Below are 57671 nucleotides of genomic sequence, written 5' to 3' on the forward strand. Positions count from 1 at the left end.
GGTCATCTGCTTATCGCCCCAGCCGCTGCCCCCGATAATGAACTTCTTATTTAGTTCCAGTGCGGCAGGCTTGAGGAAAAACTCATCCACCCGCGCCTCACGGTCTGGCAGGCGGTTGCCCAAGAAGGCTAAATCACAGGCGAAGCGTGGGTCAGGTTCCACGGGAAAGTGGGTGGCAGTATCCAGTGCATTATAGATGGGCACGCACTTTTTAGCTCCAAGCGCTTCATAGGCAGTTACTACAGGGTCTCCGCCGCCATAGGTCAGCACCATATCATACTGCGGGATCAACTGCAGGAACTCATCATCCGGGTTATGGTGTACACGATCCAGGGTAGCCGGGGCATCTACATCCCAAAACACCACCAGGCGTTCTTCGGTCTGAAGCTTGAGCACCTCGCGCTCCAGCAGTTCATCAAACACACCCACGCCGCTGGCTTTTACCACCATGTCAGCACTGGCAGCCGCTTCCAGACATTTATAAGCAGCCTCCTCAGTGGCCTCATATACGACTACTGTTGCCCAATCCGGGTCTTCCATGTCACGGTTTTGCTGGCGGTCGTAGGCATCAGGCTCATAGAACGTAACATGGTGACCACGCTCACTCAGGGCCCGCACAATACCTCTGTAGTAGGTAGCGGCACCATTCCAGTAGGCAGAAACAAGGCTAGAGCCGAAAAAGGCGATGTTTAACTTCTTATTCTTCATTCAGGATTTGCTCTTTTTGGGTGAGATAGATTTTTGACTCGGTTATACCCAACTCCTGGCACACTTTCTCCAGCTCATTTACCCGGTGGGCACAGGTATGGCGGTTGCGAATGGTTTCGAGGCCTCGCGCGGCCACTTCTTTTGCTTTTTCGGGTTGATTGATGATCGTTTGCAGGTGTGCCTTCATTTCCTCGCCGTTGCGGGCCACCAGGAAGTCTTCTCCCGGTGTGAACAAGTTTTCGGCATCATCCCAAGGAGAAGAAATTAGCGGTATGCCACATGCCATAGCCTCAAACGGGCGGATGGTTGGGATACCCGGCAGTGCCTCTACGTAAGGCCTGCGTGGCACATGCACGGTTACTTTATACTTTGCAAACTCCCCCGCGGCTTTATAGTTTGGCAGCCAGCCGCCATACTCGATGCCAGCATCGGCCAGGGCTTTGCGGGCATGTTCCGGGTAGCGGACGCCGTAGATTTTAGCTTTCAGGCCCAGCTCCTTTACCGGATTGATCAGGAACTCATGCAGTTCAGCAGTACGCTCCTCATCTCCCCAGTTTCCAATCCAAACCAGGTCACCTTCAAAATCCTTTCGCTCGTGGGGATAGAAAACAGATGTGTCCGCGGCTTCGTGCCAGGTCCAGGCTTTCCGGGTCCAGCCTTCCTGCAAGTACAAATCACGGATCTTCTGCCCGAACGCCAGCACACCATCATAATGTGTCAGCTCATACTTGGCCATGCTTTCACGCTCTGTTACGGCACGGTGATGCGTATCGTGGAACAGTAGTTTATACTTACCGCCATTGGCACGATGCGCACCAATGCGCTTCACCAGTTCGTGCTCGTTCCACTCATGTACCAGCACAAGGTCAGCATTGGCCAGCACCTCATCCAGGTTTATACTTTTCAAAGTGTAAAAATTAGTGCTGATGCCCGGGTAGTAAGCTTGTAGCTCGTCTAGTTTCTCCTTGCCATAACCTTCTACCAGGTTCTGGAGGCTCCAACCGTTTTCCGGCTCGAATACCTGTACCTGATGTCCCCGCTCCTCAAGCTCACGCACAATGCCACGCAGAAAGTGTGCGTTGCCGTGGTTCCAGTCAGAAAGTATGGAGTGGTAGAAAAGGGTGATGTTCATAGTGTGATCTGTGAGTGGGTTTATGTGTTTAAGGTCTTGGTGCCGTGACTAGGCAGTAACCACTTGCTTTAGCAGCAGACGGTACACGTGGTCATAGTCCTGGCCCATCGGATCAGCCGTATAGCCATGAGAACGTTTGATAGCACGCATGGCCATGATGTTTCGTCCGAACTCGTCGTCTATTAAATGGTTAATGGTGTCGCGCAGGTCATCGGCATCGTTAGGGCTCACGTATTTGGCAGCGTTGCCCCAAATTTCAGCCTGGCTATCTGTTTTACCCACTACCAGCGCACAACCCGACATAGCAGCTTCCAGAATGGTAAGCCCGAAAGGCTCATACTTGGCAGGCAGCGCGTAGATGGAGGCTCTCGACAGCCAGTCAGACACTTCTTTCTCTGTAAGCTGGCCCAGGAAATGTACATTTTCCAGCTCTACTTCCTTGCCTGTAGCAGGGTGTCTGGCATCTCCGGCAATGTATACTGGCCAGGCCAGGTCAGAGGCAATGTGCGCAAGCGTAGAGATGTTTTTAGCTTCATCCCACACACGGCCCATGCTAAACACGAAAGGCTCCTTCTTTCCAAACTGGAAGGTGTGCTGCCCACGGCCATTATATACCACGGAGCTGTTCTGGAACGGCCCGTACAACACTTCTGCCTGATGTAGCATAGCCTGTGTTGGCGCAACTACCATATGGGCATTTTGCAGGCCTCTGGTCACCAGCTCTTTATACTTGTTCCACTCCTGAGGAGCTTCTTCATCCTTCACAGCTCTCCACCAGGACAGCACGCATGAGTGCACTACTACCAGCGTAGGCACACCAAAATCGAGCGCTCCATGAACCAGGCCGTTCAGGTGTACCAGGTCAGGCTGCACTTCTTCTTTTAGTTTCAGTAGCCACTCTCCTGCCTTTTCCACCTCCTCCCATGGGTCGTCCATCCACTCGAGCTTATAGCTGCTCTCATGGAGGGTCAGGTTGTCGATGTCTTCTACCTGCCGACGCTGCTCCTCTGTTAAAGGGGCCCCCATAGTAGCCAAGGCTACATGTGTTTTAAACGGCGCCAGTGCCCTGATCAGCTCCAGTGCGTACGTCCAGACACCGCCAACGGTATCTGCTGTCATCAATATCTTTGAAGGATGATGTGCTTCCATATTCTTATCTACCGTAAATTTTGTCTAATACCTCTGCTACTTTTACATACTCTTCGGCTTCTTCGTTAAAGCCTTCACCCTTGGCTACGCGCGCTGCCCATGCTACCCCGGCACGGCCCATCCACTCATCCGGTGGGGAACACAACTGCTCGGTTTTGGTACCATAGTAGCGCTCTGCTACAAAATCATAGAAAGAACCGTTTACGTTCTTGAAGGCTACACCTCCATTTGTACCGTAGAAGGTGGCGCTAATAATGGCTTCCTGGCCAGCAGGCAGGTTCCAGGAGCAGCTTAGCTGCATGTGCGTGCTACCTTCCAGCTCAATGTTAGCAGCAGCATAGTCCTCTACTTTTCCTTGGCAGATATCTATGGGCTTTCCTTTGGCAAACAGCTGGCTGTGCACTTGCTTAACTTTCGGAAAATTCATGCTCCAAAGCGCCAGGTCCACCAGGTGTACTCCCAGGTCAATCACGCAGCCACCGCCGGACAGCTTTGGCTCATAGAACCACGCCTTATCAGGGCCATAAGCATTATGAAATACCAACTCGATAGCGTAAACCTGTCCCAGCTCACCGCTCTGCACTACTTTGTAAACCTCTTGCATTGCCTTGGTGAAACGGTACGACAGGTCTACTCCCAGCAGCTTGTTATTGCTGCGGGCTGCGGCTACCACACGTCTTGTCTCTTCCACATTTCGGCCGAGCGGCTTTTGGCAGAACACAGACTTACCTGCTTCCAGGGCCAGGGTACTTTGCTCTGCGTGGAAGGCACTTGGGGTGGCAATTACAATACCGTCGAGTTCAGGCTTGCGCAGCATAGCCTCCAGGGAGGATACCTGTTTTGCTTCCGGGGCACTTTTCAGGGCCTCGGAAGCATTTTGAGCAGCTGTGTCGGATATATAGGCTACTTCTCCGGCCTTATGTTTCGCGATGACCTCCATTCTGTTGCGGCCAATCCAACCAACACCCAAAAAGCCAAATTTTGGTTTGGCTCCGGAGGTCTTAGAAGAAGAAGATGCTGAAAGGGCTTCCGCCTGATCAAGTATAGTTTCCTGCATGTTTTAGTAGGTTATAAGGGCTTTAACAAATCCGTCGGGGCGGTTTGTGAGATTCTCGAATGCTTTGTCTATATTATTTAAAGTATACGTGTGCGTGTACAGCCTGTCGGGGTCAATTTTACCTTCCTCTACGGCAGACACGGCGGCTTTTATACCGTTAATGTACTCTTTAGGATCGCGTTCGTGGGCATTGATAACGTCTAAACCTCGCCAGTTCCAAAGTTGGATATTTACCTGACGCATGCCATCCTGATGGAAACCGGCGATAATCAGCCTGCCGCGTTCAGCGGTGAGTTCACCTGCCAGGTTGAGCGGCCACTCCTTTCCGGTGCACTCTATTACGCGTTCGCAGAAGGTTCCGTTTGTCAGTCCTTTAACTTTTTCTATAATTTTATAGTGATCATCCATTTTGATTACCTCGTCCGCGCCACACTCTTTTGCAACATTTAAAGAGAACTCTCTCTGTGACACGGCGATAACCCGGGCACCGGCATTTTTAGCCAGCTGCACCAGCAGCGCACCAAGGAAACCAATACCCAGTATAGCCACTGTCTGCCCCTGTCTAATATCGCTGCGCCCAAAGATGTTCATGGCACAGCCTAGCGGTTCACCCGGGAAAGGCTTGCTAACCAAAGACTCCGGCAGCTTCACCACCTTGTCGGCGTCAGCCAGGTCGTACTCTGCATAAGCGTTGTAAGAAAGGGCGGCTACACGGTCGCCAGGCTTCACGGTGGTTACCCCCTCGCCTACGGCATCAATCCTCCCCCATCCTTCATGGCCCGGGTTACCAGCCGCTATAGGATAGCTGAACCACTCGCGTCCTTCCCAAACAGGAATGTTGGAGGCACAAAGGCCGCAGCCCTCCAGCCGGATACGCACCTGCCCGGCTTTTGGCTCGGGCAGGGCAGTTTCCTCTATTTTTACACTTTTGGGTGCCGCAACAACGGCGGCTTTCATGGTGGTGGCCCGGGTGTTGGCCACAACCTTCTGGTCAGTTGTAAGCGTGTCTTGCATGAATTAAGCTACTGCTACTTTTTTGACAGGTTCTTCATCTTTTTCTAAAATCGAGCTAAGGATCATCGGCACTTTGTAGCCACGGTTCTCACATAGCCACTGGTAAAGCTTGGCTACCCCTTCCTGCACGTTATGCTTCGGATACCATCCGGTAGCTTCCTGGAACTTGCGGGTATCAGACACATAATAATGCTGGTCACCTGGGCGCCAGTCACCGAACTTGAGCGGAATTTCATCGCCACGGTACTTGCCAATGGTTTTGAGCAGCTCCAGCAGGCTCACAGTGTTAGCCGGGCCACCACCAATGTTGAAAGCTTGTCCGCTGATGGTTGCCATGTTCTCCTGTGCCAGCAGGAAAGCATCCACCAGGTCCTCTACAAAGAGGATGTCACGCACCTGCTTGCCATCCCCATAGATGTTTACAGGTTGCCCTTCAATGGCTTTGATGGCAAAGTGTGCCACCCATCCCTGGTCTTCGTTTCCGTACTGGTGTGGGCCGTAGATGCAGCTCATGCGGAACACTGCCATCGGCAGGTTGTAAGTGCGGGCATAGTCTATCACGTACTGATCGGCGGCACCCTTAGAGCAACCGTATGGACTGTGGAAGTCCAGGTGGCGCTGCTCTGAGATACCGTACTTCTTGATGTTGGCATCAGCCGGATAATAGCGCGACCCGTTGGAGATGAATTTCATGTCCTCCAGGCCACCATATACCTTATTGGTAGAGGTGAACACCAGCGGCGGCGGGTTATCCTGCCCGCGTATGGCCTCCAGCACGTTGATAATGCCCCGGGCATTGATCTCAAAGTCATTAATCGGAAGATCCAGGGAAGTAGTAACGGCTACCTGTGCAGCAAAGTGAAACACCTGCTCGGCGCGCTTCATTACCTGGCGCACGGCCTGCATGTCACGAATGTCGCCCACGTATACTTCCAGCCTGTCTCCGTAAGTTTCGTGCAGCCACTGCAGGTTTCTTTCAACGCCGTCGCGGCTCAGGCTATCAAACACCATTACACGCTTGCCCTGCTCCAGCAGGCGCTTTGCCAGGTTGGTGCCTACAAAGCCAGCACCTCCTGTTATCAGCGTGTAAGGCTCTGTATCATCATCCACAGTACGCTTCACGTAGTTTAGCGCATCCAGCTTTTCGATGCCGTGTTTTGCCCACAGCCTGTAGAGCAACTTACTGGTGCCATCGGCACGCTTCAGGCCAAAATAGTATTCGCGGTCATCTAAATGGAAGCCTGCTACTGTTGGCAAGCTTGCATCCAGGTCCTTCACAGCATACCAGTACACACGCGTCGCGTCTGCCTTTAATACCTTCTTGAACTCCTGTAACTGCTTATACTCATCGTGCTGCCAGGTAGAGAATCCAGCTTCGGTAATCCACAGCTCTGCTTTGCAGTTGTTACGGTCCATCACCTGGCGCACGGCCTGTATGTTGTCCTGCCAGCCATCCCACATCTGGTCGAAAACATAGGGGAAGCCGTGTATACCCACAGCATCAATATACTGCATTACGCCACGGTCAAACATGGTCTGCAGCCAGTTCGGATCAATGGGACTCATACCTCCTAGCAGCGTCTTTTTGCCCAGCTGTTTACACCAGTAAGCAGCACCGCCTATCATTTCGGCAAACTTATGCCAGCCGTAGTCATGGGTAAAGTCATACTCGACCATGTTGTTTGGCTCGTTCCACAACTCTACCCACTCAAAATGCTCCCCATGCTTAGCAATAAACACATCCAGGAAATCGGCATAAGCTTTCTTGTCTTTAGGAGGAGAAGAGGTACGAGGTCTTTCGCCTATACTTGGCGGGGTATACAAGAAGCATGGAAGTATATGTACCTCCTTAGCCACAGTTGGTATAAGCCAGTCGTACCAGTCTTTGCCCCCTGGAGTATAGTAGTCGGCCCAGGAAACTCCGGTACGCAGCTCTGTTACGCCCAGCTCCTTTAAGCTGGCCAGCGTTTCTTTAACATGCTCATACTCGCCGGGTCTGAACCATTCCACCAGTCCCACCAAGGGGATCTCAGGCTTACTGTTCATCATTTTATCATCTATTTTCATATCAGTACAATCCTTATTTGATTACATGAACGGCTTTCTAAACCGTTAACCCTCGGGCAGCCAGCTCGGCACTTGCCTCGTTTACGCGGTCGTAGGCAATCTGTCCCTCCAACCAATTAGCCAGCTCTTGCAGACCGGCATTAAACTCTACCTGCGGATAGAAGCCCAGTACTTCCTGCGCCAAAGAGATGTCGGCGTAACAGTGGCGGATATCCCCAACTCTGTACTTGCCTGTAATCTCTGGCACCAGCTCTGTTTTGCCCATTACAGTAGCCAGTCGCTGGCCAATCTCACGGATGGTATAGTTGTTACCGCTGCCTACGTTAAATACTCTACCCCTTGCCTCTTCTTTCTCCATGGCCAGACGACATGCCAAAGCCACATCGCGCACATGCACGAAGTCGCGCTGCTGATACCCGTCTTCGAAAATCATAGGAGAATTGTTGTTTAGCAGGCGGGATGCAAAGATGGCCAGCACACCTGTGTAGGGGTTGGATAGCGCCTGCCGCGTACCGTACACATTAAAGAAGCGCATCGCCACAGTAGGAATGTTATAGGCACGGCCCACCATCAGGCAAAGTCGCTCCTGGTCATACTTACTAAGCGCGTACACAGATGAGAGCGACGGTGCTTTGGACTCTGATGTAGGCACCGGCTCCAGCTTTTCGCCCTTATCGTTGTAAAGCTCCCAGTCAGCAGCTTTCAGCTGCTCCAGCGGACGCTCCTGCACTGTGGTGAGTTCACCGGCGGGATTCTTATACATCCCCTCGCCGTAGATACTCATGCTGCTGGCTACTACCAGTTTCTTCACCGGCTTTTTGATAAGTGCCTCCAGTAGAACCGTGGTACCTATGTTATTTACATCTGTATACTCTTTCAGTTCATACATGCTCTGCCCTACGCCAACCATGGCAGCAAAGTGGAACACGTAATCCACCCCCTCCAGCGCGCGCGCCACATCCTCCGGGTTACGCACATCACCTACCATCAATTCCACATCTTCGTGCAGGTACTCAGGTCTTGTGCAGTCTTTACCATGTACCTGCTCACTTAGGTTATCCAACGCTCTTACGGTATAGCCATGCTGCAGAAGCTCATCAGCCAGGTGTGATCCTATAAATCCGGCTCCTCCGGTTATCAATACTCTGTTTTCCATAGTTCAGTATTTCCTGTTCTGTTGTTTAGTGTGTATTATATTAAGAGTAGGGTGTTCGTCTGTCTAGCTCCTTTACCGGCAAGTGCTAAAACACCTGCGCCGAGGGCCTTAAGGTGATGTGGTTAATGGACACTTCGGGCGGTTGCTGCAAGGCATACAGTACAGCGTTGGCCACCTGGCTGGCAGTAAGGGCACCATAGCCTATACTTTCAGCGGTCTGGTATCCGGAAATGGTATTATCAAAAAAGGCCGTGTCAGTTACTCCCGGCGCTACAACACTTACGCGTATTGCTGGCAGCACCTCCTGTCGCAGCGTTTCGGCAATTACCTGCAGGGCCGTTTTTGTGGCAGCGTACACCCCACCATAAGGATATGCCTGCCCCGCCGACACTGACGATACCAGCACCACATCGCCATGGCCTGCCTCCAGCATGCCCGGCACAAAAGCCCTGATCATACGCAGGGTGCCCATCAGGTTTGTGTTGATGACATGCTGCCACTTTTCCGGGTCTCCCTCCGTCAGCTTCTCGTGTATGCCTTGCCCGGCACAGCAAACCATCACATCAGGTGTGCCTAGGTGCTGCTGCACATGGGCAAAAAGCCGGTCGATGGCTGCGGCATCGGTTACATCACAAGTAAAAGGGTGGGTGTTGGAGGGTGAGTCTGTTGGCAGGTGCAGGTCAGCAATGGCGGTGGTCACCTGGGCTGCAGATAGTTGTTCCACAACGGCCTTGCCAATGCCAGAGCCTCCACCACTTACTACCGCCTTTCTGCCTTTCAGGTATTGCATGCTGTACGCTTGCTACTTTTTCGGATATATATTTGTTATTTAATACTAGTTTCGTAGTACAACGCAGCAGCAGCGATGAGGGTTGTAGATGCTTGAAATCTTATATATAAAAATGGCCTAATTAATGTATAGAAGGCCTATCTGAAACCCCGCTTCAGCAGTATTTAGTGTATTGAAATGTTGTACCGAACTCGCACAGGCCATAACCATTTGCAGGTAAACTAACCTTAGACAAAACTTATATGCACAGCCTCCCGAATCACATCCAGTTACAAGACAAGCGTGTACTGCTACGCCCCTACCAGCCTTCTGATCTGGAAAGTTTACCTGCCCTTGTGTTTGATGAGGATATCTGGCGCTTTATGCCGAACCGCATCAGCAACCAGCAGGAACTACAGGCATGGGCACAGACAGTGGAGCAGGGGTTTGCCCATGGTACCCGCTATACTTTTATGATTGTAGACAGAGCCACCGGACGACTAGCAGGCAGCACGAGCTACGGCAACATTTCCTTGCCAGACAGGCGGCTGGAGATTGGCTGGACCTGGTTGAGCAGGGGCTACCGGGGCACTGGATTAAACCGCCACTGCAAGTTCCTGCTACTGAGCTATGCCTTTGAGCAGCTTAAGATGGAGCGCGTGGAGTTAAAGACTGATGTGCTTAACCTGCGTTCGCGCCGGGCTATGCAGAAAATAGGAGCAACAGAAGAGGGAGTACTGCGCAGCCATACCCAGATGCATGACGGCCGCCGCCGCGATACCATTTATTATAGCATACTGCTCCCGGAGTGGCAAGCAATAAAGCAACGCGTATTTAACAACCTCGCTGCTCAGGATGCTTAAAGTATAACTCCAGCGGGTTTTGGCGTATACTTCCTGTAAACCAACCACCTCTGTACTTGACACCTGATGCCACTGCCAAACGGATTTTTCTCATCCGCCATGCCCGCCCCCTGCTGCCGCACGAGGGTTTATTCGATGTGGAGGCTGCACGAAGCTATATATCCGCCTACGACACAGCCCAGGTAGAGGAGTTTGTGCTGCAGCATGAAACACTGCCTTATCAGCACGTAACCAAAGTATACTGCAGCACCCTCGTACGCTCCCAGTTAACTGCACGCGCCATCTTTGGTGAGGAGGTGGAGCTGCTCATCGATCATACATTCCGCGAATTCGAAAGGCGCATCTTTACACTCCCGCTGATGCGCCTGCCCATAAAAGTATGGCTCCTGAGCGCCCGCCTGCTTTGGTTCCTGGGCTTTAACAGCCGCGACATTGAAACCTTTCGCCAGGCCCGCGCCCGCGCCAGGCAAGCTGCTGAAAAGTTAGCGCAGGATGCCCTTCAGCATAACACGACTGTGCTGGTAGGCCATGGACTACTTAACAGCTTTATCCGCCGGGAGTTGAAGCGCATGGGCTGGAAAGCTAGTATAAAAGGAGGCAATGATTTCTTATCTGTGCATATGTTAAGCCACATATAAGCAAATTTAAACATATATATGTGCAACAACACATTTTCAGAATAGTATAATAATCAAACATTTAGCCCATTCTCCACTTGCCTTCTTATAGAAGCTGCAGTAGTAGCTGATACACAACCAAGCAGTAGTAGCGTCTACTGTTTGCATCAGTTTATTTACTGGCAGCTCGAGCGCTGAAGGCACCACGGCATCACCCGCCTATCCTGCTACTTTACCGGCACCTTATTTCCTGCTTCCAAAGCACTTTACATTCTATTTTACAAATAACCTATCTGTTTATGAAGAAACATATACTATTGAGTTTACTGCTGCTCTTCACCCTGCTACCGAGTGTATGGGCCCAAACTCAAACCGTTTCCGGAAGAGTAACAGCAGCTTCCGACGGTTCCGCATTGCCAGGTGTTACGGTACTGGAGAAAGGCACTACAAATGGTGTGACAACGGGTGGCAACGGCGAATACAGCCTGAATGTACAGCCAAATGCCACGCTTGTTTTCCGCTTTGTAGGAATGACCTCTCAGGAGGTACCTGTTCAGGGTAGATCTACTGTAGACCTACAGCTTCGTGCTGACCAGCAACAACTGGAAGAAGTTGTGGTGGTGGGGTATGGTACGCAGCTAAAACAGGAGCTGACAGGTAACATCTCCAGAATATCTGGCGAAGACATTCAGAACATTCCATCACCCTCTCTGGAAACAGCGCTGCAAGGTAGAGCTGCCGGGGTTTATATCAATCAAGGCAGCGGTAAGTTAGGCCAGGGTATTAACATACGTGTGCGTGGCGCAGCTTCTGTATCAGCAAACAACCAGCCACTTTATGTGGTAGATGGTATACCCGTTACCTCCTCTGACCTTGGCACCAGCAACGCCGAACCTCTGAACCCAATTGCTGATATCAACCCCAACGATATTGCTTCTATAGAGATTCTGAAAGATGCTTCTGCTGCAGCAATCTATGGTTCCAGGGCATCAAATGGCGTGGTGATCATTACAACCAAGCGCGGCCAGGCCGGTAAAACAAACATCAACTTTAACTACTACACCGGCTTTAGCCGCCCTACTAAAATCAGGGAGTTCCTGAATGCGGCTGAGTATGTTGAGCTGTTTACAGAGGCCATCGAAAACGTAGGAGGTAACCCTGAAACTGTTTTTGCCAGAAACGGCCTGGATATCAACTCTCCTTATGACCAGAATTGGGGAGAGGAGCCATTCAGAACAGGTAGTGTGTCTCAGTATGAGATTTCGCTTAGCGGAGGCAATGAAAAAACGCGCTTATATATTAATGGCAATTACAACACCACAGATGGTATACTGGTCGGTAATGAGTTTGACAGAGCCTCTGGTCGCTTTAACATAGACCATAGTATTGGTGATAGGGTTAGGATTGGCACCAACATCTCGCTTATCCGCACACTGAACCAGCGTGTTTCTGACGACAATGCCTTTTCTAACGTGATTCAACTAAACGCGCTGCCCCCTATACAACCAAAGATAGACCCAGAAACAGGTGATTTGAATAGAAGAACACTGTATTACAACAACCTGATAGACCAGCGGGATGGCTTCAATGATGCGCTCACCTACCGCACTATTAGCACAGGCTTTTTGGAATTCGACCTACTTGAAAACCTCAGGTTCAGAACCGAGCATGGCGTAGACTTTCTCAACCTGCAGGAAGAGCTCTACCTGGGCAGACAAACTCAGGATGGTGGTCCTTCAGGCTACGGTTATAATTCGCAGCTCACTTCTATCAACTACAATACAAACAACACACTAACCTACAACGCGCTTTTTGCAGATATCCATAAACTAGAGTTGTTAGGCGGGTTTAGCTACCAACGCGCTAACACAAGCACCGCCTCAGTAGAAGCCCGTGGTTTCCCAAGTGACCGGTTCAAGAAAATTGCCAGCGCCGCCCGCATTACAAGCGGCTCTTCTTCCGAAACAGGCTATGTGTTTGTATCATATTATACTAGAGCCAACTATGTGTTAAACGGAAGATACCTGTTTAGCGGAAGTGTGCGTGTGGATGGCTCCTCCAGGTTTGGTTCGGGCAATCGCTTTGGTGCCTTCCCGGCTGCATCGGCAGGTTGGATCCTGACAGAGGAACCCTTTTTTGGCGAATCGAATATTCTAAGCTTTTTGAAGTTGCGAACAAGCTATGGCCTGACAGGAAACGCAGAGATAGACAATTTTGCGCCACTAGGCTTATATAGTGCTGCTGCCTACGAAGAATTGGCAGGCTTGGTACCAACAAGCTTACCCAGTGAGGACCTGCGTTGGGAAAAAACAAAGCAATTGGATATAGGTATCGACTATGGTCTGTTTAATGACAGAATCACCGGTGAAATAGATTACTATATCAAGAACACGGAAGATCTGTTGTTAAACCTCCCCATTCCAGGCTACAACGGTTATACGATCATCACTAAAAACATCGGCAAGCTGGAAAACAAAGGCTTTGAGTTTGTAGTGAATACGCAAAACTTAGTCGGCACCTTCCAATGGAACACGAACTTTAACATTGCCTTCAATAAGAACAAGGTTACTGACTTAGGTGGCAACACAATCTTTGGCAACTCCAGGGGCCTTGGCCAGATTCGTGAGGGTGAGCCGATGGGCGTTTTCTGGGGTCCTAAGTACGCTGGCGTAGACCCACAGACAGGCGATGCCCTGTATTATATTGAGGCAGGCAGCGATGAAACCACCAGCAACTACAGCCTTGCAGAGGATCAGCGCGTGGGAAACCCTAACCCTGAGTTTACCGGTGGCCTTACCAATAACTTCTCCTTTAAAGGTTTTGACCTAAGCGTACTGATGCAGTTTGTGTCAGGCAATGACATTTATAACATGGCGGGCTTCTTCCAGTCGGTAAACGCAGACTACTTTGATAACCAGACAAAGGACCAGCTAAACAGATGGCAACAGCCCGGTGATGTAACAGATGTACCACAGGCAAGATACCTGGCAGGAAACGGGGCCGGCCGTTCTTCGCGATGGGTACAGGATGGTTCTTTCCTGCGCCTCAACAACGTGAACCTCGGCTACCGGATTCCAGCCAACTTAGTAAACAGATGGCACCTACAGTCGGCCAGAATCTATGTGCAGGCAACTAACCTGGCCACTTTTACAGACTACGACGGTTACGATCCGGAAGTGAACACCACCTACTTCGGACGCAGTAACGTGAACCTGGGCCACGACTTTTACACTCCGCCGCTGGCCAAAACATTTACTGTAGGCGTGAACATTGGTCTGTAACCTAAACCCCGACAAGACATGAAACTAAGACATAAAATACTAGCCGCAATTTTTATCATATGCCTGGGCACTACAGCATGCGAAGACATGCTGGATGTAGCACCGCAGCAATCCATTGATGCCAGGGATGCCATCACCACTCCGCAGGACTTGCAAGGAGCCGTTATAGGTATGTATGCGTTACTCGGGGAGCCGGAGCTTTATGGCACAAACCTGTTGCTACTTCCCGAGCTGCTTGCCGCCGAAGAAAACGTTGCCTGGTATGGCACGTTTGCAGGCTACAGGCAAGTAGCTAACAAAACCATGACAGCCGACAACCTGGAGGCACAGCGAACCTGGGTAACAGCCTACGAGGCTATAAATTTGGCTAACATTGTACTTAGCAAGCTAGACCTTGAAACAGACCAACAAGCTCGGGACCGGATAGAGGGAGAAGCATTGTTTGTAAGAGGCATTCTGCATTTTGAGTTAGTGAGGCTTTACGGCAGGGCGTGGAACGACGGAGACCCAAACACAAATCTTGGTGTGCCGATTCGCACCTCTGCCGTTACCACAGAAGAGGAAGCAAGAACATTTGCTACTCGCAACACCGTGGCCGAGGTATACGCGCAGGTAGTTCAGGACCTGGAAAGGGCTAAAGAGCTACTCCCTGAACTCAACGAGGAAAGAGCCAACACCTATGCTGCCAGTGGCTTTCTGGCCCGGGTGCACCTGCAACGGCAGGACTATGCGGCTGCTCTGCAGGAAGCAAACCGTGTGATAGCAGAAGGGCCATTTAACCTCAATCCTACGGTTACTGCTATTTTCAGAAACGACAATACAGCCGAGTCTATCTTTGAGATACAGCAAAACGATCAGAACAACGCTGGTACCGCCAACGATGGCCTCACTACTTTTTATGCTGACTTGGAAGGTATTGGCCGTGGTGATATAGCCGTTCTCTCCTATGATCTTTATGAGGAGCAGGATACCCGCCTTTCAGACCTGATTTATGAGGGCTTTCTGTATGGTGACATACATACCGGTAAATGGACCAACTTCGGCCAAAATATTCCGGTGGTGCGCCTGGCGGAAATGTACCTCATCAGAGCAGAAGCAAACCTGCGTTTGGGATCTACTCTAGGAGCCACGCCACTAGAGGACATTAACCGCATACGGGAAAGAGCCGGCGCCTCCACGCTATCTAGCCTTACCCTGGAAGATGTATTACTGGAGCGCAGGCTAGAACTTGCCTTTGAAGGTTTTAGAATCCACGATATTAAACGTACAGCGTCTGAGTTAGTGGGTGAAGACTACACCATACCCTGGGATGCTGAGATCCTGATCTTCCCTATTCCAAGGAGAGAGATTGATGCCAGCCAGGGACAGTTAACTCAAAATCCTGGCTACTCTGGTTAACTCATAACTAAAAGCGGCTCCTGCCAATCCAGGAGCCGCTTTTTTATTTTTTATCACATTAAACTAAACATTTAGTTTTTAAACTAAGTACATAGTTATATATTTACTACTCACACACACCACTTTATACTTTATATGAAAGAACTGACCAAAGCCGAAGAAGAGATCATGCAGGTGCTATGGAAGCTGGAGCGAGCCTTTGTACGCGATATTCTGGAGGAGTTGCCAGCGCCTAAGCCAGCCTATAACACAGTATCTACTATCGTGCGCATATTGGAAACCAAAGGCTTTGTGGGGCATGAGGCTTTTGGTAAATCGCACCAGTACTTTCCGCTCGTTGCCCAGGATAAGTATAAAAGCTTCTTCCTGAAGAACTTTATGAGTGGCTATTTTGGTGGTTCTTTCGAAAAGCTGGTCTCCTTTTTTGCCAAGGATAACAACCTGAATGTGCAGGAACTGGACCAACTGATGCGACATGTAAAACAAGACCTGGACGAGCCAGAAGAAAAAGATGGAAGCACTACTTAATTACATATTTAAAGCAGCCATAGGCCTACTGGCCTTGTACCTGTTCCACTTCCTGGTGCTGCGCCGCCACAACAACTTTGGTTTTAACAGGCTGTACCTGCTTGCTGCGCCAGTCTTGGCATTGTTGCTTCCGCTGTTAGTATGGCCTGCCTGGCTAAGCCCGGATGTTGCAGTAACCAGAACACTCCACTCAGTGCAGCTAGGCGAGTTTACGGTAAAGGCCGATTCTCCTCAAAAGCTTGAGATGACAGCCCTTACGCTACAAACTTCTTTTGTTGCTCTATACCTGCTCGGTTTTAGCCTTGTATTGCTGCGGCTCGTGCGGCAGATCTGGCAGATCAGGCAGCTGAAACATCAGTCTACCCCTCTCCCTTTTATTGAAGAAGATGCCCAGCTATATCAACTTAACAGCCACTACCCTGCCTTTGCCTTTGGCAGCAGCATTTTTCTGAGCCTACAGCAGGAACAGCTAAGTACATCAGAGCAGAAGCAGGTAATAGCGCATGAGCTGGCACATGTAAAGTATGGGCACACCTGGGATGTGTTGTTTTACGAAGTACTCTCGGCCATACTTTGGTTTCACCCTGTCGTGTGGCTGCTAAAACAGGAGCTGCGCGATGTACACGAGTACCAGGCCGATGCTGCCGTAGTGTCAGAATACCAGACGCAAAAGTATACTTCACTGCTCTCGCGGGAGGCTCTGCTAAGTATGGGCTTACCTGTAGGAAGCCACTTCACCAAGCCACAGGTAATCAAGCGCCTGCACATGCTGCAACTGCAAGGGCAAAAGCCTGGCTGGCTACGTCCGCTGCTCACGCTTCCACTCCTGGTTGGCCTCTCCTTTATACTTGCCCGGCAGCAGGTAACAGCTAATAGCACCTCCACTAAAACAGAGTCGGCCTACAAGGCTGTAAAACCTGCCATGCCCAAAGAAGCCTTGCCAGAAACAGAGGAGCCTGCCCCAACACCAGAAAAAGACCAGCCTTATGCTTATGTGGAGCAGATGCCAGTTTTTGAGGGGGGCGAGATTGAAATGATGAAGTTCCTGGGGCAGAACATCCGCTATCCAGAGCAGGCTAAGGAATCTGAAACAGAAGGGTTGGTGGTACTAGGCTTTGTAGTTGAGAAAGACGGCAGCCTGCACGACATTGCTGTTATCAAATCGCTGGGCAGCGGCACTGACGAAGAAGCCATTCGCGTCGTGAAAATGATGGATGGCAAATGGAGTCCCGGCAGGCAAAACGGACAACCTGTGTCAGTGCGGTACACGATGCCCATCCGCTTTGCGATAAGGTAAAATACAAACTAACTATTAATAAGTACTATTTTCAGTTTCTTTCCGGCTGATACAGGATAGCTATTGCCTTATTTTTAAGTATACAACAAACAACATGGATCATGAAAAAGAAAAGCACACTCCTCAAACTAGCCGCCACGGCACTTTTGGGTACGGCCACACTGGTTGTTGCTCCTATTGCACACGCACAAACCGTTGACAAGCCTTATACCTATGTAGAGCAAATGCCTGTCTTCGAAGGTGGAGAAATGGAGATGTTGAAGTTCCTGGGCACCAATATCCGCTACCCGGAGGATGCTCATAATGCTGGTGTAGAAGGCCTGGTGGTTCTAACTTTTGTGGTAAACACGGATGGCTCTATCTCGGACGCAGGAGTAGTAAAGAGCCTGAGTACCAGCACCGACACTGAAGCCCTGCGCGTGGTAAAAATGATGAACGGGAAATGGCAACCGGGAAAGCAAAACGGAGAAGTTGTTCCCGTCAGATATACCCTTCCTATCCGGTTTTCGATCAAAGAAGAGCAGAAGACGCCTCTTATTCCTGACCAGCAACCACAATTCAAAGGCGGACAGGAAGCCTTGATGCGTACAATCAACCAGCACCTGAAAATGCCGGAGGAAGCTCAAAAGGAGCACCTGAATGCCAGGGTGGTTGTAAAGTTTACCGTGAAAGAAGATGGCAGTGTGTCTGACATAAAACTGGCCCACACCAAACTCAAGAAAACAGTTGGCCCTGATGCTAAACTCGACTATATGGATGCCTCTACCTTTAATCTCCAGAACAAAGCTATACTTGCCAAGCTTGCGGAAGCCGCCGCGGCAGCCGTAAAAGCTACCTCCGGCCAGTGGCAACCCGCCACTAAAAATGGGGAAGCCGTGGCGGCAGAGCTGGCGCTGCCGGTGCAGTTTTAGGTTCTGGGGCAGAAAACAGAGATTCTCCCGTTGTACTGCCAGCATAACAGTGGACAAACGTGAATGCTACAGCTAAAGTACCAAGTTCAATTCGATGGCCGGAGCTGAGCAAAGGCAATTTCCCAGGCCTGATTTTATGTTCAGCTCCCTCAAAGAGGGCTGAAAAGGAAGAAAGCACAAGGTGGCTCACCTGCGATTGTGCTGTAATAATGCATAAATGAAACAACCAACACCAACCCACATGCAAAGCAACACCTGATGCAGCCTAAGATCACAATACTTGTTTTTGGCTTCCTATTGTACTTTACCTGTAGCTCTTCAGCCCAGAAAATAGCGATGAGTTTTGAGGAAGCCGCCAACCAGGGGGTACCTTTTGAGCACCTCGACAGCCTGTACAAAAGTGCTGTACACTCGGACAAAGACCTTGCTGTTTTTAAATCTCCAGATGAGCAGGCCAAACTCCGGAGAGCCTATGCTCAAATGCTTCATGACCTGGGGATATTCCTCAAAGAGAATAATTTTCATTGGGAAACGCAGGTAAGAAGCTTCAACAGAATATACTTTAACGCTGATGGAGCCGTGGATTATTTTCTCTACAACTTCGCCCCTGAGCAGATCAGTACCGAAAAAGAAAGAGAGTTTAAGCAGCTCCTCCACCTCTTTGTGCAACACTATTCCTTCCCGCTTAAAGCTGGTGAGAAGTTTGCACAGTGCAGTCCCGTCAAGTACTTAGACAGATAAACGGCTTTTGCCTGAAGAGCAGCAGCACAAATCTACATGTACTGCAAAACAGGAAGGCCCCGGCTATACGCTGTAGCCGGGGCCTTCCTGTTTTGTTAGACTCCTTAAAACGACCAATCCTCGTTTAGCATAGCAATGGCGTGGTGAGCCGTCATATCGAACTGGCAAGGCACAACTGAGATATAGTTGTTTACCAGTGCCCATTCGTCGGTATCCTCGCCTTTGTCATGGTTCACAAAGCTGCCCGTCATCCAGTAGTACTTGCGGTTGTGCGGGTCCAGGCGCTCGTCAAATTCCTCCTGCCACTTGGCGCGGGCCTGGCGACACACCTTGATGCCCTTTATCGGCTCTTCGCTCTTCTTGGGGAAGTTTACGTTCAGGGCAGTATTATCCGGAATACCGTTCTCGATAGCCTGTCTGATAATCTGCTCTACGAACTCCTCGGTATGAGAAAAATCCGCTCCGTGCCCATAATCGCAAAGGGAGAAGCCAATAGCAGGCAGTCCTTCTATAGCCGCCTCAATCGCAGCCGACATAGTGCCGGAATATAGCACGCTGATACTGGAGTTGGAACCGTGGTTGATGCCGCTCACCACCAGGTCAGGCTGGCGGTCGCGCAGTACGTGGTGCTTGGCCAGTTTTACGCAGTCGGCCGGTGTGCCGGAGCACTCATAAGCTTCAACGCCTAGGTCTTCCAGCGCTATTGATCTATCTAAACGGAGTGTATTACCAATGGTGATGGCATGTCCCATTCCTGACTGCGGCGAATCCGGGGCTACCACTACTACCTCCCCTACTTTCATGGCCACACGTACCAGCGTCCTGATACCCGGGGCTGTGATGCCGTCGTCGTTAGAAACTAATATTAAAGGTTTAGCCATTTTTAATATTTAAAGTTGATGTGTGACAAAATAAACGAATTAGTATTTCGTGCTAATATACGATAACCTGTAGCAGCGCATCAAGGTTTAAGAATTAAATAACAAAGAGACAAGACCACCATGTTAAAGAATATAATTTACGCGTTGATGCTGGGAGTGGGCATGGCAGCTTGTCTCTCGCAACAGGGCGAAGAAGCAGATACAACAGCAAGTGCCCCGCAGATACCAGCACTGCTTGGCACCGCAGAGGAAACCAAACAACCTGCTCCCACTCATTTTGTAGTTGAGAAGCAGCGCGTAGGTAACATTCGTATAGGCATGCCCATAGAGCAGATGCGCGAGCATGTAGCAAGTGGCCTGAACCTGACTGACACGACCCTGATGCAGGAGGGCATGCAAAGTACAGCCTATGTACTACACCCGGAGGGGCAGCCAAAAGGTTTGCTCGTGGAGCAGGCCTGCAACCCTAACTGCCAAGTATGGCGCATCAGTGTTCTCAGCCCTGACTTCAGAACACCCGAAGGCCTGAGTGTCGGCTCCAAGTATAGCGAGTTGCAGCAGCAGTATACGATCAAAGCAGTTACTTTTGAAGAAGGAAATCTGGTGGCCCTGGCACCAGAGGCAGGAATGAGCTTTGTACTGGACCATACATCATTGCCGCCAAACCAACTCCAGCAACTAAACGCTTCCAACGTACCGGCTAATCTACTGATCAGGAAAATCTTAGTATATTAGTATCTTGCTATGTTCGAGGTAAATTGCTATACTTGCCTCTATGGCTATACTCCGCTCAGGCTACAAAAACAAGAACCTAGGTTTGCTGCTGCTCCGGCTGGGCATCGGCGTGATGTTCATACTGCATGGCTGGCCAAAACTGGCGGGCGGGCCTGAACGTTGGGAAGCTATTGGACAGAACATGGAGTTATTCGGCATGGGCTTCGCTCCAACTTTCTGGGGATTTATGGCTGCTTTCGCGGAGGTAGCCGGAGGTTTGCTGATCATGCTGGGCTTGTTTTTCAGAACAGCCTGCATCCTTTTGCTTATCACCATGATAGTGGCTACCACCCGCCATGCAGTAGCAGGCGATGGCTTTGGAGGCTACTCTCATGCGCTGGAAGCGGCTATCCTGTTCTTCTCGCTATTGCTTATTGGTCCCGGCAAATACAGCCTGGACAACAGGTTTTTCCATCAAGATAAAGTAAGGTCCCGCAAGTACTTTGCTTAAGGTAAACCGACCATACCCATTGCATCTGTAGAGACGCCATCATTTGCTGCCATTCAGCAAATAAGCCTGGCTCTCTAGGGTGGCCTGCAATGCGGGCTATCTCCTCCCCTCCTTCAACTGTGTCAGGTTTTCCCCTCAGAAATCCTTATCATTGCCCATTGATCTTACTAGCTAAACCATACCATGCTAACTACCTTACTACTTGCTGCCCTCTTAAGCTCGGGCACGCCAGCACAAGGAAAACCTGACCTAAAAACACCTTACGAGCAAGGCAACGGCAACCAAACTGCCACATACGAGGAAGCCATCGAGTGGTACCAGAAGCTGGACCAGGCTTACGATGAGGTAAAAATGATGCCTTACGGCTCTACCGACGTGGGCCGCCCACTGCACCTGGTTGTTGTTTCTACTGGCAAGGACTTTGACCCGGCTTCTATCCGAGAGAAGAACAAACGCATACTTTTTATCCAGAATGGCATTCACCCTGGGGAGCCAGAGGGTATAGATGCTACCATGATGCTGGTGCGCGACTACCTGCAAAATAAAAAGCTGCGCCAGCAACTCGATAACGTGGTGCTGGCAATAATTCCGGTATACAATATAGGCGGCGCACTGAACCGCAACAGCCACACCCGTACCAACCAGAACGGACCTGAGGAGTACGGCTTTCGGGGCAATGCCCGCAACCTGGACCTGAACCGCGACTTCATCAAGACCGACTCACGTAACGCCCAGACTTTCCACCAGATCTTCCGGGAGTGGGATCCGGATGTGTTTATGGATAACCATACTTCCAACGGAGCCGATTACCAGCACGTGATGACGCTTATCGCCACACAACACAATAAGCTGAACCCATCGCTTGCCAGCTACCTGAGTGGTAAGATGGTGCCTACACTGTATGAGGGCATGAAGCAGGATAAGTTCCCGATGGTGCCTTACATGAACACTGTAGGTGAAACACCAGATAAAGGTATCATTGGCTTTATGGAATCTCCACGCTATGCCACAGGCTACACCGCCCTTTATAACACCATTGGTTTTGTGCCTGAAACGCACATGCTAAAGCCGTTCAAGCAGCGCGTGCAGGCAACCTATAAGCTGATGGAGAACATGATTGAGACGGTACACCGCGACGCAGACGAGATAGGCAAACTGCGGCAGCAGGCAAAGCAGGAAACACTAACGCAGCAGAAGTTTCCGCTGGACTGGAAACTGGATACGACCAAAGTGGACAAGATCCCGTTCCTGGGCTACCAAGCCAGGTATAAGCCAAGCGAGGTGAGCGGGCTGGAGCGCCTGTACTACGACCGCAAGTCGCCGTACAAAACCATGCTGAACTACTACGATGAGTTTACGCCTACTGTAACTGTAGACAAACCCGTAGCCTACATCATTCCGCAGGCATGGCGAGAAGTAATCGAGCGCCTGAAGCTGAACAAAGTACAGATGCAGCAGCTAAAACGCGACACTACGATCACCCTCGATACTTATTACATCACCGACTATAAAACCAGCTCTCGTCCTTACGAAGGACACTACCTGCACTCAGATGTACAGGTAAAGACCAAACGCATGCCGCGTCAGTTCTTCCAGGGCGATTACGTGGTATACCTGAACCAGGAGAGCAATCGTTTTCTGGTGGAAACGCTGGAACCACAGGCCGTGGACTCTTACTTTAACTGGAACTTCTTCGACAGCATGCTCATGCAGAAAGAGTACTTCTCGAGCTATGTGTTTGAAGACCTGGCAGCCGAGTACCTGAGAAAAGACCCGGAGCTTCGAAAGCAGCTGGAAGCGCGTAAGAAGCAGGACCCGGAGTTTGCCAAAAGCGCCCGTGCGCAGCTGGACTTCGTCTATAAGAACACGCCGCACTACGAGTACACCCACCAGATGTACCCAGTAGGCCGCTTGATGCAGGACGTAAAACTGCCGCTGTAATAAAAGTATAAAAGCCACCTCTCGGGGTGGCTTTTATACTTTTATATAGGTCGCTCTTAGTATGCGCAGCTCCTGTAGCGTTCTAACTTATACTTCAATCTCACCTTGCAGATAGGTTACCGCTTTGCCGGTAATCTTTACCCGCTCTCCCAGTAGCTCACACACCAGCTCCCCCTGCCGCTTCGATAGCTGCCTGGCCTGCATCATTTTTTTACCTAGCCTTTCGCTCCAGTAAGGGATAAGCGTAGTATGTGCCGAGCCGGTTACTGGGTCTTCGCTGATGCCTACCTGCGGACAGAAGAACCTGGACACAAAGTCTACCTGATCTCCGGGCGCAGAAACGATAACACCTCTTGCCGAAACGGTATTGATCAGGGCTATATCAGGATTGAAGTTCTCCACATCTGCCTGGGAAGAATAGATGAGCAGGTAGTCGGTTTTCCCTTTGTACGTTTCCTGCGGAGCCTTGCCAAGAGCAGTAACGAAGGCTTCTGGCGTTTCGGCTGGCTTCAGCGTATCTACCGGGAAGTCGAGGGTTAAGGCGTCGTTATTTTTTACAACCGTTAGCAAACCGCTGCGGCGCGAATGGAACTTGATAGCCTGCGAAGCATAGCCTGTATGCTGAAACAGGACATGGGCAGCAGCTAAGGTGGCGTGTCCACACAGGTCAACCTCTACTGTAGGCGTAAACCAGGTGATCTCGTAATCCTGCCCTTTTGGCACCACAAATGCAGTTTCAGCAAGGTTGTTTTCGGCAGCTATCTGCTGCATGGTTTCATTCTCCAGCCAGGCATCCAGCACACACACGGCGGCAGGGTTTCCGCCAAATACTCTGTCTGTAAAGGCATCTACCTGGTACAGTTTTATCTTTTTCAAGTTGCTAGTAGTTTAGGAAAGTATGAACATACAACCTTTACAGGCTGTACCACTAAGGTAGTTAAATCTGCTCTACTTCACCTTCCTTTTGTTTCCCCTCCAGAATACTACGTGACGGTGCACAGTAAACTTAGCCAACGGCTTAACATTGCCCCACTCCCACAGTAAAACAAAGTATAAAAGTATGGCTATGGAGATACCAGCAGGTTTTGAAAGGATGATGGACTTTGGTTTGGTGGAAGCCTTGCTAGGCCGCCGCTCCCGCCGCTTTTTTATGGGTGCCGAGATTCCTGATGGCGTCTTTGCCTACAAATCCAGACATGAGCCGGTACCGCTTTCGGAACTGGAGAAGCTGCTGCTGGTAGGTGCCTGCGCCGGCAACACAAGTTGGCACCACATGATCTACAGAGCTCAGCTTTACGCACCACACCTCTCCAATTATGCAGGAGCTGCCGCTGGACGTACTTTTCCGTCTGCTGCGGGCTTTCATACCAGCAAGACCTTTTTCACCGATGACGATGGTGTATACGTGCTGGATAACCGCGATGCCCCAGCCGCTGCCCAACGAGATGCAGATGGCAGATTAGACCTGAACGCTGTACTTGATGCTCTCAGGCAGCAGGTCCGAAAACTGCAGGATGGTCGAATAGGTGTTCCTTGTGAGGTGCCGTATGTCGAGGCGCACAATACATGGGTCGTAAACAAGCCGGGCACGCTGCTGATTATACCTGTCGGAGATTTGTCACAACACGTGCTGCTGGCCATCTGCTATATGTTACAGAACGGCATGGTGGTAACCGATGACATCAATAAGCGCCCTATACCTGGCATCGAGAAATTTAGCCACCTGGCTGACATGTACAGCGTATGGCCCATCACTTTTCTGGAGCAGTGGTCTTTAGCGGAGCTAACCGTTGAGCTGAGCACCAGTTGCTATGCGGGTGCACTCATGCTGCAGGCGATGGGTTTAGGTGGGTGGATGTTCGACGGCATTGATCCATTTAGTATGCTGGGGGCAAGTGGCAATGCGGCAGTTCCAGGGCTCGGCTTCCGGTTTGACACCAGCGAGCGTTGGCCATACCCTAACCCAACTGGCCTGTCAGGCGTGATGGAAGGCTATTGCCCCCCACACTACCCCGATATGCGTTCCGCTGTGGAAGCAATCTGTGAGCGAAAGTTTGGTAAGGGAGGCCCTTTCAACTCCGGCACTCCCGGTCCCTGGAAAGAGTCTGCCAGAGTACGAGGTGCTGCAGAGGTACACTCAGAAGATTTCAAGGCATGTGTTGCATTACAGGCACAGTATATTTACGATACCTTCGGCAAGTTTCCGGGTACGGTTCCTTCTATGTTGGTGGTTACTTACCTGCAGGCGCACCACCTCGACCTGGCGTTCTATGACAAGTTCTATAACCCGGGCTCATACCTTAGAACGCACGCCGAGCACATGAAGAACTGGCACAGTTAGCAGCTTAAAAAATTGATTAAACTTTCGATAATGGAGGTAAATTCATGCTGCTTTCAAAGCCAATAGTTTCTTTCTTTGGCCTTCCTTACTACAGCTTTTTCAGAAAAGGTACACGTTTGCTCACTTGTTTCAGCCATTCCTGCGCTATGAGTTCATGCCCTGCCACCGTTGGGTGAATGCCGTCCCATATCCAATAATCTGCCGGTGCACGAAGGGCAGCTTTATCAAACACAGTCTGTAGCGGAACAAACACGGCATTATACTCTTTTGCCAAGCGCTCTACCACTTCCTGTTTTCCCCTGACTTCACTTTGCCACTCGCTCCAATGCTCTTTTACCCTGCCTACAGGCGCCACAAAAGGCTCACACAGTACTAATAAGCTGTCTGGCAACTGTTCCTTTGTCTGAGATAACAGGGTGCTGTAGCCTTTCTTGTATTTTGCCGTGGCTTCCGCATCTTTTTGCCTGAGGGCAAGGTCAGTATCGTTAACCCCAACCAGTATACTTAACACATCAGGCTTTAGGGCCAGTGTATCCTGCTGCCAGCGCGCCAGCAAGTCAGGAACCGTATTCCCGCTAATGCCTCGGTTGTGGAAAGTCAGCCCCTTTTCAGCAAACCTGGCACCAACTCTACTGGCAATACTGAAGGCATAGCCATGTCCCATTATGTGGTTGGGATCTTTGTCTCTTCCACGATTACCATCCGTAATGGAGTCGCCTTGAAACAGAAAAACCAGGTTATCTTCTTTCACCTGGTCGGCCAATGCTTTTTCAGCGGGCACAAGAGCAAGGTGCGGCGCAGCAACGGCCGTAATGCCACCCAAGGCAGCTTTCTTTAGAAATATCCTGCGAGTTTTACTAATTGATTGCATGTACCTAAGGTAGCAATTTGAGCAGTAAAACATACATGTTTCTAAAACTGTCCAAAGGTTCTGATACCTTACTTTTGATGACGGCTTGTTAAGGCATTTTATACCTGATAAGGTATAAATACTTCTGCGTTAGGCAACATTGATAACAGCAACAGCCTTTCGTGCTGCTTTTCTAAACTTCATCTTGAATTTTGTGCTGCTCTACGAGTTCAAGCCTTTTTACTATACTGTTCTTCTTTAGTATAGTACCTGGTGATAATACCGCATTTGCGCCTATTCTTGAATTGTCACCAACTAAAGACCCGAACTTCTCTGTGCCTGTTTCAATAATGGTAGCGTTATATACCACTGATATTTTCTTTGAAGTCCTCTCGTTATAATGATTAGCTGCGATGGAGCCAGCTTCGAAATTTATGCCCTTACCTATAATACTGTTGCCAATGTAGTTGAAATGTGCAACAGCGGTCTGTGCGCAAACTATACTGCTTTTTATTTCACAACCAGGTCCAACTTTCACAGCATTATCCAGGTAAACGCCCTCCCTGAAATAGGCATTCGCCCCGATGTAGCAGTCCTTATTTACAATAACCGGGCTTTTCATTACAACTCCCTTTTCAACTATAGCCGTTTTATGCACAGCTACGCCATCCTTTATTATGAAGTCTTCCCCAAGATGTGAAATCATTTCGTTTAAGATAACCTTAAGGTGATTTGTTATCTCCCATGGCTGTAAATCCTTTAGTTGTGGAAAGGTTTGAGAGAAGCCTTGTATGAAGTCGTCTATGTGAATCATGTGATCTCAATAACTGATTTAGGATGGAAGTTGAGTGCAGATAAAAGTTGCAAATTGGCTATAACGGTGCTCGTGCAGCCGGAGCCTATAGCGTAGCAAGGGTTAAGGCTGCACTGGGTTACCTATTCGTTGTTTTTTTAGTCTACGAAGGTTTCTTTTATCACACTTTTGCAGGCAGCTACTTCTGAAGTGTTCAGGTTTCCTAACACTTTAACGATGCGGACTTTATCAATGGTCCTTATCTGGTCTATCACTACCCACCCCACTTGATTATTGTGTTTCACCTTCACACGAGTAGGATAGCTACGACTCTTGGTGGTCATCGGCGCGATTACGACTGTTCTTAGGTTATGATTAATCTCATCAGGTGATATCACTACACATGGCCTTGTTTTCTGTATTTCACTTCCTACAGTAGGGTCCAGGTTCACCAAGACTATCTCATATTGGCTTATTTCCATTCGTCAAAGCTTTCATCGCCAAACACATCATCCAGCAAAAGCTGGTCATCACCGTTCTCATGCATTTTCCTGAATGCCTTGTCCCAGCCCTTTCTTGGATGCTCAACAGGTTTCAAAATAATCTGCCCCTTTTCCAGTATTAGCTCTACTTTATCCTTGATGTTATACCTATCCAGAATGGACTTAGACAACCGTAGTCCCTTGGAGTTGCCTATTTGAATGATTGATACTTCCATAGTACTCTTATTTTATGTAATTACAAAGTTATTACATAAACGCGCAATTACAAGACAAAGTTCTATGGATTAATATGATAGGTAACTATAGTGTATAAGAAGATATTTCGTTTAGCCAACTAACGGTAGTTGTATAAACGAAACTGGATTACCGAATATACATTATTCCACTCTACTAATATTGGACCTCCAAGAAAACTTAAGCCCCTGAAAGTATAAAAGCCACCCCGCAATGGAGTGGCTTTCTGATTTTCTGGATAAGGAAGAACTAAATTTCTAAGCTTTCAAGTAGGCAGAGTACATCCAGACTGTTTTTTCCTGCTCCCGGATATAATCGCTCATTAAGGCATTTGTACCCTCATCCTCGGCATCTTCGGACAGAGCCAGCAGTTCACGCTCATTTTCGATAAGTATTCTGAAGCCATTCAGCACTTCTTGCACCGCCTGGTTGCCTTCCGAAACGTTAGCAACTTCTTTAATAGTAGAGCGTTCCAAATACGTGCTGAAAGAATGGTAAGGCGTATGTCCCAGAGTTAGGATTCGCTCCGCAATCTCATCAATTTTCTGAATAGCATCTGTGTAGAGTTCTTCGAACTTGGCATGAAGCTCAAAGAACTTATTGCCTGAGATGTTCCAGTGAAAGCCTCTTGCATTAATGTAGAATATCTGATAATTAGCCAGCAGCGTATTCAGTTTGTCTGCCAATTGTTTCGCTTTATCAGCGTCTATTCCAATCAGGTTGGTATTTGCCATAGTTTTCTGTAGTCTTTTTAGCTGTTAAACAATGTATACTTTAGTAAAACTAGCTGGTTACAGCCAGGCGGCAAATGATCCATATCATCATCCCGTGCCGCCTACCTACTTACGGGAACAAACGCTTTTGTATACAAAAACAGATAAACCGCTCCTATTCCTGCAGCATGGAGGCTGTGTTTGGCGTTGAGAGTAGCTCTCCGAACACTTCCCAGCGCTTCTCCGGGTTGTCTGCCGTGCCGCCACGCGACTCCACATACTGTCGCACCAGTTCCTGCCCCAGGTTATAGTTGATCACGTAGCTGCGGTAGCGGTCCATGAAGCGGGTGCGCTGCAGGGCTTTACCTTTCTCGTAGAAGTTATATTTTACCAGCCAATCAGCCGCCTCCTCACGTGATATCTCACCGTTCAGGTAAAGACGCGCAGCCTCGTTTCCGGCAAAATTGAGCTTGTTTATCTTGCTCAGGATACTGTAGTAGCGCTCTGCCTCCGACTGGTTGAGGCCAGCCAGCGGAAATAGCACCTGTTTTTCAAATGTCAGACGCTCCTGAGCCGGAAAAGCTACTTCTACACCGTAGTTGGCACTGCCCTCTGCAATAAGCGACTGCGGGCTGAACAGCGGGTAAATAGAATATTCCTTCCAGCCTTTTTCATTGACCAGGTGCTGCTCCAACAGCACATTAAACACATGGTGGCCCGGGTAGCCTTCGTGCCCGGCCAGGTCGATGGCGCGCTCTATGTAGATCGGGAAATCAGTATTGATCTGGATCAGGCTATAACCGTTGCCCTGGAAGTAGTTGTAGCCCGACCATGGCTTATCCGTTACAAACTCAACCTTAAAATTCTCGTTGGCAGGCAGGTCGTAATGCGCTTTGGTTCTCTTTCTGGCCTCTGTAATGGCTGCCTGGAAAACTGTATCCAGCTTATCCTTTCGTATCTCGAACTTCGCCTGATACGCAGCCCAGCGATCGGCTATACTTCCGGTGCCCGGCAAGTCGGCATCGATGGCTGCTAAAAGCGAATCGAAATAGGCTTGTTCATAGTGTGGCGGATCGGCATCGTACAGCAGCTTCGCCTCCTGATCAAAAGGCAGCTTCTTTCCCTGCATCATCTCTACTTTGGTGATGGCAGCCAGTACCTGCTTTTGAAACATAGTCAACCTTCGCTTCTCCAGATCAGATAAGGTATCTGTAGGCTGTGCCTGCAGGTTATCCTGTATCAGGCGAAGCTCCGTCAGGAACTCCGTGGCAGGGAGGGAGTCAGCTGGCTCTGCGGCAGGCTTCCATTCCTCAGGGCCATAGTAGGCATCTACTATGTCGCTGTCGTACTGCCCCAATCGCAGCAGCGTCTTTACATATCGCTCTGCCAGCTCATCCATCGGCAAAACCTTCTTTTCGGTTTCTTTGGTAGTGGTACAAGCCCAAACCGCAATAGCCAGCAGTAGTAAGAGCATTTTCTTCATAGCGGGTGAATTTGTAAGGGTATGGTTAAGAAAGCAAGATAAGGTTTTTGGGGAGAAGTGTGAGAGGTTCTTTCTTTTGAGGGGTAAGCCTTGTTACATAACCGCTATACACCGTTGCCTCAAGTTTTGAAGCTAGTACAGCAGGTTTTGCCAACATTCTTCGGCTTCTTCTACCATATCAGATTCTTTGAAATTCACATCGAAAAAGTTGAAGCCAATATCAATGGTAAGAGGTTTTTCACCTTCAAAGGAAAAGGTGTATAACTGCCCGTCAGTTGTCACTGACTGCAATTCACGCTGTTTGTTTGACTGTAAACTATCTGATGCTTCGTAGGCATAAGTAGTTACACGATAGCTTCTCCAGCATTTCATTTCAAACCTTTTACGAGGAGCCTTGTCTGTCTTGTGGCCTGTTCGCAAATAATTCCAGAGCAAAAAACTTTCAGACGGTTCAAGCGTCAACACCTTACCAGCTTTCATGAAACCTAAGAATTCATAATCTAAAGGTGTTGCCTGACCCCATGCATTGACTTCTTCTAAATCGATTTGTTGATGAAGGAAGCGCAGGGGGATGTGAGCCCACACAAGCTCTTTAGGACCGGAGTTACCATAATCCCGGATAGTTTTATAAATCTTGCCATCTTTCACGAAAGTAACAACTATCGTCTCCATATGGTCCTCATTGTTTTCGAATTCAGTTGGAATACTGCTTACCGCGGCTCTTCTATAGTTATCCTGTAGTTCGGAATACAGTCTAGTGGGTATGGAGCCCAAGTATATCCCCTCTTTTGTAGTGAAGTATTCTCCTATAAAAGACATTTTTCCTTCAGGAGTGACCATAGTGTTGGTTACAGGGCATCGACCATAGCAACCTAAAGTTGACAGAATGATGGCATCGAAAGTAGGGATTGTGTCTAAGTTATAGTATGCTCTTCTATAAAAATATATTCCTCCTTTACCCTTAATAGATAAGGTATCATTTCTCAGGTAGTTGATAGCGAGGTTTTCCCATGTTGAGTCCGCAGGATTATAAATCTTGAGAGAGTCACCAGAGACAGTAAATTTTGTTTTGCTTCCTAAGTAGTGGATTTTCAAACGACCACTAGGGGTGTCACCTTCGGCTGGTGCTACTTTATAATACCCATGCTTGTTTTCGACTTCACTGTTAGCGTAAAACGTGTAACCCTTCGGTATACAATCTTCTGTCAAATTTTCCGAAAAGAAAATTCCATTTGAGTGGCTACTGCTCACAAATCCCGCCGGCACCCAATCTCCTATCAATTGCTCCTGCAGCCGCCTCTCCTGTTGGGTTGGCTCATCCTGTTTGGCATGGCAGGCAATTAACAGGAGCGGCAAGAAGTATATTGACACTCCTACGCCTAAAGGCAGTAGGATTCTTGGGCTACCGAACCATTGTCCTTGTATATCTCCCAAGTGCGAGGGCTTTCTTTGGCATTTAATCGTAAGAAGTTTTTCACAAATATGTAGAGGCTTTGTTCAAAGCAGGCCAGCTGGCGGAAAAGCAAAGGCACAAGCGAATGCCTGCGCCTGTTAAGTATAGAGCCTCAGCCTCAGCTACACATCCACCGAATCATATACAATCACCTTCGACCACAGGTGCGAGTAGTTCTCCACAAACTTCAGGTGAACCGGGTGCTTCTGGTATACTTCCTCTTCCTCCAGGTTATCAAAGAACAGCAGCCACGACACAGCATAGCTTCTTTCGATCACCTCGCGGTTGGTGCTGGCAGGAACGCCAATACGAGCCAGCTTTATTTCCTTGATGCCTTTAAGCGTGTTCAAACCTTCTATCAACTTGGCTTTATCCTCCTCTGAATCCGGGTTGTTGAGCCAGAAGTATACGTGGTGCACAAAATTGCCTTTTGGCTTTTTCTGAGCGCTGGCAAACAGCGGCATCAGGCCTAGGGCACCGGCAAAAGATAGAAAGGTACTGTTTCCGAGGAATGATCTTCTGGATAGCTTTTTCATATGAGTTAAGGTTGTTGTACGTGGTTTAGCTGCCCTTATTAAGCTTAGGCAACCTGAAGTATAATAGAAGTATGAATTTAACTTAGAGACACTACCCGTCCCGTTTTAACTGACTCATCACAAGCAAAGGCAATGCGCAGACTGTTAACAGCATCCTGTATATGCTCTGTCAGGTCCAGGTTTTCCTGTATCGCTTTCATAAAGTATAGCTGCTCCCGGTTGCAAAGCTCCTGGTGGTCCGGCTCGTCTTCCAGATTTATCCAGGTATCTTCCTGCACAAATCGGTTCGCCTCGTCCAGCGTGGCATGATGAAAACGCAGTGCCTCTGTTTTAGTATGCGCTTCTACCGAGTCAGACTTGCCGGTTCCGCCTGCTTCTTTGGCCACAATGGATACGGAGCCTTTTGGCCCGATCACATCCTTCACAAAAAAAGCGGTCTCACTCATCATCGGTCCCCAACCTGCCTCGTACCATCCCACCGAGCCATCCTCGAAGCGGATCTGCAGCTGTCCGTAGTTGTAATTACCTTCCGGGATATCCTCGGTAAGTCTGGCTCCGATGGCGCTCACCTGCACCGGTTTTGAGCGCGTCATCTGGCACATCACATCGATATAATGCACACCACAATCCACAATAGGGCTCAGGCTCTTCATCAGGTTGCGGTGCACGTTCCACATCACACCATGGCTTTGCTGGTTCAGGTTCATGCGCATCACCAATGGTTTCCCTAGCTCCTGGCTTAGCTCAATAAAGCGGTTCCAGGAAGGGTGATGCCGCAGGATATATCCTACCACCAGCTTTCTGTTTACCCTGCGGGCAAGTGCTGCTACGCGCTCAGCCCCAGCCACTGTATCTGCCAAGGGCTTTTCCAAAAACACATGGCACCCCTGCTCAAGAGCCTTGGTAGCGAAAGCTTCATGTGTATCAGGGTAAGTTGCTATGCAAACTGCATCCGGTTGAGTGGCCTGAAGCGCTTCCTCAAAATCACTGTACAAGGCATAGCCTCCACCCAGCCTATCGTTTAGGATAGCCTTGCTCTTGCCCCCGGAAACCAGGCCGCAAATCTCAAAACCATCTATTGTATGATAGGCCAGCGCATGAGATGCGCCCATGTTTCCACAGCCTACCACCAGAATACGTAAGGGTATCGTTTTGTCAAGCATAGCTTTAGTATGATGAACCTTTAACGCAGGCGACGTAAAACTTACCTATAAATATAGGAATTATGACGAAACAAACTGCATCTGCTTACCTGCTGGAGCCACATGGCAGTATTCCGAATAACCAGCGCCTGCCACTGCTGGTCTATCGGCAGGTTTTCCGGCACAAGGATGACCTGGTAAGCCAGTTTAAAGAAGCTTTTGCACAGCACAACTGGCATGGCAGCTGGGTAAATGGCGTGTTTGATTACCACCACTACCACAGCAAAGCGCATGAGGTTTTAGGTGTAACAGCTGGTTCAGCTGTGATCATACTTGGCGGACCGGGAGGCAGAGAAACGGAAGTACAAGCAGGCGATATGCTCGTGTTGCCTGCCGGCACAGGCCACTGCCTAAAGTCTTCTTCTAGCGGTTTTAAAGTAGTAGGCGCCTACCCTGCCGGCCAGCAGAACTATGACATCTGCACAGAAGACGACAACCCGGAAGAGAAAAGAAAGAATATCTTGCAGGTTTCGCTACCTACCCAAGACCCTGTGTTCGGTGCAGAAGGTCCTCTTGTGAGGCACTGGCACGACAAAAGCTAACACAGGAAAAATGTGTGCGTAAAAACCTAAGCTTCTGCCAGCTTTGTAATTTGCAGGCAAATCCATAACCTTAAATCAAACAGCTTTTATACTTAAGCTCACATACATGAAGGGAACATCATACTTATATGCCTCGCTGGCAACAGCACTTCTTTTGCTCAGCAGCTGCGGCAGCACTACCTCCCCAAGCACTACAACCGATGCCACCAGCAATGCTATAGACTCAGCCACACAAAGTATGGCCGTATCGGATGCAGCTTTACAGGATGCCAAAACAGCTTATGCCAGCTACTGCTCTGGCTGCCATGGCGCAGCCTTAGAATCCTTTGTGGACCGTGAGTGGAAGCACGGCAGTTCTGATGCAGATTTATTTAAGGCTATCAAACATGGCTACCCGAACGAAGGTATGCCAGCTTTTGACCAAACCTTTACGGATGAGGAAATCAAGGGACTGGTCGCCTATATCAGGAAGGGAGTTCAGGAGGCTAGTGCAGCAACAGGTACAGATGAAGAGGAGTCTGAATCAGCGGACCAGAGCTTCCGACTGGATACTGTAGTGACCGGATTAGGCGTGCCCTGGGGGATGGCCTTTCTGCCTAACGGCGATATGCTGATAACCGAGCGGTCGGGAGAGTTTCATAGATTTACGAGTAAATGCCAAAGAAAGCCCTCGCACTAGGGGCTTTAGCCAAGGGATGAATTTGGTTTTCCTTTTTGAACCACTCGATGTGGTGAAAAAGGAAAATACGTATACTGTTGACACTCTTATACCTTTCTTCTTATATTTATATGATGAAAGAAGTCAAACCGAAACGCTGGAAAACTTCATCCACCTGGAGTCTACAACATCGGCTACCATCTGATATGGTGTCCGAAGTTCAGACGAAAGGTGCTGACAGGTGCTATAGAACTTCGCCTGAAAGAACTGTTGATGGAGAAAGCTGGTGAGCTGGGATTAACTATCGAGAAAATGGAAGTGATGCCAGACCACGTTCACCTGCTGGTTAAAGCCTCACCAGCCGATGCACCGCAATTTATCGTGGCACAACTGAAAGGGTACACATCATTCAAGCTACGCGGCGAGTTCCCCGAAACTGCCTACCCTGTGGACACGAAGCTACTACGCTGAGTCGGTGGGACATATTTCAGAAACAACAGTGAAAAAGTACATAGAGGACCAGAAGAACCAGTGAACCAGATCAAGACATACCGCTTCCGACTCAAACCCACCAGGGCGCAGGCTCAGGCTTTTGCTCAGTGGCTCGGTTCGTGCCGGTATGTCTACAACCTGTGTCTGGACTACAAGAGGCAACTCTGGACCAACTATCAAATCTCCGTATCGAAGAACCAGATGCAGCAAGAGCTTTCTGCTATCGCCAGGGAGGTCGGGTGGATTGGTTGCGTACACTCACAAACTTTACAGGAGGTGACAGATAGGTTGTTCAAATCCTACGATGGGTTTTTCAAGCAAGGCAAGGGATTCCCCAGGTTCGCCAAGCGAGGCCAGTATCGTTCATTCACCTTCAAGCAAGGTGTGAAACTACATGAGAACACCTGTACGGTACAACTACCAAAAATCGGGAAAGTCAAATACCGTAAGACACAGGATGTGCAGGGGGTTATCAAGACAGCAAGCATTGTCAAGGAAGCCGATGGATGGTATGTGACACTGTGCTGCCAGGTGGATATAACACCACTCCCACCAACCGATAGCGTGGTAGGTTTGGATGTTGGTGTCAAGTCCTTCGTCGTGACCTCAGACGGTCAGGTGGTGGACAACCCCAGGCACCTGTATCGCTACCAGTACCAGCTAAGGAAAGCGCAGCGTTCGGTCAGCAGGAAGAAGAAAGGTAGTAGTAACAGGCGAAAGGCTGCCGCAAAGCTGGCCAGGCTGCACCTGAAAGTCAGGAATACACGCAGGGACTTCCACCATAAACTCAGCACGCAACTCATTCGCGAGAGCCAAGCGATTGTTGTTGAACAGCTTCAAATACAGCATATGCTCAAGAACCATAAACTTGCCAAAAGCATCAGCGATGCTGGGTGGTATCAGTTCGTGCAGATGCTGGAATACAAGTCCTGAGTGGTATGGTCGGGAGCTTATGAAGGTAGCCCCCCACCATACCTCCCAGGACTGCTGGGTTTGTGGTTGGCGAAATACTGAACTCAAATTATCGGACAGGTATTGGACCTGTGTTAACGGACACGTCCTGGACAGGGATGTGAACGCAGCTAGTAATATAAGAAATAAGGCGGTCGGGCAGACCGTTTCAGCTTGGGAGATATACAGTCGCAGTAGCCAGGTAGCCCAAGAATCCCACCTGCTTTAGCGGTGGGAATGTCAATAAAGACCGCCAACTACAGAAAATATCCGGTGCACCGAAAGTGCTGGCACAGGGCCAGGGGGGGTTGCTGGATGTGGAGCTGCATCCAAACTTTGAGCAGAACAGCATCATTTACCTCTCCTACTCCGCTTTTAAGGAAGAAGGCGGCAAAACGCTCTCCACCACAGCTGTGATGCGGGCGCAGCTACAGGGTAACCAGTTAACTAACCAAAAGGTGATTTTTGAAGCGCTGCCTTACTCCACAACCCGACACCATTATGGCTCCCGACTGGAGTTTGACCGCAACGGCAATTTATATTTGTCGGTAGGCGATCGGGGTAACCACGATGAAAATCCACAGAGCCTGCAGCGCCATGCTGGCAAGGTACACCGCATTAAAGACGACGGAAGTATACCATCCGATAATCCTTTCGTGAACAAAAGTGGCGCTGTAGCAAGCACCTTCTCCTACGGCCACCGCAACATACAGGGTATGGTGCTGCACCCACAAACGGGTGTTCTTTGGACCCACGAGCACGGCCCAAGAGGAGGCGACGAGGTAAACATCACCGAAAAAGCAAATAACTACGGCTGGCCGGCTATCTCCTACGGCATCAACTACAATGGCACTATACTAACCAAGCTGAAAGAGAAAGAAGGTATGGAGCAGCCGCTACACTACTGGGATCCTTCTATCGCGCCATCGGGTATGGCATTTGTAACCGGGAACCGCTACAAGGGCTGGGAAGGCGACCTGATGGTAGGCTCTTTGCGCTTTGAGTACCTGGCCCGCCTGAAGATGGAGGGCAACAAGATTACGGGCGAAGAAAAGCTGCTGGAGGACATAGGCCGTGTGCGGGAAGTAAAAATGAGTCCGGATGGCTACTTATATGTAGCCGTGGAAGAGCCGGGAATTATCTACAGGCTGGTGCCCGCAGAGTAAGGTCAGGCTATAACACAACAAGCCGCAGGCACTCTATAGCGCCTGCGGCTTGTTGTTTATGGAAAACGTGACCCTTTTATACTTCTTCTTAGTACATTGCCGGCTGCCCCTTCTTTGGTAAAGAGGCACGGATGAACGCACGGATATCTTCGTTGCCTTTCACCAAGTCCTCTTTGCGCAGGTACATCATATGGCCGCTGCGGTACGCTTTGTAGCTTAAGCGGTCTTTCAGCCTGCCACTTGGGTCCAGCTGCCACATGCTGTACTTGGCGTTAAAATAGTCGCAGGCACCGTCGTAGTAGCCAGACTGTATCATTACGTGCAGGTACGGATTCTGAGCCATAGCCTGGCGCAGGTTCTCGCCTGTTCTGTCGTTGCTGTTATCCCAAGGGCGAACAGGGCCGAACATGTTATACTTCACATCCGTTTTATACTTCAGTTCATCGCGCAGGTACATGTTTATGGCAGGCGTAAAGGCGTGCAGCCACGCAGTAAGCTCTGCGTTAAAGTCAGGGCGCTCACCGGCATCCTGGCGGTCTATGCCTTTGTAGCGGGAGTCGAGACGGCCAACGGTGTAGCCCTGGTCGCGCAGCAGCTCTTTCCAGAAAAAGTTGAGCGGCACGTCGAGGTTGTGCTGCTGTATACTTTGCTCTGAGATGCCAGCGTAACGAGCCATTTTACCAGCTATTGCTTTCCTCTCGGCCTCCTCCAGAAAACCACCTTTGGCAATAGCCGGAAGCAGTTCGTTTACAGTAAACGCTTCCACCTCAGGCAGCATGTCTGTCAGATCTTTCTGCTGCAGGTCCTGCGGCAGTTTGTTGTGGTACCAGGCCGTAGCGGCAAAGTATGGCAGGCGTAGTGCCGCCTCCACAGGCCCCTCACGTTTAATGCCCAGTTCTGTAGGCGATACTAGGATCACCCCGTTCAGGTACATCCACTGCGAATTTTGTAGCTCCAGCGCCAGCCCAGACACACGCGTAGTACCATAGCTCTCGCCAATCAGGTACTTTGGCGAAGCCCAGCGGCCTTTGCGCGAAACAAAAGTATTAATCCACTCGGCCAGGTACTTCACATCTGCATTCACACCAAAGAATTTCTCCTTCAGCTTATCCTTGTCCACACCTTCGGCCATTCGTGAGTAGCCCGTGTTTACCGGGTTCACAAACACGATATCTGCTATATCAAGTATAGATTCCGGATTTTCACGGATGCCGTATGGCTGGATAGGGTAGCCTTCATCATCGATCTGGAGCAGTCGTGGCCCCGTATAGGCAATATGCATCCAAACAGAAGCAGAGCCTGGGCCACCGTTAAAGGAGATCACCAGCGGGCGCACAGCACGGTCTTTTACATCAGAGCGCTCATAGTAAGTATAAAACAGGCCTGCAATGGTTTTCCCATCTTCACCCCAAACTGGCTGTGTGCCGGTGGTGGCTGTGTATGGTACGCGCTGCCCTTTAATATTTACCTGGTGCTTGGTGGTAACGGCAGAGTCGGGGTTAATGGCACGGAGCTGTGCCGCTGCCGGAAGCACTATGATAGCCAGAAGTATGGCTAGTGCCAAAAACTTTCTCATTTCTAAATTTTTATACTATAAATTCAAATCGCGCCTGCAGAGGCAATACTCCACAGGCAGAATCTACAATATAGGAAAATTTAAATAGTTCTTGCTTCGCTTTTAGCTCTCCAGCAGCTGTAGTACCTGCTTGTAATAAGCTACCTGGTTTGCATCCCCCATTTTCTCGTAGAGCTTGACCAGGTTATGGTAGTAGGGCAGATACAAAGGCTGCAGGTTCACTAGCTGCTCCAGTTCCTTTGCCGCCTTTTCATACTTTCCCTTCTCAATCAGTTTGTTTGCACGCGCAACATAGTCTTTCTCCTGCTTTACCGGCGCTGCAAAACTTGATGAAGTGCTGAAACCATTTATCCTAGCCAAGCCCATAAAAAAACCGGGACTCTTGCTAAGGCCTGCCTCGTACCCTTTTCCTTTCATCATAAAGGCTATCGGAATCACAGCATAGGAGAAAGCCAATATGTCACGTGTAGCGGCCCACATTTTTTCTGTTAGCCTGGCTACCCGGATAAACTCAGCCTTTAGGTCTTTATCAGCTTTATTAAGCGTTTCGATGGCGGCTACCTCCCCGTCACCAGATATTTTGATAACGCCGAGCACTGTACCCACCGTACCGGCTTTCATGGCACTTGCAGGGTAACGCAGGTTTTTGGCGAAGGCTCTTTGGAAGTCATCTTCTGTGCCCCGATACCTGGCCTTGTTGTGCAGCTGCTGCAAGTCTGCCACACTTAGCTGCGCAAAGCTGGTTTGGATAAAAAACAGCAATAGGCTCAGCAGTTGACATTCCCACCGCTAAAGCAGATTGGATTCCTGGGCTACCTCGCTACTGCGACCGTATATCTCCCAAGGTACTGTCTTCAAAGTCAAGGATTTTGGTTGCATTTTTCTTACCTGTTTCTTATCTTCACTCTACCTGAAAGAGAGCTCCCGGGCCGACTGGTACTGGAAGTTCATCTTGCGTAGCCCTGGCCTGAGCTGGGGCTATTTCTTTTTCTGCTGTTTCTGGCTGCGTTTCCTGCGTTATTGCGTCTTTGTCAGCTGCGCTGACACCTGAAAGAGAGGCTCCGGCCTCCTGGATGTGGATGTTATTTTTGGGTTCCGCTGGCTGCTGCCCATAACGTGGATCATAGGCTTCATTCTTGCGCCACAGCGTCCAGAGCAGGATCAGCAGCTTGCGCTGTACGGCCACATAGGCCTGCATCTTGGTCTTGCCCCTTTTCACGAGCCGTTCGTAGAGAGCCACAAACCGGGGCTCCTGGAAGCGCACCGCGCTCAGGGCCGGCATGTGCATGGCCCGCCGGATGTGGGCATTGCCCTTCTTAGAGATACGGGTTCTGCCCGCGCGCAGGCCCGACTGGTGCTCCACCACGTCATAGCCGGCGTAGCTGACCAGCTGCCCCTGCCGCTCGAAGGTGGCAAAGCCGTTGGTCTCAGCCAGCAGCACGGCCACCGTCTTGAGGCCCACGCCTTTGATGGAGAGCATCTTGTCTACCCGCTCGGCCAGCAGCGGATCCTGGTAGAGCAGCTCCCCAATAGCCTCCTCCAGCTCCTGGAGGCTCTTGTCCAGGGTGCCGACCAGCTTCTGGAGGTTTCGCTCTACCTGCTTGACCACCAGCGCACCGTGATGCAGGGCATGGAGCTGGTTCAGGCACGCGGTGCGCTGATTGGTAAACTCCTCCAGCTGGCGGGTAAGCAGCCGCAGCTGGTAGATGTTGGGCGAGAGGGGCTGCCAGAGCTCCAGGAGCTGTTCCAGGCCCATTTGGGCCAGGCCTCTGGCGTCGATCTTGTCGTTCTTGCTCCTGTGGCCCAGGGCCTGCAGGTAGCGCTTGGCCTTGGTGGGCAATACGACCGAGACCTGGTAGCCCTGCTGGAAGAGAAACCAGGCCAGCTGCTCGTAGTACACGCCGGTGGCTTCCATCAGCAGGCGCAGCTCTACTTGTGCTGCGCGCTTGCTCTCCAGCCAGCGCTGCAGCTGTTTAAACCCAGCTGGGGTGTTGGCAAACTTGCGGGTGGCTTTTACCTTCACCCGCCGTTCCATCTCCAGGGTGGAGAAGGTCACCTCCAGGGAGTCTTTGCTCACATCAACTCCCACATTCTGGCAGAGTAAATTTTTCATAGCGGAAAGGGACTAAAATGGACAAAAGGTTCATCTTCCGGGCCTACGCTCACATCTGATACGAGGTCGTGCCTGCGGATGGGGCAGCCTCTAGGTACTGTGCTGGCTTTCAAGATGAAGAGAAAGGGAAGGGGTTCCTTGGGAGCGACATCTTAAAAGTGTCTAGCTGTCACACTTGTTCCTTCCCTTTCTCTTAGCTTACGGATAAGAGCCTGGTGAAATTGCACTTATCGGTATACTGCCAAAGATATGAGCTGAAACGGTCTGCCCGACCGCCTTATTTCTTATATTACTAGCTGCTGACGCATCCCGGTGCAGGGCATGTTTGCTGCAGCAAAGGTAACAGCCGGCAAGTGCAGGCGGTAGAACATAGGGTAAGATCGAACCCAACAAAAGTGAAGGAATGTCGCACCACATCCAGAGCGTCTTTGCCCACATCGACGCCCAGGTTCTGACAGAGTAAATTTTTCATAGCTGAAAGGGACTAAAGTGGACAAAAAACATTCATCTTCCGGGCCTACACTCACTCATGCCTGCGGATGGGGCAGCCGCTAGGTACTGTCCAGGCTTTTAAGAAGAAGAGAAAGGGAAGGGATTCCTTGGTGGCGACATCATCAAAGTGTCTAGTGCAAGGGCTTTCTCCTTCCCTTTCTGTTAGCTTACGTTTAAGAGCCTGATAAAATTGCACATACGCTTATACTGCCAAAGATATAAGTGCCAGGGCTTTCTTTGGCATTTAATCGTAAGGCTTTGTTTTCATGTATGGTTGTGGAATTGATTTCTTTCTCAGATAGCAACAGGATACAGCGAATTATACTTTCCTGTACAGGTAGCAACCGATCTTCTCCGGATGGTCCTGCACACGGTCAGTAGACTTGGTGTGGCGCAGCATCCAGAGCACCAGCAGATCGCCGGAGGCGGCTATAGAGAAAAAGAGGCCGAAAAGAAACAGCAGCATGTTACCTAGGGCAAGGCCCGCCAGCGCCGGCAGCAGCCCCATCATCAGTCCGGGCATGATACCACCCAGTATGTAAGGGCGCAGCGGCAGCATCTCCTGGCAATGGCAATAAGGAGTAAGGTAACTCCAGTGCACGCCATACTTAATTGATTTAACGCCACGCTTGCAAAAGGCAGCCCAGGTAAGGCCATGCAGCAGTTCATGCACTACCGCCCCCAGCACAAAGACAAGCATCATCAGGAAAGGGTAAAACAGCGTTTTTGAGCCATGCTCCCCGATGAATGCTTCCACAGCCCCCATGTTGAACTGCTCTGGCCAAAGCAAAGCATAAGGCACTACATAAAGCACCAGTATCGGCAGCATGAAAACCAGTGCCTTCACATTGGCTTCAGCAGCGGACATGGTCAGCTCTGTTTTCTCATACTCCTCTTCCTGCATTTTTATATTTGTATTGAGCAATAGTGTAATTAACGCCTGGTCTTTCTCTTTGCTTTTTGGTTGAAGGCTTGTTTTTGCTTTCAAATTGGATAGAGCTGAGGTTAAAGTTTCCGCCCTCTGCTTTTACTCGTAACACGTTTTTACCCTGTGCAAGAGGCACATTTCCTACTTCGATGGATTGCCAACTGCCAGCGCCTCCGGTATTCGGTACTGCCACGGATGTTGCCGCCACAGCTCCGTTACTCCACACTGTAACCTTGCCTTCCGCATTGTCTGATGCCACCCGCAGTTGCAGGTTGTAGCTGCCTTTTTGGGGTGCGTTCAAAGTATACTGCAGCCACTCCCCTTCCTCAAAGCTGCTTACATAAAAGCAATCAGCAGTTTTACCCGCTTCTATGTCAACACCATCGTTTCGGTACAGGTGGCCTTTGTTCCAGGGGCTGCGCTCGCCGCCTGTGGAGATGTAATAATAAGCAGTTTTATCAAAGTAAGCAAAGCCGTTGCGGCCCAAGTCATAGTCCACAGCGTTAAGGATAGTGCCAGCTGTAACTGTATTCGGCTGGAAAGGCTTTGTTGCTGTGGTATGAACCTGCCGGAACATGGCATCTACGACATCATTGTGGTAGATGCAGTTTTCGAGCTTCGTGTTCTCAGCCTGTTGCATCAGGGCCTGGTAAGCTTCAGCAGCGGTTGGCTTGGCTCCTTTGTTTTTCCAGTAATCCAGTATTTTCTGATAACCTGGGTCTACTTTCACTTCCAGCGGGTTAATGAAGCCCATCTTTTTTAGGGGCCACCAGCACCAGCCAATGTTGTTGCGCTCCACCAAACTGATGGCCTGTATGAACCATACATTAGAGTTCTCGCCTGTTTCGCCTAACCAAACCGGCACGTTATACTTGTCGCGATGGTCCAGCCAGCCTTGTATGGCACCCTGGTTGTTATAGTTCCAGTATTTATGGAAGCTGAGCACCATGTTTTGGTCCCAGGGCGGCAACACACCACTATAGTTATTGCCCCAGCAATTGCCCTCTATGATAACGATGTGCTGCTTATCCACTTCGCGGATGGCCTTGATGATATCCATCATTAGCTTGCGGAGCGGCTCGTTCTGCTGTTCGTTGCAGCCGTTCTTATCGCTTGGATCAGTGAAGCCCCAGTTTGGCTCGTTTATGATGTCGTAAGCGCCCAGCCATAGCTCATCGGCATAGCGCTCTGCCAGCTTGCGCCAAAGCGCTATTGTTTTCTGCTGATTGGCCTTACTCTCCCACAAAGATGGCTTGCTTGGGTCGCGGTCCGAAATGTTCATATCGTTGCCTTGCCCTCAAGGGGCGGCGTGCAGGTCCAGAAGCGTGGATTAAACCTTCGATATATTATTTATATTTCAGATTGTTTTAACCATTAATAAGACAGCGAGTTACAAAATGGTTAAAAATAACCTTACCTAACAACTAAGGCTTCGTTGGGTACGGAGTGCCCACAATGAAGCCGTGGTTGCACTAACCGTGCGACCCGTTATGGGTTTTAAGTCGGAAGAGATTAGCTCTGCGCTACCTGTCCAAGGCTTTCAGGTAGCTGGCTGGCCCATTGGAGGTGAGCCTGGAGGGGTAATAATAGATACTTTATGCTGTTTCCGGGAGAGGATTCCCGCTCTTTTCAAGGCATTTGCCGCTGCAGGGGCATAGCTTCGCCAGGCCACCTTTTCAGGTGGCTTTTTTGTAGCTCCTTACTCGAACTCCTGGTAGCGGCGCTGTGTCCTCATCCCTTATGGCGGTCCCCATTAGGCCAGCACCTGCAGGGTGACCATCGTCTCCTTTCTGCAGTAGGGACACTCTAGCGGGTTGTACTCCTCGAGCTGGCGGACTGGCTGCTTTTGCCTCCTGTCCTCGGGCAGCTGCTGGCGGATCGCGGGAATGGCCGCCCCCTTGGCCGTGCCGCTCAGAATGCCGTAGTGGCGGATGCGGACAAAGTCCCGGGGCAGGATGTGCAGGGCGAAGCGGCGGATGAACCCCATTCCCTCCAGCTTCATCTCCAGCTTCTTGGCTCCTTGCCATGGTCCCTGTAGGAGAAGGTCACCGACTGCTCGTCCACGGCTGTGAGATGGCGGTTGGAGATGGCGATCTTGTGGGTGTAGCGGCCCAGGTACTTGACCACATGTTCAAGCCCCGGTAAGGGGCGCTTGGCATACACCACCCACTCCTTTTGGAACAGCGCCCTGATCAGGGACTTGTCCACCTCGGGCAGCTTTTCCCTGAGCAGCAGCACGTACTTAGCCCGGAACACGCGGCTCATGGCCTTCACTGGGAAGAGGTAGCGGCCTTTGCTGCGGGCGCTCTTCCACTTTCCCCTTACTGTGAGTCCCCCGCCGGGCACGATGCAGTGCAGGTGGGGGTGCAGCGAGAGGGCCTGGCCCCAGGTGTGGAGCACGGCCACCATGCCGGGCCTTGCCCCCAGGTGCCGTCGGTGGCGAAGGCGAGCAGCGTTGCCCAGGCGGCCTCAAAGAGGGTGTCGTAGACAAGCCTGGGCTGATGGAGGGCCAGCTGGTTGAGGGTGTCGGGCAGGGTGAAGACCACGTGGAAGTAGGGCACGGGCAAGAGCTCCTGCTCCCGGGCCTGGATCCACTGCTCCCGCTTTCTTCCCTGGCATTTGGGGCAGTGGCGGTTGCGACAGGAGTTGTAGCTCACGCGCACCTGGCAGCAGCCGGTGCAGGCGTCCACATGCCCGCCCATCTGCTGGGTGCGGCAGCGCATGATGGCCGAAAGGTGCGCAGCTGCTAGGAGTTGATGCCAGTATTCTTCTCGATCGTGGGCCAGTGAGCCTTTAGTACCTAGGCCACCTCATGGCTGGTGCGCACTAGCAGTAGAGCGTGTCCAGCGGGGAGAAGGGCTTGCGGCTCCCGCTTTGGGCCACGTGCAGGTAGACCATGGTGGTGTCGATGCAGGCGTGGCCCAGCAGGTCCTTGATCGAGACAATGTCCAACCCGTCCTCCAAGAGGTGGGTGGCAAAGGTGTGGCGCAGCGTGTGGGGCGTGACCTGCTTGGAGAGGCCGGCTTCATTGCGTGCCGTTCGCACCACCCACTGCACGCCGGTGGTGGTGTAGCGCCTGTCCAGCAGCCCCTGCTCGCTATCCTGCACCTGGCCGTTGAAGAGCCATTCTTGCGGGCGCTCAGATTGGATGGATGGCTCAGGGGCACGTAGCGGTCCTTGCCGCCCTCTCCCTGGCGCACGTGCAGCATCCGTCGGTCAAAGTCTAGGTCCTGTAGCTTCAGGTCCCACAGCTCGAAATTGCGCAGCCCGCAGCCGTAGAGGGTGGCCAGCAGCACGCGGTGCTTGAGGAGTAGGGGTGCCGAGAGCAGCCTTTTGACCTCAGGCTTGCTCAAAACCACAGGCAGCCTGCGGTCGCGCCTCAGGGTGGGCAGCTCGATGCGCTTGTCCTGGAGGCCCTCCATGCGGAAGACGTAGCGAAGGGAGTAGACGGTGAACTTGAAGTAAGCGTCAGAGGGGGTCTTGTGCTCCTGCTTTACTAGGTAGAGGTAGTCGTTGATCTGATCGCAGTCCAGTTCGGTGGGCAGGCAGCCAAAGTGCAGGGCCACCTTGGCCAGATGGCGGGCGTAGTTGGAGAGGGTGCTCTGGCCGCGGCCGGCGAAGGTGATTTTTTTGGAGAACTTCTCGTAAAGCTCGCTGAATCCGGCTACATTGGTACAGGCAGTCTGGATAAGGGTAGGCTCTTTTTATCATCTTTATGTAAGGAATAAGTGTGAATCAAAATGTAACCCTTATCCGCTGCTTTTTATAGCCAGCCACTGAAGGTTTAGTGCAACAACAGCTATTATTTAAGGTAGATTTGATATGGGGAGCAACATCCCTTGGTAAATCCCATCTTTTGTACAAAAAGAACTTGCTCTTCCCAATTCTGCTTAACTCCAGGTAACATCTCTCTTTATTATTTTTGCAGGAACCCCTCCAGCCATACACCCAGCAGGAACATCCTTTGTCACAATTGCTCCCGCCGCAATGATTGCACCATCTCCAATTTTTACACCTTTCAAAACCATTGCTCCTGTACCTATCCAAACTTTGTTGCCTATCTCAATTGGCAAACTTGCTCTTTCTTTATCTCCATCAATCACATGAGTATCAGAATCCCTTATTGTGACACGCTTTGCAATAGCAATTTTATTTCCTATTTTGATAGAACTGCAGCAATGTATCTCTACATTATTATTTATATATCCACTACCTACTTCTAAAGTTGCATTCTTCCCAATCACTACATGGGCTCCTGTGTGGAACGTAAAGTTTCCATTTACTTTAAGAATTCCTCCCTCATCAATGCCTAATGTTGAATCACTAAAAGGTGCTTTTTCCCATGCTGAACCAAAATTGAGAAAAGCTTTTTCTCCTAAAATAATCTGTCCTTTTCTATGTGCAAAAACTTTTGATTTTTTATGTATCAATATTTTGAGCTTAGGCAGAGTGCCCACTCTTTTGTTCAGTATGAAGGTTGAAATTTTGTTAGTATTTGATAACCTGACTAACATTCTAAAAAATCTGTTCATGTTTCTTAAATATTTTTATTGGGGCACTTACTATAGAAAACGCTAATTTAAAGATATCTTTTTGTTGAAAGTAAGAGCTAAGCCTATAAGAGAAAAGTCCTTATCAAAATAACTCAATCTCTCACTTTCCTTGATCTTCTGCATTAGCCTTAATAAGTTCTTCTGAAATGCTTCCTGCTCAGTTCAGAGCATCCATTAAAATGTTAGCTACTGGGGATTTTATTGATGCTGTGTTATTTCTGGCCTATGAATATATGATGACTTTAAAGCAAGAAGTAAATAAAGTTAGAAGCCACAGAAAGAGGGGATAGGTTCAAAAGCTGTTTCAAGACCTGTTTACCCCCTCCTTGCTCTAATTGTTTTCAGGAGCATCGTCACCTTGTTAGATAAATGATAATTTATCGCTTCAATAGGTCTCCCTATGACATACCAGGCCAGTGAAGTCCAAGTTTTCCCATACTTGAGTTCAATCACATAATGCATCAGGTAGGCAACGGCTACTACTATAGCAAACGTGACCGTATACACGAAGGCTTTGTTCTTCTCGGTAGCATACTGGGAGATAACCATGTAACCAAAGTGGTTGTGTATAAGGTAGACAGGATAAGTTAAGCCTCCCAAGAGAGTCGACTTGGGCAGCTTAAGCTCGGTACCTCTCTTTGAAATCAAAGCAACAAAGAATAAAAAGAATAAAGAAATAATTAAGCCGATCACCAACGCGGAGTACTCTACCCCCTTGTCTCTAGTCAAATAGGCCGCCTGTCCAGAGGAGTAGTAAACGCAATAGACAAACGCTACTAGCAGGGGCACAATCACCTCCACAGTGCGCTTTTCTCTAGCAATGGCGAAAATGGCTCCTGCCGCAAAATAGGTAAACATGCCTCCCAAATAGGGTACCTCGCCTAACCCAGCCAGTGAGGCACCAATAATAGCAAAAGGCCACAGCAGAAAAAGGGTATTTAGTCTATGCTGTAGCCCCAGAAATATGAACATGAATACCAGCAAGTAAAACTCCAGCTCCAAGAACAATGTCCAGTAAACCCCATCGACTGGATTAAAGCCAATCAACCTGGGAGCCATCGTAAAATTTGCAATAAACTGTGGCAAAGTAACCGACATCAAGGGACCGCCCCAAAACAGAGCAGCAGTAGTGGTGAAAAGAACCGCAAACCAAAACGCTGGGTAGAGCCTGGCGGTACGTGAAACAGCAAACTGGCTGGCAGTCCTGTTTTTCGCAGAGTAGAAAATAACAAAGCCGCTAATCATGAAGAATAACTCTACTCCTAGATAGCCGTATTTCGTAAAGTTAATTATCTCTTCTGAGTAGGTTATGGATGTTATCTTACCGCTGGTAAATCCATTTAAAGTATAATGGAAGAGAACCACGAAGGTTGCGGCAAAAAACCTGCCATAGTCAAGTAGTTCCAGTCGTTTCATAGCTATATTTTTTGCAAAAATAAGGACATTTATATTGTAAATCATCAAAACTTATATCTTTACTATCAACTTTATATAGAATTTGAAGCAGTTTTAGACCTGTTGTTAAAACGAAAGGAAAAGCCTCTTTAATGTATTGCAAATGTTTAAGTGCTAAACCAGTAATTGAGTTTAAGTCAATGATATTCATGCCATAGTATAAACAGCAGAGCAGGTCCTTTGCTGTTGTTAGCTACCAATGTAACAGCTTCTCCTTATCAAAATAACTTATCCGCTCACTCTCTCTGATCTTCTGCGTTTGCTTACTAAACCGTTTAATGGGCTTGCCTGCATATGTTCTTCTGAAATGCTTTCGGCTCGACTGCTCGTACAGCCGTGTCTGAGCCAAAGGCATTTTCATTAAGCCTGAACAGCTTCCAGTTCTTTTAACTGTAGGTCTGGCTTTCATACAGGCAGCCTGTAATGGAATTACGGTGCAAGAGCTTTGCCCCTACTGAATAGAGCTTTCTGCTCCGCTTGCATGTGTGCGGGCACAGTAACCAGCTGCACCCTATAGTTTATCGGTGTGCAGTTGTGGGTATAGTCCAGTTCAAGGTAAGGACTACCTGTGCGGGTTTTAACGCTATGCTGATGCTGACTATCTTTTGGCCACTCCTGCTCCAGGTCATAACCCCATTCTTGTTTTGTTGGGTTTCAGTCTTAGCAAGGTAGACGGGCGGTGCTGTACCTAACTTTAAGGAAGTCCTTAAACTTGCTGAGGTAGGCGCACTCAATACCCTATGATCTGCCTTAGTGTACTTGTTTATGTAGGCTTGGTAGTACTGCACAAAATTTACTGTGCCCTGATTTTTGGAGGAAAGTTTTAAAGCCCCGTCAGCAGTTCCTCTGTGCGTTTGGCTTTGATGCGTTATGCAAGCTCCAGAACGGTACTGTTAGACTGCCTCTCCTGCTTGTCCCTTAGCTTGCCTAACAGGTACAGTTCCAGGAACTCAAAATCCCTTACCCCTCATAGTAGAAATCCAGGTACAGGCTCAGGTTGCCGTTCTTCAGCTTTTTCTCCCTGAGATTTACAGGCTCCTTTGCAGTTTGTTTTTCCCTTGCATAGCTCTTGTATTCCTTTGCTATCCAATATAATAATTTATACTAAATGGAGTTACAAGCGAGTTACAAACTGGTTAAAAAAAAACATCAAAACAAGGGAAAAAGCGGAGTATATTCAGGAAGGGCTATAAAAGCAAAAACCCTCTTGGAATATCATTTAAGCGGGTTTTTCAGTATATCTGCTTTGGCAAATATAATAAGTTAAGTACCAAGATAAGGTACATGTTGTTGGCCTTGCACCAGGCCAGCAGGCTGTCAGTCATAGCAAAGCCCTTCTCCAGCCATGTGTTCTGCCCCTTCACCGGCTCCTGCTCCACAGGCAAGGTATAGAGGTTGCAGTGCATTGGCAGGCGCACCGAGTTAAAGCCCCAGGCAGCCATAGAGTCGATATCTATTTTGCTCGTATGGTTCGAAAGCCAGGCGCTGTAGAATTCCTCTGTTTTCTCTGGCCCTATCAGTTCCTGTACCTTTGCCTTTATCACGTGCTGCTGGCCGGCTACATCGCCTGTGCGCAGCATGTAACCCTCCTGCAATATCCAACTACCCAGGCCCATGCCTCGCAGTATTACTTCCTCCCCTTTACCATCTACTATTTTTTTGCCTTCGGCCTTCAGATAGCCCTGGCTGTTTGCGTGTATCGTGCTGATACAGCTAAAAAGCAGCAGCAGACCAAATCGCTTGAGTAAATGCTTTGCCATAGTATAGAGGAGGTGAACAGTTGGTTGATTGCGTACTTAAGTTAACGTGAACACGGGACTTAGGCATATATTCTAGCCGGCTTAAAGCTACTAGTCTGGTCCAGAGATGTGTATGCGGTAAGGCCGGAGAGAATCTGGGCTAGGGCGTTCAAAGGATTTCAGTGGCGGGTGTGGTCGATGTCACAGACTCCTCATCAGAATATCATTGACGGCCTCGATGCTGCCCCGCTTGAGCAGGTTTAGCTTATCCTGTAGCGTAAGGAGCATGTTTTTCATGTTGCGCCGCACTTTGGTCACCAGGTGCAAGCCCTCTTCGAGCAGCTCCTCGAAAAGGGAAGTGAGATAGCCTTTATCGCCATAACACTTGCCTTTGAGCCCGGAGAGCAGGAAGCTGAGCACCTTCGGGTTATTGTCGGCCACGTTAGCCGGAGTGATCAGGAAGCGCACCAGCTGACTGTGCTCGTTGGTGACCAGGTGCAGCTTGAGGCCGTAGAACCAGCCGGTGGATCCCTTGCCCCGGCTAGCCATGTCGGCAAAGACCCTGTGGGAGTGGATGCGGCGGTTGTCGCAGACAGGCAGCTTCTTGGAGTCGATGTCGTAATGGTCGCTTCTTTGCCAGAGGCCTGCTCGGTAGTGGGCCAGCAGAAAAGCGTGCAGCAGCGCCTGCCTGGCCAGTTCCAAGAAGTGTGTATACGAGACGGCCCGGGGGAAATAGCTTCTCAGCTCTCCCAGCACCAGGCGCTCATAGTAGTACTCAAAGCACTTGAAGCCCGACAAGTGGTAAAGGACGAGGATGGTGAGCACCTCGCTTTCCGAAAGGGAGGGCTTGCGGCCTGCCGGGTGGCGCGGCGCGAGTCCCTCGGGTAAGGGATGGGTAGTAAGGTACTCCTTCACCTGAAGGCAGAAATCATCAATTTCGCAGAACACTTCCACGACTTTGGTAGTATCTATGATAAAGCACATAAGGCGAAGGGGTAGGTGAAATAATGGCTGTTATTTCTACCTGCCCCTTAGCCTTCTTGTTTATACGAAATACTGATTTTTACTTAGTGAATTCCCGAGTTCACGTTAAGTTAAGCATTTACAACCTATTGTCACAACCACTAGCGGCAAAGAAAATCAGAGGCTAGACTAAACAAATGCTTTCAAGTCGCTGAACTGCTCAATCTCATCCACCTCTGCCTGCACATTTCCAAAGCCATACTTTGCGAGGATGAAGGGAACCTCGGCTTTTACACTGGCATCATAGTCGCCTTGGGTGTCGCCGATGTACACAGGACGCTGCAGGCTGTTTCTGTGCACGATACCTTTGATGTTTTCACCTTTTGGCAAATGCTTGTCCCCAAAGCAAGCAACGTCAGTGAAGTATGGCTGCAGGTTAAAAAAGCGTAGAAAGGTTTCTATGTAGCCGCTTTGGCAATTGCTTACAATAAACAGCCTGTATTTAGAGCACAGTAGCTCCAGTGTTTCCATTAGCTCTGGGTAAAGCTCCCCACCTCTATTCTGCAGGTACTCCAGCTCTATCTTACCTGCTACAGCCTGTAGCTGCTGACGCTGCTCGTTGTTCAGGCTCGGGAAAAGTTTATCGTATATGGCGTTATAGGGCATCCCGGCAGTATCGCGAATATCCTGGCGGGTTAGGGAAACATCTTTTAGCTCCAGCTGCTCTATGGCAGCATTCCAGGCGTCGGCAATAGTTTGTGTTGAATCCCACAAAGTGCCGTCGAGGTCGAAGATCAGACCATCAAATTGTGCTTTATAATTCATGTGCTTTCAAGTTCAGGTATAAAGAAGCAGCTCATTTATACTGCATAGCAAGGTAAACTTTACCTGCGCCACACATGCTGCCTCCGCAAATTAAGCACAGCACCTCGCTAATAAAAAACTATCCATCTCTGCAGCATCACTAACCAAACCCTTTTCCTGTACTTTTCTAACAAGCAACCCAGGTCAACCTCTCTAAATTACTGATCCACTTGGGGCGATCAAGCTGAAAGCAGCTTGTTAGACCAGACCAAGATAGGCCACATAACATTTACAACCAATTACTTAAACCGAACACAAGCTACTTTCCAACTCTAAAACTCATTTACATCAAGCACTAAGCAAGATCGATACATACCATAAATAAATAGAACTTAATAAACAGGCAACTATATCAAAAAATTTGGGGCTGCGGCACGTGATCATACTTCCTTTAAAAATGTACAAAGCCACTCATAAAGTTAACCCCTGGCAGAACATGTCAGGGGTTAACTTTATGAGCGCAACCTTCATAAAACTCCACCCTAGTTGCAGGAGGAGTTGATTATAGCACTAACAGTTTTAGGTAATGGATTTCACGAGCTCCAAAACTCGGGCTAGATGAGTGAATTATAGAAACTAATGATAGACATGAGCTGGTGGGGCTTTTCATAGCTCAAGTTACGCTCTCGCACAAACTTCCTCACTTCCCTTGACTTATTGCCAAACAGCGCATGCAGGTCCTTGCGCACGTTCCTAAGCGTAACAATCTCTCCATTGGGCAGCAGCACATAATACAGGGCTTTAATCTGGTCTATCCACTCACTGCCCGGCACATAATACTCCGATCCATAGGCGGCATTGTTAGCATAAAGCGGCGACATACGGGAAGGATCTTTGCGGATGTAATCTTCACGCATAATCAGGGTATAAGAGCCTTGGTTTAGTTCCTCAAAAAATGTCGGCTTTTTGAAATCTGAGTAGTCCCGGCCCATGTCCCACATCAGGGACCTGAAGGTGTAGGACCTTCCGCTAGGCTCTTCCTGTGCAATGAAATATTGGACATTTACAGGAGTAAAAGAACTTCTGGTACCGTCCTCATTTTGTACACTTACAACCTCTTGCGTACGGTAAAACGTAATGGGCCCAAAGATGGTATCGCCAGAAGTTAGTACAACTTTGCCAGAAGGCCACTCCTGCACATCAATGGAAGGTCTGTATTGCGCATCCACGTCACGGGGCAATAAATAAACAGACAGTGAAGTAATTAGCAGTAAAACTGCCGCAAAAGTATTGTTTTTCATAGTTTTCAGTAGCGATTATTATACAATTTGATTCAGCAAACACAACCGTTTCCCACAGTTACCCCCTCACACACAACACGTTATACATTTTGTATGATTTTCAGAGATAAAGGTTGCCTGATTGCCAAGTCTTATCCGCCTAAAAACTAAAAAACCTGCACAAAAGACTTTAGCAGCCTCCTGTGCAGGTAAAATTATTTACAAAGTATTTTCAAAAGCTATCCCTAACTCAAGCAAATCCAGGTAGCCATACAGATCATATTATTTATTAATCGACATGTTCTTTAGTATCTCATGTCCAAGCTTATCGCGCTTGGTAGTCAGATACTTCTGGTTATGTTCGTTTGGAACTACCTCAATTGGCACACGCTCCACCACTTCTAAGCCGTAGCCCATCAAACCGGTTCGCTTGCGGGGATTATTAGAGATAAGGCGCATTTTAGTAATGCCAAGGTCGCGTAGAATTTGCGCTCCCACACCATAATCGCGCTCATCCATATCAAAGCCAAGCTCCAGGTTTGCTTCCACTGTGTCTAGCCCCTGCTCCTGTAGCTTGTAAGCCTTCAATTTGTTTATCAGACCAATACCGCGGCCCTCCTGGTTCATGTACACAACTACTCCTTTGCCCTCGCGCTCAATCATGCGCATGGCTTCATGTAGTTGTGGGCCACAGTCGCAGCGGCAGGAACCGAAAATATCACCGGTAACACACGAAGAGTGTACGCGCACCATTACCGGCTCATTCTCTTCCCAAGTGCCTTTCACCAAAGCCAAGTGCTTGGCACCGCTGCTGATCTGGGTAAAGGCATACAGGTCGAAATCACCGTAGTCTGTTGGCAACTGTACTACAATCTCACGGTCGATCAGGCTTTCCTTCTTCAGGCGGTAGGCAATCAGGTCCTTGATGGAGATTAATTTCAGGTCGAAGCGCTCTGCTACTTTTACCAGATCCGGCAGACGGGCCATAGTGCCGTCTTCGTTCATGATCTCGATAAGCACACCGGCAGGTGCCAGTCCGGCCAGCCTGGCAAGGTCTACAGCAGCCTCTGTATGGCCGGCACGACGCAACACGCCTTCCTTTTTAGCCTTGAGCGGGAATATATGGCCGGGCTTGCCCAGTGAATGTGGATCTGTATTCGGGTCTACCAGTGCCTGTATGGTTTTGGCACGGTCAGAGGCTGAAATACCAGTGGTGCAACCATGCCCGATCAGGTCTACCGATACGGTAAACGGCGTAGCGTGCAGGGCTGTGTTGCGGCCTACCATCAATTCCAGGCCCAGTTCATCGCAACGCTCCTCTGTAAGGGGCGCGCACATAAGGCCACGCCCATGGGTAGCCATAAAGTTTACAATCTCAGGGGTAATCTTCTCGGCAGCGCAAATAAAGTCACCTTCATTTTCGCGGTCATCGTCGTCCACCACAATTACCACCTTGCCTTGGCGTATATCTTCAATGGCAGACTCAATGCTGTCAAGCGGCCTGATATCACCAGTTGTATTGGTTTCCATACTTATTCCATTATGCCCACACCACCATAGAGCAGTGCAGCGCTGTTATTTTTTATAGAGCGTCACAAAATTATAAAGTTTATGCCGCAATGCCGTTATTATTTATATAACAGTTCTGGAGGCAGATTAGTTGAGGAAGAAGATAATTGATGTGGCACTGTATACCCTGAAAAGCAGAATTTTACCGTGTACGCCACTTTTGTGGCTAATAAAAATAGCGTAAGTCACTAGAGCAGAAGGGATAGCGCCTATTATAATTTGATATAAGAAACCTACTTATTTACCACGATGCCCAGCAGTTCTCCCAGTTGGTTTTCGAAAGACTTCAGGTTGAGAATGTAGTTAAGCTGGCGATCCTGTTCGGCAGGATCGGTAACCAGGCGCAGCTTCTCCATTTCAGATTTTAGCAGCATCTGAACCTTAACGCGCTTCAGGCGGAGTATAGCCCGCTCAATACCATACATGAGCAGGTCCTCCTCGTGGGGCACATAAATCTGATGTGTTTCCCAATTGTGGCTCAGGTCATAGCGCGTAGAGATCAGTTCAATCACCTCGGCACGAATCTCATCATCAGCGTCGTTCACAAGATCCTCTCCTTTTACCACATAGCCTTGTTGAAGCTGCTGCAAAACCAGGTTGTAAAGCTTTACATAGATCGGCTCCTCAAACTCAACGTCCTCGAGCTGCTCCACCATGTATTGTGTTACCGTCTGCTGCTCATCTACGGGCTTAGAGCCATAGTTCACCATCAGCCGGATTACCTCCCGCTCATATCTTTTCAGGATGTCGGCATCAGAAGCCGGCTTCTCTGGCTCTGGTGCCGGAGCAGGTGGCGCAAAATCAGGTTCCGGACTTCCAGATTTGTGCTGTTGCTGCCGTCCCTGCAGGTGCATCTTGTTGTACTCTGAGATCAGTACCTGCTCATCTATATCGAAAATGAGGCTACAGCTACGGAAGAATACGGTACGCTTGATGGCATCGGGAATTTTGGCGATGGAGGCCACGACTTCCTTTATTGCCTCGGCTTTCCTGACAGGGTTACCAGCGGCCTCTTTGGCATAAAGGCTGGTTTTAAACGATATAAAGTCCTGTGCGTGCTCCTTTAAGTATGTTTTAAAGGCCGTATCACCTACTTTCTGAATGTAGGAATCAGGGTCCTCCCCTTCCGGAAAGGTCACCACATTCACGTTGAGGCCAAGCTCCAGAATCAGGTCTATCCCACGCAAAGAGGCTTTTATACCTGCCGCATCACCATCGTAGAGCACTGTGATGTTTTCGGTATAGCGCGAGATGAGCTTGATTTGTCCTTCGGTAAGCGAAGTACCCGAGGAAGCCACTACGTTCTCGATGCCCCCCTGGTGTAGTGAAATCACATCAAGGTAGCCCTCCACCATGTAACACATGTCCTGCATGCGCATGGCTTGCTTTGCCTGAAACAGACCGTAGAGCACATTACTCTTGTGGTAGATATCAGACTCCGGGGAGTTCAGGTACTTCGGGCTCTTCTTATCGTTAGATTTTAAGGTACGGGCACCAAAACCTACCACGCGTCCCGAAACGTTGTGAATCGGGAACATCACACGGCCCCGGAAGCGGTCATACTTCTTGCCATCTTCCTTAACAATGGTAAGGCCGGTAGCTTCCAGGTACTGCTGCTTGTACCCTGCTTTAAGCGCGGAATCGGTCAGGTCTGTCCATTCATCAAGGCTGTAGCCCAACTCGAACTTTCGGATGGTGTTTGCGCTCAGCCCCCGCTGTTTTAAATAAGACTGCCCTATACTCCCCTGCTCATGTTCGTGCAGGCGCTGCTGGTAATGTTTGGCGGCAAAATCAGAAACAATAAACAGGCTGTCGCGCTCGCTCTGCTCCCGGGCATACTCCGGGTCGTGCTGCTCTTCTGGTATCTCGATGCTATACTTTTTGGCCAGATACTTAATGGCCTCCGGAAAGCTGGTGCCCTCCACGTCCATAATGAACTGCACCGAGTTGCCCGCCTTGCCACAGCCAAAGCACTTGTAGATGCCTTTGCCCGGTGACACTGAAAAAGACGGAGACTTCTCGTGGTGGAACGGGCAGCAGGCCCACATGTTCTGCCCCTTTTTCTTCAGCGACACAAAATCGCCTACCACCTCTGTAATATCGGCCTGGGCAATAACCTGGTCAACTATTTCTTTCGGGATGAGGGACATAGGCAAAAAGTATAAGCAGATGACAAAGATAAGGGTTAATGTTTGAAGAGCCAGCAGGTAAAAAATTAACTTTTCCGGCTATTCTTCTTGGCTGGTGCTCATCCACAGCTGTGCAACCAGCTCCGGCTTCAAAGCACTCAAAGGCTGTCACACCTCGGTAAGCAACATTATAGCCAAACAAGCGGAGCCTCGGCAAAGCCTTGTTTCCAGGCAGGCGAGAACATGATTTTAGGCAGGAGTGTAAGAACCTAGCTAACAGAACGATCTAAATTGAAAAATCAGAATAAATATAAAATCTTATTTTTGACCTGATCACGCGCTACACCAGCATCCTATGAAGAAACGCTTTCCTTATTTCCGAAGCCTTGCCACGCTTATACTTATCCTTCTTGCCTCAGAAGCTCAGGCACAACAACTCGTCTGGGAGCCGCGCCAGGACCTGAATATTCTTCTTCCCTCATCCATAAAAGTATATGAAACCAATGGCCGCTTAAGCGACGGGGCACCTGTTCGGGCTATGTATGCTAGTGTAGACCTGCGCGATGAAAACCTAAAGCTGCGGGCAGTGGGCAACCCTGCCAGGCGGCAAACAACACTGGAGCATTATGTAGACTTTAATGCCATACTTGCTATCAACGGAGGCTACTTTGCTCCTAATAAATCTGTGAGCCTCTACATTTCAGACGGAGAACTCATAGAGCCTGGCATCCGCAAGTCTGGGGATAATAGTATTACCCGTGGGGCCTTTGGCATGGTGAACGGCAGGCCGGACATCACCTGGACCTACAATCCGATTCAAAACCTTATCTACCAGTATAACCAGCCTAACCAACCGGGGCGGTCAGCGCCTAAAGCTAGAGACGGTAAACTGTGGCTCCCAAGCCAGGCGGTGGGTGGTGGCCCGATGCTGGTAAAAAAAGGAAATATAGTGGATGTTGGTGCTATAGAAGGCTTCGGTGCAGGCCACCTGGCACGACACCCCCGAACAGCTATTGGTTACCCAAACGAGCATACCCTGGTGATGCTGGTAGTGGACGGGCGCCAGGGTGCCAGTGCCGGGGTAACCATTCAGGAGCTGGCCCAAATAATGCAGGACCTTGGCTGTGTGGATGCTGTGAACCTGGACGGAGGCGGCTCCTCAGCCATGGTAGCGGCCGGCGAGGTCGTCAACATTCCGACAGACGTGCCGAACGGCAACCGCAACAGTCTACGCAAAAACGCCAATGCTTTGGTTCTGACAGAGCAGCAGGAAAGGCCAAAGCGTGAGGTTACCTACATCGATACCGACAGCGAGCACTACACCGAATATGGCCTCTGGCGCAACACCAACCACGCCAGCTACTACGGCACGACCCTCTCGCGACAGGCATCTGCAGGGAGTTCCTACAACAAAGCAA

At 49.6% G+C, this 57671-nt stretch carries 50 protein-coding genes and 6 pseudogenes (2 of these 56 cut by a window edge); 20 read left to right on the forward strand and 36 right to left on the reverse strand.

The window, feature by feature from the left end; translation table 11 throughout:
* The 8 genes from PKOR_RS00245 to PKOR_RS00280 form a co-directional block, all read right to left on the reverse strand.
* Positions 1 to 708 carry the 5' portion of a CgeB family protein gene (locus PKOR_RS00245; RefSeq protein WP_046308571.1) on the reverse strand. It extends 399 nt beyond the left edge of the window, so the window shows 708 of its 1107 coding nt (coding positions 1–708); it begins with the start codon at positions 706 to 708; the stop codon falls past the left edge of the window.
* A complete protein-coding gene (locus tag PKOR_RS00250; protein WP_046308572.1) occupies positions 698 to 1840 on the reverse strand; it encodes a CgeB family protein in 1143 nt (380 codons plus the stop codon). The genes PKOR_RS00245 and PKOR_RS00250 overlap by 11 nt, the downstream gene beginning before the upstream one ends.
* Before the next feature lie 48 nt (positions 1841 to 1888).
* On the reverse strand, positions 1889 to 2959 hold the full coding sequence (locus tag PKOR_RS00255; RefSeq protein WP_052738635.1) for a glycosyltransferase: 1071 nt from the start codon (positions 2957 to 2959) through the stop codon (positions 1889 to 1891).
* A 34-nt stretch (positions 2960 to 2993) separates the two neighbouring features.
* Positions 2994 to 4046, reverse strand: a complete 1053-nt coding sequence (locus PKOR_RS00260; protein WP_084694664.1) for a Gfo/Idh/MocA family protein — start codon at positions 4044 to 4046, stop codon at positions 2994 to 2996.
* Positions 4047 to 4049: 3 nt separating this feature from the next.
* Positions 4050 to 5060, reverse strand: a complete 1011-nt coding sequence (locus tag PKOR_RS00265) for an MDR/zinc-dependent alcohol dehydrogenase-like family protein (RefSeq protein ID WP_071843090.1) — start codon at positions 5058 to 5060, stop codon at positions 4050 to 4052.
* A 3-nt stretch (positions 5061 to 5063) separates the two neighbouring features.
* Positions 5064 to 7127, reverse strand: coding sequence for an SDR family NAD(P)-dependent oxidoreductase (locus PKOR_RS00270; protein WP_046308574.1), 2064 nt, complete (start codon positions 7125 to 7127; stop codon positions 5064 to 5066).
* A 37-nt stretch (positions 7128 to 7164) separates the two neighbouring features.
* Positions 7165 to 8283 carry an NAD-dependent epimerase/dehydratase family protein gene (locus PKOR_RS00275; RefSeq protein ID WP_046308575.1) on the reverse strand — a complete coding sequence of 373 codons (1119 nt, stop codon included), beginning with the start codon at positions 8281 to 8283 and terminating at the stop codon, positions 7165 to 7167.
* Between the two features lie 85 nt (positions 8284 to 8368).
* Positions 8369 to 9073: an SDR family oxidoreductase gene (locus PKOR_RS00280; protein ID WP_046308576.1), complete on the reverse strand. Its 705-nt coding sequence runs from the start codon at positions 9071 to 9073 to the stop codon at positions 8369 to 8371.
* Positions 9074 to 9315: 242 nt separating this feature from the next.
* Between PKOR_RS00280 and PKOR_RS00285 the strand changes: the two genes are divergently transcribed.
* From PKOR_RS00285 to PKOR_RS00320, 8 genes are all read left to right on the forward strand, one after another.
* Entirely contained in the window at positions 9316 to 9915 is a 600-nt protein-coding gene (locus PKOR_RS00285) for a GNAT family N-acetyltransferase (protein ID WP_046308577.1), read from the forward strand.
* 56 nt (positions 9916 to 9971) lie between these two features.
* Complete coding sequence (locus PKOR_RS00290) at positions 9972 to 10553, forward strand: histidine phosphatase family protein (RefSeq protein ID WP_235337032.1); 582 nt, start codon at positions 9972 to 9974, stop codon at positions 10551 to 10553.
* Between the two features lie 278 nt (positions 10554 to 10831).
* Positions 10832 to 13813 carry a SusC/RagA family TonB-linked outer membrane protein gene (locus PKOR_RS00295; protein WP_046308579.1) on the forward strand — a complete coding sequence of 994 codons (2982 nt, stop codon included), beginning with the start codon at positions 10832 to 10834 and terminating at the stop codon, positions 13811 to 13813.
* Positions 13814 to 13831: 18 nt separating this feature from the next.
* Positions 13832 to 15211, forward strand: coding sequence for a RagB/SusD family nutrient uptake outer membrane protein (locus PKOR_RS00300; protein ID WP_046308580.1), 1380 nt, complete (start codon positions 13832 to 13834; stop codon positions 15209 to 15211).
* Between the two features lie 135 nt (positions 15212 to 15346).
* A complete protein-coding gene (locus tag PKOR_RS00305) occupies positions 15347 to 15739 on the forward strand; it encodes a BlaI/MecI/CopY family transcriptional regulator (RefSeq protein ID WP_046308581.1) in 393 nt (130 codons plus the stop codon).
* Positions 15723 to 17036: a M56 family metallopeptidase gene (locus tag PKOR_RS00310; RefSeq protein ID WP_046308582.1), complete on the forward strand. Its 1314-nt coding sequence runs from the start codon at positions 15723 to 15725 to the stop codon at positions 17034 to 17036. The genes PKOR_RS00305 and PKOR_RS00310 overlap by 17 nt, the downstream gene beginning before the upstream one ends.
* A gap of 101 nt (positions 17037 to 17137) precedes the next feature.
* The gene (locus PKOR_RS23245) at positions 17138 to 17947 is read left to right on the forward strand and encodes a TonB family protein (protein WP_052738636.1); all 810 of its coding nucleotides are present in this window, start codon (positions 17138 to 17140) and stop codon (positions 17945 to 17947) included.
* A 258-nt stretch (positions 17948 to 18205) separates the two neighbouring features.
* Positions 18206 to 18688 (forward strand): hypothetical protein, encoded by a 483-nt coding sequence (locus PKOR_RS00320; protein ID WP_046308583.1) that lies wholly within the window; start codon positions 18206 to 18208, stop codon positions 18686 to 18688.
* Positions 18689 to 18792: 104 nt separating this feature from the next.
* On the opposite strand, the gene surE is transcribed toward PKOR_RS00320, so the two are convergent.
* Positions 18793 to 19569 (reverse strand): 5'/3'-nucleotidase SurE, encoded by a 777-nt coding sequence (surE, locus tag PKOR_RS00325; protein ID WP_046308584.1) that lies wholly within the window; start codon positions 19567 to 19569, stop codon positions 18793 to 18795.
* A 120-nt stretch (positions 19570 to 19689) separates the two neighbouring features.
* On the opposite strand from surE, the gene PKOR_RS00330 reads away from it, so the two are divergent.
* The 3 genes from PKOR_RS00330 (at position 19690) to PKOR_RS00340 (ending at position 22735) form a co-directional block, all read left to right on the forward strand.
* A complete protein-coding gene (locus PKOR_RS00330; RefSeq protein ID WP_046308585.1) occupies positions 19690 to 20304 on the forward strand; it encodes a hypothetical protein in 615 nt (204 codons plus the stop codon).
* A 40-nt stretch (positions 20305 to 20344) separates the two neighbouring features.
* Positions 20345 to 20794, forward strand: a complete 450-nt coding sequence (locus PKOR_RS00335; protein WP_046308586.1) for a DoxX family protein — start codon at positions 20345 to 20347, stop codon at positions 20792 to 20794.
* Between the two features lie 183 nt (positions 20795 to 20977).
* Positions 20978 to 22735: a M14 family metallopeptidase gene (locus PKOR_RS00340; protein WP_046308587.1), complete on the forward strand. Its 1758-nt coding sequence runs from the start codon at positions 20978 to 20980 to the stop codon at positions 22733 to 22735.
* 87 nt (positions 22736 to 22822) lie between these two features.
* Here the strand turns inward: PKOR_RS00340 and PKOR_RS00345 are convergent, their stop codons facing one another.
* A complete protein-coding gene (locus PKOR_RS00345) occupies positions 22823 to 23611 on the reverse strand; it encodes a PhzF family phenazine biosynthesis protein (RefSeq protein WP_046308588.1) in 789 nt (262 codons plus the stop codon).
* Positions 23612 to 23801: 190 nt separating this feature from the next.
* Here PKOR_RS00345 and PKOR_RS00350 point away from each other — a divergent pair, with 190 nt between their 5' ends.
* Positions 23802 to 25076: a hypothetical protein gene (locus tag PKOR_RS00350; RefSeq protein WP_046313840.1), complete on the forward strand. Its 1275-nt coding sequence runs from the start codon at positions 23802 to 23804 to the stop codon at positions 25074 to 25076.
* A gap of 88 nt (positions 25077 to 25164) precedes the next feature.
* Here PKOR_RS00350 and PKOR_RS00355 read toward each other — a convergent pair whose 3' ends face one another.
* The 9 genes from PKOR_RS00355 to PKOR_RS00395 all read right to left on the reverse strand — a co-directional run bounded on the left by PKOR_RS00355 (position 25165) and on the right by PKOR_RS00395 (position 32804).
* Positions 25165 to 25947 (reverse strand): SGNH/GDSL hydrolase family protein, encoded by a 783-nt coding sequence (locus PKOR_RS00355; protein ID WP_084694665.1) that lies wholly within the window; start codon positions 25945 to 25947, stop codon positions 25165 to 25167.
* Positions 25948 to 26119: 172 nt separating this feature from the next.
* On the reverse strand, positions 26120 to 26740 hold the full coding sequence (locus PKOR_RS00360; protein ID WP_046308589.1) for a DapH/DapD/GlmU-related protein: 621 nt from the start codon (positions 26738 to 26740) through the stop codon (positions 26120 to 26122).
* A gap of 137 nt (positions 26741 to 26877) precedes the next feature.
* Positions 26878 to 27201 carry a type II toxin-antitoxin system PemK/MazF family toxin gene (locus tag PKOR_RS00365; RefSeq protein WP_046308590.1) on the reverse strand — a complete coding sequence of 108 codons (324 nt, stop codon included), beginning with the start codon at positions 27199 to 27201 and terminating at the stop codon, positions 26878 to 26880.
* Positions 27192 to 27437, reverse strand: a complete 246-nt coding sequence (locus tag PKOR_RS00370) for an AbrB/MazE/SpoVT family DNA-binding domain-containing protein (RefSeq protein ID WP_046308591.1) — start codon at positions 27435 to 27437, stop codon at positions 27192 to 27194. Before PKOR_RS00370 ends, PKOR_RS00365 begins: the two co-directional genes overlap by 10 nt.
* Before the next feature lie 276 nt (positions 27438 to 27713).
* Positions 27714 to 28190, reverse strand: coding sequence for a Dps family protein (locus PKOR_RS00375; protein WP_046308592.1), 477 nt, complete (start codon positions 28188 to 28190; stop codon positions 27714 to 27716).
* Between the two features lie 154 nt (positions 28191 to 28344).
* Positions 28345 to 29652 carry a DUF885 domain-containing protein gene (locus PKOR_RS00380; RefSeq protein ID WP_052738637.1) on the reverse strand — a complete coding sequence of 436 codons (1308 nt, stop codon included), beginning with the start codon at positions 29650 to 29652 and terminating at the stop codon, positions 28345 to 28347.
* 132 nt (positions 29653 to 29784) lie between these two features.
* Positions 29785 to 31086, reverse strand: coding sequence for a DUF6438 domain-containing protein (locus tag PKOR_RS00385; RefSeq protein WP_046308593.1), 1302 nt, complete (start codon positions 31084 to 31086; stop codon positions 29785 to 29787).
* A 141-nt stretch (positions 31087 to 31227) separates the two neighbouring features.
* Positions 31228 to 31641: a Dabb family protein gene (locus PKOR_RS00390; RefSeq protein ID WP_046308594.1), complete on the reverse strand. Its 414-nt coding sequence runs from the start codon at positions 31639 to 31641 to the stop codon at positions 31228 to 31230.
* Positions 31642 to 31718: 77 nt separating this feature from the next.
* Complete coding sequence (locus tag PKOR_RS00395; RefSeq protein ID WP_046308595.1) at positions 31719 to 32804, reverse strand: Gfo/Idh/MocA family protein; 1086 nt, start codon at positions 32802 to 32804, stop codon at positions 31719 to 31721.
* Positions 32805 to 32866: 62 nt separating this feature from the next.
* On the opposite strand from PKOR_RS00395, the gene PKOR_RS00400 reads away from it, so the two are divergent.
* The 7 genes and pseudogenes from PKOR_RS00400 to PKOR_RS00420 all read left to right on the forward strand — a co-directional run.
* Complete coding sequence (locus tag PKOR_RS00400) at positions 32867 to 33385, forward strand: cupin domain-containing protein (RefSeq protein ID WP_046308596.1); 519 nt, start codon at positions 32867 to 32869, stop codon at positions 33383 to 33385.
* 106 nt (positions 33386 to 33491) lie between these two features.
* Positions 33492 to 34064 carry a c-type cytochrome gene (locus PKOR_RS25405; RefSeq protein WP_084694666.1) on the forward strand — a complete coding sequence of 191 codons (573 nt, stop codon included), beginning with the start codon at positions 33492 to 33494 and terminating at the stop codon, positions 34062 to 34064.
* A gap of 16 nt (positions 34065 to 34080) precedes the next feature.
* Positions 34081 to 34248, forward strand: coding sequence for a hypothetical protein (locus tag PKOR_RS24945; RefSeq protein WP_158453724.1), 168 nt, complete (start codon positions 34081 to 34083; stop codon positions 34246 to 34248).
* A pseudogene (gene tnpA, locus PKOR_RS00410) lies at positions 34233 to 34578 on the forward strand (IS200/IS605 family transposase). Before PKOR_RS24945 ends, tnpA begins: the two are co-directional and overlap by 16 nt.
* The gene (locus tag PKOR_RS00415) at positions 34575 to 35468 is read left to right on the forward strand and encodes an RNA-guided endonuclease InsQ/TnpB family protein (protein ID WP_052738639.1); all 894 of its coding nucleotides are present in this window, start codon (positions 34575 to 34577) and stop codon (positions 35466 to 35468) included. The pseudogene tnpA and the gene PKOR_RS00415 overlap by 4 nt, the downstream one beginning before the upstream one ends.
* Positions 35422 to 35715, forward strand: coding sequence for a zinc ribbon domain-containing protein (locus tag PKOR_RS26040; RefSeq protein WP_084694667.1), 294 nt, complete (start codon positions 35422 to 35424; stop codon positions 35713 to 35715). Before PKOR_RS00415 ends, PKOR_RS26040 begins: the two co-directional genes overlap by 47 nt.
* Positions 35716 to 35740: 25 nt before the next feature.
* A pseudogene (locus PKOR_RS00420) lies at positions 35741 to 36652 on the forward strand (PQQ-dependent sugar dehydrogenase); the annotation flags it as partial.
* An 88-nt stretch (positions 36653 to 36740) separates the two neighbouring features.
* Here the strand turns inward: PKOR_RS00420 and PKOR_RS00425 are convergent.
* The 17 genes and pseudogenes from PKOR_RS00425 to dnaG all read right to left on the reverse strand — a co-directional run bounded on the left by PKOR_RS00425 (position 36741) and on the right by dnaG (position 56274).
* Positions 36741 to 38228 carry a S10 family peptidase gene (locus tag PKOR_RS00425; RefSeq protein WP_046308597.1) on the reverse strand — a complete coding sequence of 496 codons (1488 nt, stop codon included), beginning with the start codon at positions 38226 to 38228 and terminating at the stop codon, positions 36741 to 36743.
* A 102-nt stretch (positions 38229 to 38330) separates the two neighbouring features.
* Positions 38331 to 38990, reverse strand: a complete 660-nt coding sequence (locus tag PKOR_RS00430; protein ID WP_046308598.1) for a hypothetical protein — start codon at positions 38988 to 38990, stop codon at positions 38331 to 38333.
* Between the two features lie 139 nt (positions 38991 to 39129).
* Positions 39130 to 40341: an IS110 family RNA-guided transposase gene (locus PKOR_RS00435; protein ID WP_071843092.1), complete on the reverse strand. Its 1212-nt coding sequence runs from the start codon at positions 40339 to 40341 to the stop codon at positions 39130 to 39132.
* Between the two features lie 292 nt (positions 40342 to 40633).
* Positions 40634 to 40813, reverse strand: coding sequence for a hypothetical protein (locus tag PKOR_RS24610; protein ID WP_148561588.1), 180 nt, complete (start codon positions 40811 to 40813; stop codon positions 40634 to 40636).
* 339 nt (positions 40814 to 41152) lie between these two features.
* A complete protein-coding gene (locus PKOR_RS00440) occupies positions 41153 to 41737 on the reverse strand; it encodes a DUF3267 domain-containing protein (RefSeq protein ID WP_235337075.1) in 585 nt (194 codons plus the stop codon).
* Positions 41718 to 43043, reverse strand: coding sequence for a cellulase family glycosylhydrolase (locus tag PKOR_RS00445; protein ID WP_052738640.1), 1326 nt, complete (start codon positions 43041 to 43043; stop codon positions 41718 to 41720). The genes PKOR_RS00440 and PKOR_RS00445 overlap by 20 nt, the downstream gene beginning before the upstream one ends.
* 471 nt (positions 43044 to 43514) lie before the next feature.
* Positions 43515 to 44537 (reverse strand): annotated as a pseudogene (locus PKOR_RS26045) (IS91 family transposase).
* Between the two features lie 50 nt (positions 44538 to 44587).
* On the reverse strand, positions 44588 to 44869 hold the full coding sequence (locus tag PKOR_RS25945; protein ID WP_200897405.1) for a tyrosine-type recombinase/integrase: 282 nt from the start codon (positions 44867 to 44869) through the stop codon (positions 44588 to 44590).
* Positions 44870 to 44967: 98 nt separating this feature from the next.
* Positions 44968 to 45183 (reverse strand): annotated as a pseudogene (locus PKOR_RS26050) (tyrosine-type recombinase/integrase); the annotation flags it as partial.
* Between the two features lie 489 nt (positions 45184 to 45672).
* Positions 45673 to 45822: pseudogene (locus tag PKOR_RS26055) on the reverse strand (DapH/DapD/GlmU-related protein); the annotation flags it as partial.
* Between the two features lie 807 nt (positions 45823 to 46629).
* Positions 46630 to 47775, reverse strand: coding sequence for an acyltransferase family protein (locus PKOR_RS00465; RefSeq protein WP_052738642.1), 1146 nt, complete (start codon positions 47773 to 47775; stop codon positions 46630 to 46632).
* A gap of 1226 nt (positions 47776 to 49001) precedes the next feature.
* The gene (locus tag PKOR_RS00470) at positions 49002 to 49529 is read right to left on the reverse strand and encodes a cellulase family glycosylhydrolase (protein WP_046308599.1); all 528 of its coding nucleotides are present in this window, start codon (positions 49527 to 49529) and stop codon (positions 49002 to 49004) included.
* Between the two features lie 59 nt (positions 49530 to 49588).
* Positions 49589 to 50492, reverse strand: a pseudogene (locus PKOR_RS00475) (IS982 family transposase).
* A 168-nt stretch (positions 50493 to 50660) separates the two neighbouring features.
* The gene (locus tag PKOR_RS00480) at positions 50661 to 51296 is read right to left on the reverse strand and encodes an HAD family hydrolase (protein ID WP_046308600.1); all 636 of its coding nucleotides are present in this window, start codon (positions 51294 to 51296) and stop codon (positions 50661 to 50663) included.
* 593 nt (positions 51297 to 51889) lie between these two features.
* Complete coding sequence (locus PKOR_RS00485; protein ID WP_046308601.1) at positions 51890 to 52576, reverse strand: hypothetical protein; 687 nt, start codon at positions 52574 to 52576, stop codon at positions 51890 to 51892.
* Positions 52577 to 52837: 261 nt separating this feature from the next.
* Positions 52838 to 54085 carry a bifunctional 3,4-dihydroxy-2-butanone-4-phosphate synthase/GTP cyclohydrolase II gene (locus PKOR_RS00490; RefSeq protein ID WP_046308602.1) on the reverse strand — a complete coding sequence of 416 codons (1248 nt, stop codon included), beginning with the start codon at positions 54083 to 54085 and terminating at the stop codon, positions 52838 to 52840.
* A gap of 272 nt (positions 54086 to 54357) precedes the next feature.
* Positions 54358 to 56274, reverse strand: coding sequence for a DNA primase (gene dnaG / locus PKOR_RS00495; protein ID WP_046308603.1), 1917 nt, complete (start codon positions 56272 to 56274; stop codon positions 54358 to 54360).
* Positions 56275 to 56608: 334 nt separating this feature from the next.
* Here dnaG and PKOR_RS23255 point away from each other — a divergent pair, with 334 nt between their 5' ends.
* On the forward strand, positions 56609 to 57671 hold the start of the coding sequence (locus tag PKOR_RS23255; RefSeq protein WP_052738643.1) for a phosphodiester glycosidase family protein. The gene runs 2843 nt beyond the window's last position; the window shows 1063 of its 3906 coding nt (coding positions 1–1063); its start codon is at positions 56609 to 56611; its stop codon lies beyond the right edge, outside the window.

This window comes from Pontibacter korlensis, from assembly GCF_000973725.1.
Classification (GTDB): domain Bacteria; phylum Bacteroidota; class Bacteroidia; order Cytophagales; family Hymenobacteraceae; genus Pontibacter; species Pontibacter korlensis.

What these genes read in the sequence shown, in the direction of transcription:
- PKOR_RS00250 (WP_046308572.1), bottom strand. Translation starts at nt 1,840, where the DNA reads ATGAACATCACCCTTTTCTACCACTCCATACTTTCTGACTGGAACCAC.
- PKOR_RS00255 (WP_052738635.1), bottom strand. Translation starts at nt 2,959, where the DNA reads ATGACAGCAGATACCGTTGGCGGTGTCTGGACGTACGCACTGGAGCTG.
- PKOR_RS00260 (WP_084694664.1), bottom strand. Translation starts at nt 4,046, where the DNA reads ATGCAGGAAACTATACTTGATCAGGCGGAAGCCCTTTCAGCATCTTCT.
- PKOR_RS00265 (WP_071843090.1), bottom strand. Translation starts at nt 5,060, where the DNA reads ATGCAAGACACGCTTACAACTGACCAGAAGGTTGTGGCCAACACCCGG.
- PKOR_RS00270 (WP_046308574.1), bottom strand. Translation starts at nt 7,127, where the DNA reads ATGAAAATAGATGATAAAATGATGAACAGTAAGCCTGAGATCCCCTTG.
- PKOR_RS00275 (WP_046308575.1), bottom strand. Translation starts at nt 8,283, where the DNA reads ATGGAAAACAGAGTATTGATAACCGGAGGAGCCGGATTTATAGGATCA.
- PKOR_RS00280 (WP_046308576.1), bottom strand. Translation starts at nt 9,073, where the DNA reads ATGCAATACCTGAAAGGCAGAAAGGCGGTAGTAAGTGGTGGAGGCTCT.
- PKOR_RS00285 (WP_046308577.1), top strand. Translation starts at nt 9,316, where the DNA reads ATGCACAGCCTCCCGAATCACATCCAGTTACAAGACAAGCGTGTACTG.
- PKOR_RS00295 (WP_046308579.1), top strand. Translation starts at nt 10,832, where the DNA reads ATGAAGAAACATATACTATTGAGTTTACTGCTGCTCTTCACCCTGCTA.
- PKOR_RS00300 (WP_046308580.1), top strand. Translation starts at nt 13,832, where the DNA reads ATGAAACTAAGACATAAAATACTAGCCGCAATTTTTATCATATGCCTG.
- PKOR_RS00305 (WP_046308581.1), top strand. Translation starts at nt 15,347, where the DNA reads ATGAAAGAACTGACCAAAGCCGAAGAAGAGATCATGCAGGTGCTATGG.
- PKOR_RS00310 (WP_046308582.1), top strand. Translation starts at nt 15,723, where the DNA reads ATGGAAGCACTACTTAATTACATATTTAAAGCAGCCATAGGCCTACTG.
- PKOR_RS23245 (WP_052738636.1), top strand. Translation starts at nt 17,138, where the DNA reads ATGAAAAAGAAAAGCACACTCCTCAAACTAGCCGCCACGGCACTTTTG.
- PKOR_RS00320 (WP_046308583.1), top strand. Translation starts at nt 18,206, where the DNA reads ATGCAGCCTAAGATCACAATACTTGTTTTTGGCTTCCTATTGTACTTT.
- surE (WP_046308584.1), bottom strand. Translation starts at nt 19,569, where the DNA reads ATGGCTAAACCTTTAATATTAGTTTCTAACGACGACGGCATCACAGCC.
- PKOR_RS00330 (WP_046308585.1), top strand. Translation starts at nt 19,690, where the DNA reads ATGTTAAAGAATATAATTTACGCGTTGATGCTGGGAGTGGGCATGGCA.
- PKOR_RS00335 (WP_046308586.1), top strand. Translation starts at nt 20,345, where the DNA reads ATGGCTATACTCCGCTCAGGCTACAAAAACAAGAACCTAGGTTTGCTG.
- PKOR_RS00340 (WP_046308587.1), top strand. Translation starts at nt 20,978, where the DNA reads ATGCTAACTACCTTACTACTTGCTGCCCTCTTAAGCTCGGGCACGCCA.
- PKOR_RS00350 (WP_046313840.1), top strand. Translation starts at nt 23,802, where the DNA reads ATGGAGATACCAGCAGGTTTTGAAAGGATGATGGACTTTGGTTTGGTG.
- PKOR_RS00355 (WP_084694665.1), bottom strand. Translation starts at nt 25,947, where the DNA reads ATGCAATCAATTAGTAAAACTCGCAGGATATTTCTAAAGAAAGCTGCC.
- PKOR_RS00360 (WP_046308589.1), bottom strand. Translation starts at nt 26,740, where the DNA reads ATGATTCACATAGACGACTTCATACAAGGCTTCTCTCAAACCTTTCCA.
- PKOR_RS00365 (WP_046308590.1), bottom strand. Translation starts at nt 27,201, where the DNA reads ATGGAAATAAGCCAATATGAGATAGTCTTGGTGAACCTGGACCCTACT.
- PKOR_RS00370 (WP_046308591.1), bottom strand. Translation starts at nt 27,437, where the DNA reads ATGGAAGTATCAATCATTCAAATAGGCAACTCCAAGGGACTACGGTTG.
- PKOR_RS00375 (WP_046308592.1), bottom strand. Translation starts at nt 28,190, where the DNA reads ATGGCAAATACCAACCTGATTGGAATAGACGCTGATAAAGCGAAACAA.
- PKOR_RS00380 (WP_052738637.1), bottom strand. Translation starts at nt 29,652, where the DNA reads ATGAAGAAAATGCTCTTACTACTGCTGGCTATTGCGGTTTGGGCTTGT.
- PKOR_RS00390 (WP_046308594.1), bottom strand. Translation starts at nt 31,641, where the DNA reads ATGAAAAAGCTATCCAGAAGATCATTCCTCGGAAACAGTACCTTTCTA.
- PKOR_RS00395 (WP_046308595.1), bottom strand. Translation starts at nt 32,804, where the DNA reads ATGCTTGACAAAACGATACCCTTACGTATTCTGGTGGTAGGCTGTGGA.
- PKOR_RS00400 (WP_046308596.1), top strand. Translation starts at nt 32,867, where the DNA reads ATGACGAAACAAACTGCATCTGCTTACCTGCTGGAGCCACATGGCAGT.
- PKOR_RS25405 (WP_084694666.1), top strand. Translation starts at nt 33,492, where the DNA reads ATGAAGGGAACATCATACTTATATGCCTCGCTGGCAACAGCACTTCTT.
- PKOR_RS24945 (WP_158453724.1), top strand. Translation starts at nt 34,081, where the DNA reads ATGAATTTGGTTTTCCTTTTTGAACCACTCGATGTGGTGAAAAAGGAA.
- PKOR_RS26040 (WP_084694667.1), top strand. Translation starts at nt 35,422, where the DNA reads ATGCTGGGTGGTATCAGTTCGTGCAGATGCTGGAATACAAGTCCTGAG.
- PKOR_RS00425 (WP_046308597.1), bottom strand. Translation starts at nt 38,228, where the DNA reads ATGAGAAAGTTTTTGGCACTAGCCATACTTCTGGCTATCATAGTGCTT.
- PKOR_RS00435 (WP_071843092.1), bottom strand. Translation starts at nt 40,341, where the DNA reads ATGAAAAATTTACTCTGCCAGAATGTGGGAGTTGATGTGAGCAAAGAC.
- PKOR_RS24610 (WP_148561588.1), bottom strand. Translation starts at nt 40,813, where the DNA reads ATGAAAAATTTACTCTGTCAGAACCTGGGCGTCGATGTGGGCAAAGAC.
- PKOR_RS00440 (WP_235337075.1), bottom strand. Translation starts at nt 41,737, where the DNA reads ATGCAGGAAGAGGAGTATGAGAAAACAGAGCTGACCATGTCCGCTGCT.
- PKOR_RS00445 (WP_052738640.1), bottom strand. Translation starts at nt 43,043, where the DNA reads ATGAACATTTCGGACCGCGACCCAAGCAAGCCATCTTTGTGGGAGAGT.
- PKOR_RS00465 (WP_052738642.1), bottom strand. Translation starts at nt 47,775, where the DNA reads ATGATTTACAATATAAATGTCCTTATTTTTGCAAAAAATATAGCTATG.
- PKOR_RS00470 (WP_046308599.1), bottom strand. Translation starts at nt 49,529, where the DNA reads ATGGCAAAGCATTTACTCAAGCGATTTGGTCTGCTGCTGCTTTTTAGC.
- PKOR_RS00480 (WP_046308600.1), bottom strand. Translation starts at nt 51,296, where the DNA reads ATGAATTATAAAGCACAATTTGATGGTCTGATCTTCGACCTCGACGGC.
- PKOR_RS00485 (WP_046308601.1), bottom strand. Translation starts at nt 52,576, where the DNA reads ATGAAAAACAATACTTTTGCGGCAGTTTTACTGCTAATTACTTCACTG.
- PKOR_RS00490 (WP_046308602.1), bottom strand. Translation starts at nt 54,085, where the DNA reads ATGGAAACCAATACAACTGGTGATATCAGGCCGCTTGACAGCATTGAG.
- dnaG (WP_046308603.1), bottom strand. Translation starts at nt 56,274, where the DNA reads ATGTCCCTCATCCCGAAAGAAATAGTTGACCAGGTTATTGCCCAGGCC.